Below are 46232 nucleotides of genomic sequence, written 5' to 3'. Positions count from 1 at the left end.
CGGTGCGCTCGCGACGGTTCGACGTCACCGCGCCACCCGCGCCGCCGCCGATGGCGCCGCCGATCACCGAGCCCGTGCTGCCGCCGAGCGCACCGCCGACCGCTGCGCCGGCTACCCCGCCGAGCGCGCCGCCAAGCGCGTTGTTCATGTCACCTGCCATGGCCGGCAGTGCAGTCGCGCCGGTCAACGCGGCGACGACGAGAGCGGGGGCGATTTTCTTCCACATTCCCGTATTCTTCCTTGTTCGCAATCTGGTTATTGAAGGTCCGCTCGGTACGACGATCTGAATCGATCGACGTCCGGTCAGGCATTGTGCCGAACCGCGGACCAATTCATTTCATTGAGCTTGCGGCGAAGAATAGCATCGGTCCCGCATCCTTGCCGTGGACATTCTGGTAACAAGTTGTTTACGAATAAGCGCGTCCGAGCGGCCGCGCCAAAATGCCCGCAAACCCGCGCCAGTATTGGCTTCGCCGAGGGTCCGGCGCGGCGGAACGACAGGCCGGCCATGTACGGCGTCGCACGTTTGCGACACACGTGGCAACACATCGGGAACGAATCGTGGGCGGCGCCCGAAACGGCGGCGGGGAAGAGATGAAGGGGGTCAGTACACGCCGGGCAGCAGACGCCAGGTCCGCGCGCAATACGCGTCGTATTCGGCGCCGAATTGCGCACGCAGCAGCGCCTCCTCGGAGCGGATGCGTGCGACGAGCGGCACCATCGTCAGCACGACCAGCAACAAGCCAACACCCGAGCGGAATGCCAGCGCCCACCCGACCGAATTGACGACCAGGCCAAGATAGCTCGGATTGCGGATGCGGCGGTAGATGCCGTCGGTCACGAGCGTATGGCCCGGCTGGATCGCGACGAGCCCGCTGAAGCGCTTGCCGAGCACGAATACGGGCCAGATACGCAGCACGCCGCCCGCGAGGTACAGCACGACGCCGATCCAGCGCACCGCATCGCCGCCGAACGTCCAGAAATCGAGCCGGTCGGTCAGCGCCGGCAGGTACGCGAGCAGGAATCCGCTCACGCCGAACGCCGCGAGCACCCAGCGGTTGTCTCGATTCTCGCGCTCGCCGCTGCTCAGGTTGCCTTCGGTGAACAGCGCGGCGACGGCCATCGCGAGCGTCGCGACGACGACGACGGTCAGCGGTGGATGCGAGAAGAAGGCCACGAACCCGCCGCTGCCGAGCACCGCGAGCCCGAGATAGACGAGCGTGGCGATGGCGGACGCGACTGCGACCTTGCGGGTGACTGTCATGGCGGCCTCACCGGAGTGCGGAATGCACTTTCCTGTGAAGTATAGGAAGCGCGCGCACGCCGTGCAGCGCACCGTCGTTATGCGGGACGCGAATCCGCTGGAGTCGTCAGGCGGACGCGGCGCGCCTGACCGATGCGGCCAGCACCTGCGCCCGGGGCCCGATCAGCGGATGCGGAAGTTGCCGCCGATCCCGACGCTGACGGGCGGCGCGTAATACGCCGGCGCATAGCCGTAGTAGGCCGGCGCGGGCGCGTAGCCGTACGGCGGCGCGACGTAGCAGCCGGACAGGCCGCCGATCAGGGCAAGCGTGATGAGAAGTCTGGTCATGGCTCGATTCCCGGCGCGAAAGACGAATGGCACCTCGCGAAAGCCGTGCTGCCGCGAAGGGCGGCGGCCGGCACGAAGAGGCGATCCGCCCTTCCTGTCGCTCGGTGAAGCAATGCGCGGAGTCTAGCGCCGGGGTGGCCGAGCCGAGTTTCGTCGGCGGTTACACGTGTTACCTCGCATGACCGCTGAAACAGGCGTTGGCACGGCGGCTGGCCGGTGCGCCATGCCGCGCCGTCGCCGCGTGCAATCGCCGCGTTACACGAAACGCGCGCGAATGCGCTGCGCAAGCGCTTCGAGCGTCGCCGCGTCGGCAATCTCGCGCGCATGCATCCGCAGCTCGGCGCCTTCCCAGCGCGGGATCACGTGGAAGTGCACATGCGGCACCGTCTGGCCGGCGGCCGCGCCGTTGAACTGGCCGATGAACACGCCGTCCGGCTCGAGCGCCGCGCGCACCGCGGCCGCCACACGCTGCGTCATGCGAATGCCGGCCGCCGCCGCGTCGCCGGACAACTCGAAGATCTGCGCGGCCGGCTCCTTCGGGATCACGAGCACGTGGCCGTCGGCCTGCGGCATCAGATCCATGATCGCGAGGGTCGCGTCGTCTTCCGCGACTTTCACGCACGGCAGTTCGCCGCGCAGGATCTTGGCGAACGGGTTGTTGTTGTCGTAGGACATGGCGTTTTCCGATAACGGTTGGACTGGGAGAGTGGGAAAGCGATGCCGGACGATTATCGGTCGACGGTGGGTCGGATTTCAACTTGTCAGGTCGCATAGCCCTTACGGCGAACAATGGCTGCCGGCTCGCCTGCAACATCGGTAACGGAATGGAATATCCGGCCGTCGCCGTCCGTTTATTTCGAGCGTGGGTTCACGCGGCAACAGCACGATCGCGAACCCGCGCCGGACACCCGTCGGCTGCGCAAGCCGGCAGCCGGGATGACTGCTCGCGATCATCAACCGGAGTCATGCCATGGACCCTCTCCCCTCCTGTCGTTCCCCCGCCGCGCCCGTCCTTGCGGTTGATCCACCGGTCGTCGCGCGCGTCCGGCGCACGCTTGCGCACTCGCTATGCCGCGCGGCATGCGGTGCCGGGCTGGTCGCGTTGTCGTCGGCTTTCGCATGGGCCGGCGGCAGCGACATCATCTTGCCGATTCCATCGTTCACCGCGTCGACCGTGCCCGCCAACGGCGACGTCAATCCGTACGGCATCGCGTTCGTGCCGCGCGGCGTGCCGAGCTGGAGCACGCTGAAACCCGGCGACGTCGTCGTGTCCAACTTCAATTCGGCGTCGAACACGCAAGGCACCGGCACGACGATCGTGAAGCTGTCGCCCGGCAAGACGCCGGCGGCCTTCTTCCAGGGCAGCAATCTCGGCCTGACGACCGCGCTCGTGGTGCTGCGCAGCGGCTTCGTGCTGGTCGGCAACGTCCCGGCACCGGACGGCAAGACCGTCGTGCCGCCGGGGTCGCTGCTCGTCATCGGCCCGCAAGGCAATCTCGTCACGCAACTCAGCAGTGCGGCGCTGCTCGACGGACCGTGGGACATGACCGTGATCGATCACGGCCAGCGCGTGACCGCGTTCGTGTCGAACGTGCTGAACGGGACGGTCTCGCGCATCGAACTCGCAATCGGCGACAATGGCGTCACGATGCTGCCGGGCTCGCGCGTCATCGCGTCGGGCTACGTGAATCGAACCGATCCCAGTGCACTCGTCGTCGGTCCGACCGGCCTCGCTTACGACCCGAACATCGACGTGCTGTACGTCGCCTCCACCGGCGACAACGCCGTGTTCGCGATCCAGAACGCGGCGTCGACGAATCGCAACGGGGGCGTCGGACGGATGATCTACTTCGACGCGGCGCACCTGCACGGCCCGCTCGCGCTGGCGCTCGCACCGAACGGCCATCTCGTGACCGCGAACGGCGACGCGGTCAACGCCGACCCTCAGCAGCCGAGCGAGATCGTCGAATTCACGGTGGACGGCCGCTTCGTCGCGCAGATGCAGGTCGACACCGTTGCAGGGGCAGCGTTCGGCCTGGCGTTCGGGCGCGGCAGCAAAGGCCAGCTGGAATTCGCAGCCGTCGACGACAACACGAATACCGCGACGGTCTGGACCCTGCGCTCCGACAACAACAACGCGCAGTAACGCGTCGCCTGGACGGGCCGCACGCGGCCCGTTCGCCCCAAACGATCGACACACACGAGTCACACACGCCGGGCACCTTGCGCGCTGTCGGCGCCGCCCGGCGTCGCACGCACCCGCGATTGCCACCGCCGGCCCGAACCTGCGACACTGCCGGTTCATGTTCTGCCTGCCGACAATCGAGGACGCTCGCGCATGACGATCCCCTTCAAGAAGCTGATCCTGCGCGGCGTCGCGCTCGCCGTCGTCGCCGCGGTCGGCTACACGGGCTATATGTTGTCGCGGCTCGCGCCGATCGCGACCGGCTATGCGGCGAAGGCGCTGTGTTCCGGCGTGTATGTGTCGGGCCGCCCGGCCGCGTCCGTGATCGACGTCGACATCATGGCCGGCGTGCATCCGCTGCTGAAACTGGTGCACCCGTCGATCGATCCCGACCATCATCGCGCGACGGCGACCTTCGCCGGCTTCGCCGAACGCGAAGCCGACTTCCGGCCCGGGCTCGGCTGCACGCTCGCGCTCGGGCCGTCGCCCGGCGCGTTGCCGGCCGTGCTGCCGCCCCTCCCCGATCCGCCGTCCACGCAGCCGCCACCGGCCACGCCGCCGGCCGGCATCGACGCGCAGAAGCTGCAGACCGCGCTCGACCGCGCGTTCGACGAGCCCGATCCGGCGCGGCCGCGGCGCACGCGCGCGGTCGTCGTGATGTGGCGCGGCCACGTGATCGCCGAACGCTATGCGCCCGGCTTCACCGCCGACACGCCGCTGCCCGGCTGGTCGATGACGAAGACCGTCACGGCCGCGCTGGTCGGCACGCTCGTCGCGCAGCACAAGCTGTCGCCCGATACGTCGGCGCTGCTGCCCGAATGGCGCGGCAGCGGCGATCCGCGCGCGGCCATCACGCTCGACGAGCTGCTGCGAATGACGAGCGGCTTGCAATTCAACGAGGACTACGACGACCCGCTGTCCGACGTCGCATTGATGCTGTACGCACAGCCCGATACCGCGCGGTTCGCGTCGGCGAAACCGCTCGCCGCGACACCCGGCACGCGGTGGTCCTACTCGAGCGGCACGAGCGCGATCCTCGCGCGCGTGATGCGCGACGCACTGGGCGGCAGCGACGGCGACTACCTTGCGTTACCGCGCCGCGCGCTGTTCGCGCCGCTCGGGATGCGCAGCGCGGTGTTCGAGCCCGATGCGTCCGGCACGCTCGTCAGTGCGTCGTACATGTATGCGAGCGCGCGCGACTGGGCGCGCTTCGGGCAGTTGCTGTTGCAGGACGGCGTGTGGGACGGGCAGCGGCTGTTGCCGGAAGGCTGGGTGCGCTACCTGACGCGCACGACGCCGCAGTCGGAGCGCCAGGAGTACGGCGCGCAGCTGTGGGTCAAGGTGCCGGAGCCGTTCAACGATCGCGATCCGCATGCGGTCGCGATGCCGGCCGACGCGTTTCATGCGGTCGGCCATGAAGGCCAGTTCGTCAGCGTGGTGCCGAGCCGGCAACTGGTGGTCGTGCGACTCGGGCTGTCGCGGCCGGAATCCGCGTGGAATCACGAGGCGTTTCTCGCGCGCGTGCTCGACGCGGTGCCCGCGCCCGGCGCGTGAAAACGAGCCCGCGGGCCCGTGCATGCCGGTCATGACGCGGGTGCGACGGCGATTGCCACGCCGCCGCACCGCGCACTACCGGCGCGGCATCACGGGTTCGCGCTGCCCGCGTATTTCTGGAAGCCTTCGCGCGTCGCGAGACGTTCGATATAGCGCTTCGCCGCCGGGAAATCCGGATGCTCGAACGGCGTGCCGAACCAGCGGTTCACCGACAGGCCGATCGGAATGTCCGCGAGCGTGAAACTGTTGCCGGCCACGTACGCGCCGGTCGCCTCGAGTTGCGCGTTCAGCACCTGCATGTGCTTCGTCCAGCCCGCGATCGACTGCGCGATGCCGGCCGGGTCCTGGTGATCGGGCGATTTGCGCACGAGGCCGAGGAACGCGCCGACCCACGAGCGGTTCAGGTCCGCGCCCTGCCAGTCGATCCATTGATCGACCCGCGCGCGCGCCTGCGGCTCGGCCGGATACAGCGCGTCGCCGCCATAGCGGTTCGCGAGGTAGCGGATGATCGTGTTCGATTCCCAGAGCACGAAATCGTCGTCCTTGATGACGGGCACGAGACCGTTCGGATTCAGCGCGAGATAGGCCGGATCGTTGGTCGTACGGAAGCCCGCGCCCCAGTCTTCCTGTTCGAACGGCAGGTTCAGCTCGGTGCACAGCCACAGCACCTTGCGGACGTTGATGGACGGGATCTTGCCGAGGATGTGCAGCATGCAGTCTCCTTGTGAGGTCGGATGCGGAGCGCCCGGGACGCAGGACAGGTCCCGAACGCGTTCACGCCGAGTTTATACGCGACTACGCGGCAAACGACAGGCCGTCCGCGGAAAATCCGCGTGCGGACGATTCGTCAGGTCACGCAGCGCATGCTCGGCCGTCGGGAACCGGAACATGAATCCGTCCTGATGCAGCCGCGCCGGCATCACGCGCTGCCCGTCCAGCAGCAGCTCGGCCATCTCGCCCATCGCGACGCGCAGCGGCGCGGCCGGCACGTGCAGCCAGGCCGGACGATGCAGCACCTTCGACACGACCTGCACGAACTCGCGCTGGGTCAGCGGCGCGGGCGCGACCGCGTTGTAGACGCCGTGCATGCCCGGGTTCGCCATCGCACGCGCGATGATCCGCAGCACGTCGTCCCGGTGGATCCAGCTCATCACCTGCGTGCCGTCGCCGAAGCGCCCGCCCATCCCGAAGTAGTGCGGCAACAGCATCGGGCGCAACGCGCCGCCGGGGCCGAACACGACACCCAGCCGTAGCACCACCGAACGAACGCCATGACGCTCGAGCGGTTGTGCAGATTGCTCCCACCGCCGGCACAGCTCGGACATGAAGCCGGTGCCGGCGCTGCTGCCTTCGTCGAGCCGCTGGTCGCCAGGGCGCACGCCGTAGTAACCGATCGCCGATGCCTGGATCCACGTGCGCGGCTTGACCTCGGCGGTCTCGACCCAGCGCATCAGCGATTCCGTGACGCCGACGCGGCTCGCGAGCAGCACCGCCTGCCGGCGCTTGCTCCAGCGCGCACCGAGCACCGGCGCGCCCGCGAGATTGATGACCGTGTCGAAACGCTCGTGCGGCTGCAGCTGTTCGACGGACGTGATGCTACGCACGCGGCCATGAAACTGATACGCCGCGCGCAGCGGATCACGCGCCAGCAACGTGACCGCATGCCCCGCATCGAGCAGCTGGTTCACGAGGGTTTCGCCGATGAAGCCGGTCCCGCCGGTGACGAGCACATTCCCCGGCGGCTGCCCCGCGAACGGATTGGCAACCGGCGCGCGTCGCGCGATCCGGCACGCCGCGATTCCGTCGCGAATTCCCGATACCGTCACGCCAACGGCAAAGAGGCTCAGCACCCAGCCGCGCCAGCCGAGATCGAGCGCCTGCAGCGCAGTCGGCTCCTGCGCCCACGCGGCCAGCTGCATCGCGATCATCCCGAACAGCGCACCACCGTTGACGGCCAGCAGCGTGTGCAGCACGCGCTCGGTCGCCGGCAACTTGCGGCTCTGGTCCTCGATGACGAAATCCCACAACGTCAGCACCACCTCGACGACAACCACCGCCGCGAGGGCTGCGACCCACGCGCCGTGAAAGGCGACGTTCGCGATCGATGCGAACACGAGACCGTAAAGCACGGAACGCACCGCGTGAATCGCCAGCTCGAGCCGCGCGCCCGGGCTGTGCGGCAGATCCTGCGTGAGTTCGTGGTGATAAAGCGTATCGAATGCGCCCATCGCACCCTGCACGATCAGCAGGTTGAGCGCCCAGTCGAAAGCGGGCAAGGTGTTCATACGGTGTCCTTCCTCCAAAGCCAGACAAGCGGCGGCACCATCGCGACGAGTGCCGCCGCGTCGATCGCCACATGGCCCGATACATGGGCCTGCAATGAAAACAGCATGTCCTGCGGCGCCCAGATCAACAGGCCGGCCAGCAGCCATCCCCACACTTCCCGTTTCTGCAACCTGTTGCCGAGATGCACGAGCGCCAGCATCCAGACCGACGCGCATTGCACCGTCGCGCCGATCAGCGACATCCACCAGATCTGCTGCGCACGCGCCGGTTCGGGTGCCGTTCCGGCCCAGAAATGCTGTTCGATGACGCGGTGATACGCATCGAGCCACGGCGCGCCGGCAACCCAAGGAACGGCAATGCCGACGAGCAGGTGTGCGATCGCGGCGCCATACATCCAGGTCACGACGTTGCGTCGCGCAGCGTCACCCGCCGGACGACCTGCCGTCGGTTCGGCGGCGCGACCGCTACCGTTACCGCACACCGCTCCGTCACACGGCGCTTCGGCGCGATAGCCGAGCCAGCGCGATACCGCATGCCGGTTGCGCGCGAAGCGGCGATACAGCGGCGCCAGCGCACGGCGCACGACCGGCACGCGAAGCAGCCGGACGAGCCAGCGGCGGCCGGTCAGCGCATGGGCGGCCAGGATGCTGTCCACGCCGGTCAGCATGCGTCCGTCAGGCAGGCGCGCGTGCAGCTCGCGATTCAGCGCAGGCAAGTCGACGCCCAGCGGCGCGGGATCGAAACCCGGCTCGGCGATATCGACGAAGGCCAGCCGGTGTCGCGTATCGCGGGCGCCGAGACGCTTGATCTCCGCCACGCATAACGGACATCGTCCGTCGAAGTACAGCACCAGTTCACTTGATTCCATGATTCGCATTCCTTCTTATTACCCGTCGCATGCTTCATGAATCGATCGACTGCTCTCCGCTGTGCCGCACCGCCGCTTCTGCGCAGCGGCGGCAACGCACTTACATCGGCTTGAGCACCATCAGGAAGTAGACGGTCAGCATCGCGAAGAACGCCGGATAGCCGAGCAGTTCCCAGCGCTTCGCGTAAAGCCAGTACCGCTCGGGCAGCGCGGCATCGCCATTCGCATGCGCGAGCTTCGCCATCGCGGCCAGTTCGACCTGCAGCCACACGACCGGCAGCCAGCACACGCCGGCGACCGCATACAGCACGATCGACGCGACGAGCCACGGCGTATCCCACGGCCAGCCGGCCGTGTGTGCGAGCCAGAGCCCCGATGCCGGCTGGAAGATCACGGCCGGCGTCGTGAACCACCAGTCCGCGCGCACCACGAGCCGCGACACGGCCGCGATCGCGGGCACCGAGCGCGTGCGGTTCGCGAAGAACAGGTAGAACGCGGTGCCGAACCCGGTGCCGACCAGCAGCACCGAGGACAGGATGTGAAGCGCCTTGATGACGAGATAGGTGTTCATGATTGTTCTTCTTCTGAAAAAAGGATCAACAGGATCGCGAGAATCGGCACGTTCTTGAGCACGGGACCGAACGGTTCGGCAAGCAGGCCCGGCATCGTGACCGCGATGACCGCCGAATACGCGACGATCAGCGCGGCTTGCGCGGCCCACAGGCGGCGCGACGGCGCAACGACGGTCGCGACGCCGAACGCGAAGTCCAGCGCGCTGGCCGCATAGAGCGCGATCCGCGCGGGCAGCCCCGTCAGGTGCGCAGGCGCGAGTAGCGCGAGGCTCGCATGCAGCGGATGGATGAACGCGCTGGCGATGGCCGTCCAGATCCACACGATCGCCAGCGCGCCCAGCAGCAGCGGACGACGCCACATCGCGAGCGCGTCGCGACGCAGCGCGGCGGCGTCCGCGCCGATGAAGCCGTCGATCCCGCGCGGCGGCCGGCCGAGCATCGCCGTGGCAGCGGCCGGATCGCCGGTGTTCCCGCCACGCAGCATCGTCCACGTGTCGCGCGTGAAGATCGCGCCCGGCAGCGTGCCGAGCAGCGCGGCCGCCACACCGGCCAGCGGGCCCGGCAATGCAATGCGAGCGGCCGGCGGAAACCCCAGCGCGGCGCGGTAGCGGGCCAGCATCTCGCGGTATTCGACTTCGTCGGTGCCGACCACGTCGATCACCGGGCAACCGGCCGCCGGCGCATCGACGCACCGCGCGACGACTTCGGCGAGATCGTCGACGTGCACGGGACGCAGCCGCTGATGGCCGCCCGCCGGCAGGACCTGCACCGGCAGGCTCGCGAGCATCCGGAAAAAGCGCGCCGACGCGCCGTCCGTGCCGTAGACGAGCGCGGGACGCACGATCCGGAAGTCGATCGGCAGCGTCTGCAGGAAACGGTCGGCCGCGGACTTGCTCGCGAAGTAGCGCGTATCGCCACGCTCGACGCCGAGCGCCGAGATCTGGATCACGCGCCGCACGCCGGCGCGGCAGCACGCGGTGAAGAGCGCGCACGGCGCGGCGCGATGTACGACGTCGAGCGTCGCGCCGTGCTGATCGGCAAGGATGCCGACCGCATTGATCACCACGTCGACGCCTTCCAGCCGCGCGAGCCACGCGTCCGGGTCGACGTCCTTCGCGAAGTCGATCGCGACGTCGGACGGGCCGCCCGCCTGACGCACGCCGCGCAGCACGCGATGGCCGCCGGCTTCGAGCTGCGCGCACAATGCCCGCCCGATGAAGCCGTTCGCACCGCACACGAGAACGGTCATGCTGCGCGCCCCGGTGCGGCCATGCGGGCGGGTCGACGGCAAGACGGTGTTCATTTTCATCCTTTATTTACAGTTATTTCTGTAAAGACAGAAATAACCACTCCAAAAAAAGCGGGCTGGCTGCCCGCACTGCGTGTCCTGCTTACTTCGACGGCTTGCGCCTGACCGTCTGGCTGATCTTCGCACCGATGCCGAGCGCCTTCATCAGCGTATCGGGCTTGAGCCGCAGCATCTCGTCCGACCAGGTCGTGAGCGTCTCGACGAACTGCAGCGTGTCGCGGATGCGCTGCTCGGTCTCGCGGCTCTCGTTCGCGATCTCGGGATTCGTCAGGCAGTCGCGCAGCACCGTGAGCGTCGGCTCGATCTCGCGCTGCCGCCGCCCTTCGACGATCAGCTTGAACAGTTCCCAGATGTCGGTCGACGTCTCGAAGTGGTCGCGGCGGTCGCCCAGCACGTGCACGACTTTCGCCAACCGCCACGCCTGAAGCTCCTTCAGGCTCGTGCTGACGTTGGAGCGTGCCACGTTGAGCGTCTCGGCGATCTCGTCGGCCGCGACCGGCCGGCCGGCCAGATAGAGCAGCGCGTGGATCTGCGAGACGGTGCGGTTGACGCCCCACCGCGAGCCCATTTCGCCCCAGTGGAGAATGAATCGTTCGGCAATCGGTGTGAGTTCCATGACGTGAAATTTAGGCATTTCAGTTATTTCTGTCAAGAGAGAAATAACCGGACGATCCGCCCGGTTCCGGCGGCGCCCGCCCGCGATCGGCCGCTTCCTTTACAATGCGCGGGATTTTCCCGAATTCAGGCCGTCCCAGCCTTTCTGACTAGAGGTTCCCATGATCATCAAACCGCGCGTGCGTGGCTTCATCTGCGTGACGACTCATCCGGTCGGCTGCGAAGCCAACGTCAAGGAACAGATCGACTACGTGACTTCGCACGGCCCGATCGCCAACGGCCCGAAAAAGGTGCTCGTGATCGGCGCGTCGACCGGCTACGGCCTCGCCGCCCGGATCTCGGCCGCCTTCGGCTCGGACGCGGACACGCTCGGCGTGTTCTTCGAGCGTGCCGGCAGCGAGACGAAGCCGGGCACGGCCGGCTGGTACAACAGCGCCGCGTTCGAGAAATTCGCCGCCGAAAAGGGGCGCTATGCGCGCAGCATCAACGGCGACGCATTCTCCGACAAGGTCAAGCAGGTCACGATCGACACCATCAAGCAGGATCTCGGCAAGGTCGATCTCGTCGTCTACAGCCTCGCGGCACCGCGCCGCACGCATCCGAAGACGGGCGAAACCATCAGCTCGACGCTCAAGCCGATCGGCAAGACGGTCACGTTCCGCGGCCTCGACACCGACAAGGAAGTGATCCGCGACGTCACGCTGGAACCGGCGACGCAGGAAGAGATCGACGGCACCGTCGCCGTGATGGGCGGCGAGGACTGGCAGATGTGGATCGACGCGCTCGATGAAGCCGGCGTGCTGGCCGACGGCGCGAAGACCACCGCGTTCACGTATCTCGGCGAGCAGATCACGCACGACATCTACTGGAACGGCTCGATCGGCGAAGCAAAGAAGGATCTCGACAAGAAAGTGCTGTCGATCCGCGACAAGCTGGCCGCGCACGGCGGCGACGCGCGCGTGTCGGTGCTGAAGGCGGTCGTCACGCAGGCCAGCTCGGCCATCCCGATGATGCCGCTGTACCTGTCGCTGCTGTTCAAGACGATGAAGGAAACCGGCACGCACGAAGGCTGCATCGAGCAGGTGTACGGCCTGTTCAAGGACAGCCTGTACGGCGCGACGCCGCACGTCGACGAAGAAGGCCGCCTGCGCGCGGACTACAAGGAACTCGATCCGCAAGTTCAGGCGAAGGTCGTCGCGCAGTGGAACCACGTGACGAACGAGAACCTGTACGAGCTGACCGACTTCACCGGCTACAAGACCGACTTCCTGCGGTTGTTCGGCTTCGAGATCGCCGGCGTCGACTACGACGCGGACGTGAACCCGGACGTGAAGATCCCGGGCATCATCGACACCACCGTCTGACGGTACGGCCCGCCCCCCCCACGCTGCCCGAGCAGCGCGGGGGCAGGTTCGAGATACCGGCGACGTCAACGTGGCGCCGGTTCTTCCAGATAAACGCCCGACGACAGCGTGGCCTTCACCTGCCGCGTGAATTCGTCGGTCGACACTTCTTCTTCCCCCGCCTCGATCGCTTCGTACGCCTGGCGCACGACGTCGGCCGGCGTCGCCTTCGGCACGTCGAGGCCGGCCGTCAGGTCGGTATCGATGAAACCGGCATGCAGCCCGACGACCTGCGTGTGCTGCTCGCGCAGCGAATGGCGCAGCCCGTTGGTCAACGCCCACGCAGCCGATTTCGACACGCCGTAGCCCGACAGGATCGGCCGGTTCACCCAGCTCGCGACGGACAGGATGTTCAGGATCGCGCCGCCGCCATGGCCGGCGAGGATGCCCGCGAACGCGCGCGACATCGCCAGCATCCCGAACACGTTGGTTTCGAAGTGATCGCGCAGCGCGTCGGGCGCGCCATCGTCCGTCAGGCTGCCGAGCCGCGCGATGCCCGCGTTGTTGATCAGCAGCGTGACGTCGCGGGCGGCATCGGCCGCCGCGGCGACGGCCGCCGGATCGGTCACGTCGAGCTTCACCGGCACGACACCCGGCAGCGTCACGGTGGCCGGATCGCGCGCCGCCGCATAGACCTTGCGCGCCCCTCTCGCGAGCGCCTGCTTCGCGAACTCGAGCCCAAGCCCGCGGTTCGCGCCCGTGATGAACACCACTGCACCTTCGATCTTCATGTTCGTTCCTTTCGCATGATGAATCGCATGCGCGCCGGCTCGCCGCGCGCGTGAGATCCGGTGGAAAACCAGCCTGCCCTTGCTTACCGAACCGTGGCGCCGCCGCCGACAGACGGCGAGCCGCCCGCTGCCCGTGACCCGGCGGCGCCCAAGACCCCGACCGATTGCCATCCGGTGTTCCGGCAGCGGCTTTGCACCCGCCGCCAAGTCGGCTACACTCGATGTCAATGTCGATCACCATCGTCTTTGCAGCGCATTGTGTTCCCGCCCTTCGGGCATGTCAATGGTGATCGCCATTGTGTTTTCCAATCGACGCGATCGACAAAATCAGGGAGGGATCGATGGGCGTGTCAAGACAGCAGGCTGCCGAGAACCGGAGCGCGATCGTCGCGGCCGCCGAGCGGCTGTTCCGCGCGCGCGGCGTCGACGCGGTGGGGCTCACGGAGTTGATGAAGGAAGCCGGCTTCACGCAGGGCGGCTTCTACAACCACTTCAAGTCGAAGGACGCGCTGGTCGCCGAGGTAATGGAAAAGGCGATGCAGGACCGCGCGGATTCGCCGAATGCCGGCAGTCTCGACGCGCAGGTGGCGTTGTATCTGTCGGCCGCGCATCGCGACAACGTCGAGGCCGGATGCCCGCTGTCCGGTTTCGCCGGCGATGCGCCGCGCCTGACCGATGCAGCGCGGGCGTGCTATGCGCGCGGCCTCGCCACGTATCTCGATCGGCTCGAACGGATGGTGGCCACGGAAGGCGCGACGCCGGCGCAGACGCGTCGCGATGCGGTCGCGGTCTTCAGCCAGATGGTCGGCGCGCTCGTGCTGTCGCGCGCGATCGCCGGCACCGATCCGGCGCTGGCCGACGAGATCCTCGCCGCCGGGCGGGAGACACTCACCACCGGGCGCAACGATCCGGGCGCGCCGGCGTAGCCGCGCCATGACGCCATGACGTGTCGGCCTGCGCTGTGTGTGGGTGGGTCGACGTGCGCGCCGACGTTTCGGCGTCTTGCCGCTCTATTCGACCGCGCGTGCGGCATCCCACAGCGGCTGTGCACCGCGCGCCGCATTCCAGGCGGCAAAACGCGTGCGCCACGCTTCGAACGGCTCCGCCAGCGGGTGGCGCGGATCGTCGCTGAGCGAATACGCCATCCCTTCGATCAGCCAGCGCGGCCTGGTCGCGACGGCCAGGTTGCCGAGCACTTCGGCCTGCCGGTGATGGATCAGCTCGTGCGCGAGAAAATAGGTCTGCCAGCCGCGCGGTGCGACGACCACGCCGAAATTCCCGAGCGTCAGCGCCGCGCGCTGGCCGAGGCCGAACGCATCGGCGCACGCCCGCGTCGAGCAGAACACGACGCGCGGCGCCGCCTGGAATGCACCGACGGCCGCCGCCGCGCGCGCATAGCCGTCGCGATAGAGCTGCTGCGCGTCGCCGAGCTTCGCGGCATCGTCCGTGCAGATATCGGCGCTCGGACACGACACACCGGGGACCAGCGCGGGCGCGACGACGCGCAACGGCTTGACGAGCGCATACGCGGCAATCGGCAGCGCGACGAGCAGGCCCGTGAGGGCAAAAGCGACATGGGAGCGTTTCATCGGGGCGGTGGTTCCGGGGCGTTCTCGTTCTGCTGAAGTCTTCCTGCGTGAATATATCGGACCGGCGACGTCTGCGGCCTGGCTTGATTCGCGGCCGGCGCCCGACCGCCAGCCTGCGCTCGTCGCGATCAGGGAGACGTTCCGGCGCTTGCCATTGCGATCTGCCGTTTCGTCGAAAGACAAACCTTTTGCGACCTGATAGCCGGCATGGCCCTGAGCCTCGCCAGCCGGCGGCGGATGAGAGAAGCGCCAGCCATCCGACGGCCGAACCCCGCCGCACACGGCTGAAACGAGCCTTGCCAATCAGGCAACATGCCCCGTGCTGGCCTCGCCGGCACCTGTCATCCGGCGGCTCCAGCGCAGACCCAGCCACAAAAGCGCGACACTGCACACGAACAGGAGCGCCTCGACCAGCACGGTATCGACATGCCAGTACCGCGTCAGCAGCACGACGGCGAGGTCGAGCAGGAAATGAAACGCGATCGCATACGCGAGCCAGCGCTTCGTGCCACGGACAAACGTCTGCAGCACGATCAGCGACAGCCCCACATGCGCGGCCATGGCACTCGCGCGCTCGAACAGCGCGAGAAACGGCCACGCGAGTGTCATGCCCGAGAACTGCGACCCGATCAGCGACTGCGCACCTTCAGGCACCACGACGCCCGCTCGCGCGAGCAGGTAGCCGGTTCCGAGCGCGATGAATCCGACGCCGACCAGCAGCATCGCTTCCAGTCCGCCGTGCCCGAGCCCGAGCATCACGGCCGTCGGCGCATCATGTCGCTTCGGCAGCAGATACCGGAAAGCGACCCAGCGCCCGCACTCCTCGAAAAGCCCGGCCGTCAGCGCCGCGAACACGAGCATCGGCAGGTGCCAGCGGGGATCGTGCCCGAGCCAGTGGAACGACGGCACCTGCCACGACAGGCGCAGCACCGGCTGGAACACGAAAAAGGTCAGCATGCCGTAGGAAAACACCCGCAACGGCACCTGCGTGCGGCGCCGCCACGCGGTCGCGAGCAACACCGGCGCGATCAGCGCCACGACACCCGCTGCGAGTGTGAGACACAGGAGCGCCGGGGCGACGCGATGCATGACGAATGCCGTTACGCGAGTTGCTTGTGGAAATACGTCGTCGCGCAAAGCGTGCCGTCGGGCATCAGCGCGTAGTTCGGCACGACACCGACACGCTGCCAGCCGGCCCGCTCGTACAGCCGCTCGGCGTCGCCGCCCGTCACGGTATCGAGCACGAGCACGGTCTTGCCCGCGTCGCGCGCGGCCGCATCGGCCGCCGCCATCAGCCGAGCGGCAATCCCCTGCCGGCGCGCACGCCGCGACACGAGCATCTTCGAGATATCGGCGCGATGCGGCTGGTTCTCGGGCTGCGCGGTCACGACCTGCACGGTGCCGACGATCCGGCCGGCCGCGTCCTCGGCAACGAGCAGGATGCGCTCGCCGTTCGCGACGCCGTCGGCGACATTCGTCCAGAACGCGATGGCGGTCGGCCGCTCGATCGGCAACATGAAGCTGACGGACGCGCCGCCCTCGACGCAATCGATCAGCACGTCGGCCAGTGCTTCGACACAGCGCTTCGCTTCGCCCGCGTCGACGCGGCGGACGGTCACGGATTCGGTCATGCCAACTCCGGTAGTCAGTTGGGCCGCACACGCGGGTTCGGCGTGCGTCCGGATGGGAAGGAACACCGGCCGTCCGTCGCGGCTCGCGCAACGGCGGCAGGCGCTCGGCAACGCCGCACCGGGTCGGCGCGTGTTACCGCCCCATCATCCTACGCGACGAAAATTTCCGTTGCATCGCCGTTCGCCTCTCCTATACTTAGCCGCATGGCTAACTTTCAACCCGGCATCAGCGACGTTTTCCACGCTCTCGCCGATCCGACGCGCTGCGCGATCGTCAGCGCGCTCGGCCACGGCGAACGGACCGTCTCCGCGCTGGCCGAGCCGTTCGACATGGCGCTGCCGTCGTTCATGAAGCACGTCGCCGTGCTCGAGCGCAGCGGTCTCGTCCAGACCCGGAAAGCCGGCCGCTCGCGCACCTGCACGCTGGTCGGCAGCCGGCTGACCGAAGCCGAGGCATGGCTCGCCGCGCAGCGCGCGCTGTGGGAAGCCCGATCCGATCGTCTCGTCGATTTCGTCGAACGCCGTCACCAGGAGGAGCACGATGTCAGCAAGCCCCGTCGCCCCCGTTGAAGCCCACGATCTCGTCATCACGCGCACGCTGCGTGCGCCGCGCCACGCGCTGTGGCGTGCATGGACCGACCCCGAACTGCTGAAGGAATGGTGGTGCCCGAAACCGTGGACCACCGAAGTGCGCGCGTTCGACCTGCGGCCTGGTGGCGCCTTCCACACAACCATGCGCGGCCCCGATGGCGGCACCAGCGACAACCCCGGCTGCTTCCTCGACATCGTGCCGGAATCGCGCATCGCGTTCACGTCGATGCTCACGGGCGGCTGGCGGCCGCAGACACCGTGGATGGGCTTCACCGCGATCATCACGATGGCCGACGACGATGCGGGCAGCCGCTACGAGGCGCGCGTGATGCATCCGGACGCCGCCACGCGCGAGCGCCACGAAGCGCTCGGCTTCTTCGAGGGCTGGAACACCTGCATCACGCAGCTCGACGCGTTCGCGGCCGCGCTGCGCTGAGCCGACCGCGGCCGCATGTGCGGTCATTGCATGCCGCCTCGCGCGCGCCTAGGATTCCTGAAGGAAGCCTGACGACACGCCGGCCGCCGGCGTGCACCGTCGCGCGCGCTCCGCGGGAGGCAACATGTTGCACACGCACACGCATTCGACCCGGGTCAGCCGGCACCTGAACGCCCCGCGCGGCCGCGTCTACCGCGCGCTCCTCGATCCCCACGCGGTCGAACAATGGAAGGTGCCCGACGGCATGACGTGCCGCGTGCATGCGTACGACACCCGCGAAGGCGGTGCGCTGCGGGTATCGCTGAGCTATGACGCGCCGTCGGCCGGCACCGGCAAGACCACACCGCGCACCGATACCTATCACGGCCGCTTCGTCACGCTCGTGCCGGACGAGCAGATCGTCGAGATCGACGTGTTCGAGACCGACGACCCGATGCTGCGCGGCGCAATGACGATCACGATCACGCTGTCCGACGAAGCGGGTGGCACACGCGTGGACGCCGTGCACGACGGGGTGCCGCCCGGCGTCCCGGCCGCCGACAACGAGACCGGCTGGCGGATGGCGCTGGCGCGGCTCGCGGCGCTGGTGGAGGCCGGGTGAGCAAGGGCCGGGCCCGCCGCGGCGCGCGTCAGCCGAGCCGGTAAGCGTGCGTGACCGTGCCGCGGAACAGCGCGTCGCGCTCGTCCGGGCTCGCCTGCGCGGTCAGCCGCTTGAACGCATTCCAGCCGTTCACGAACGAATACGAGCCCTTGTCGACCGGGAAATTGCTCTCGAACATGCAACGCCCGGGGCCGAACGCGTCGATGCAGGTCATCATCCACGGCTTCCACGTGTCGGCGAGCTGCGCGGAAGACGGCGGCCGCTCGCCCTTCTCGAAATCGAAACCGTTGATGCGCATCCCGAGGCCGCCGACCTTCACGTACACGTTCGGCAGTTGCGCGAGCGTGCGCATCGACGCCGACCAGCGCTCGAACACCTCCGGCCGCCTGTCGGCATAACTGGCGATCCGCACAACACCGCCGCAGTGATTGACGATGACGCGCGTATCGGGGTTCGCCTTCGCCAGCTCGAACAGTTCGGGCAACTGCGGAAAGAACAGCCACGCGTCATACGAAAGCCCGAGCGGCGCGAGCTGCGCGACGCCCGCCCGGTACGCGGGATCGAGCAGCAGCCCGCGCGGCACCGCCGACAGCGGATTGGCGAGCGTCGGATCGGCGTCCCATGTCGTCAGGTGACGAACCCCGCGGAAGCGCCCACGACCGGCTTCGAGATGCGCTTCGAGCACCTCGCGCACGCGTTCGCCGAGACGCAGGTCCGCATGGCCGACGATGCCTTTCGCGACCGCCACCGGGCCGTGCTGCAGCGGCTCGGTCACGCCCGCGACGTAGGCCGTCTCGCCCACCGGTTTCAGTTCGGCAGGCCCCGAATCGCGATAGCGCGTCTGCGCCTGCATGTAGACGGACGCCTGGATGTTGTGGCCCGAGCGCGCATCCCGCAGATAGTCGTCGAGCAGGTAGATCCAGCCCGGCCGTTCATAGAAATGATGATGCGCGTCGACGATCGGCAGGTCGGGCTCGAGCGCGGGTTCGAGCGCCGACGCGAGCCAGTCGGGGCGGACCGCGAGATAGTTGCTTTGCGTCGTCATGCGGGAAACTCCTTCCTGGGTGGCTGCGCGCGTCCCGGTGAACGCGGGCAGCGCGAGCGATGCGGCGGCCGCGCCGAGCAGCCGGCGTCGCTTGATCGACATCGTCGTATCCATGTCATTCGCTCCGGTCGAACGCATAAAGCGACAGCGTGAGCAGCGTCGTGATCGCCAGCACGATCGCGAGGCCCAGCATGCCGGCGGTAAAGGTGCCGAAGCTGTCCTTCAGGTAGCCGACGAGATACGGGCCCGCGAAGCCGCCGAGCGCGCCGATCGAGTTGATCAGCGCGAGCCCGCCGGCCGCGGCCTGGCCGGACAGGAAGCACGAGGGCAGCGTGTAGAAGATCGTGCGGCCGGCGATCGTGCCGATCAGCGCGAGCGTGATGCCGACGAGTGCCGGCCCGAGCGTCAGGAAGTGCGTCGACACGCCGAGCGCCACCGCGCCGATGAACAGTCCGATCGCCAGGTTCGCGACCGGGCCGCCGCGCCGGTCCACGCGCTTCGCCCACCACAGCAGCGCGATGGTCGCGAAGAAGTACGGCACCGCGGACAGCCAGCCCGTCTGCATCGTCGACATGCCGTGCGCCTTCAGCATCTGCGGCAGCCAGATGCCGATCCCGTAGGAACCCATCGTGAAGCCGAACGAGATCAGCGCGAGCAGGTACACGCGCACGTCGCGCAGCGCGACGCCGAAGCGCTTCTTGCGGCCGGCGGCCGCGCCGTCGCGCTCGAACGCACGCTGCAGCGCCGCACGCTCGTCGTCGGACAGCCACGCGGCATGCGCCGGCGAATCGGACAGCAGCTTCAGCACGAGAAAACCGAGCGCGCACGCCGGCAGCCCTTCGACGATGAACATCCATTTCCATCCGGCAAGCCCGAGCGCACCGTCGAGCTGCAGCAGCCATGTCGACAACGGACCGCCGATCAGCGACGACAGCGGCGTCGACACGGTGAACCACGCCAGCACGCGCGTGCGGTAGCTCGCCGGAAACCACACGGCGAGGAAGAAGATCACGCCCGGAAAGAATCCGGCTTCGCCGATGCCGAGCAGCAACCGGATCGCATAGAAGCTGGTCGGCCCGGTCGCCAGCGCGGTCGCAGCCGCCATCAGCCCCCACGTGATCATGATGCGGGCGAGCCAGCGCCGCGCGCCGAAGCGGTACAGCGCGAGATTGCTCGGCACCTCGAACACGCAGTAGCCGGCGAACATGATCCCCGCGCCCCAGCCGAACTGCGTCGCGGTCAGCCCGAGATCGCGGTTCATCGTGAGCGCCGCGAACCCGACGCTCGTGCGGTCCAGGTAGTTGAAGAAGTACGCGAGCGCGAGCAGCGGAATGAAGCGCCACGCGGCCTTGCGCACGGCCCGTTGCTCGATCGACGCGTCGGTGTCGCGATCGTCGGCCAGTGCCGGGGAAGCGGATGTCATGGTTGTCTCCGTGGATGGGGCGGCCGCGCCCGTGCGTGGCACGGCCGGGACGCCTTTGTTCGTTCGGTGGATCTCGGCCGCGCTACGCGCTCGCCAGTTCGTTCGGTGACGGCGCGCTGCCTGGCGCAGCATCGTCTGCGCCATGCTGCCCCGCGACGACACCGGCTTCGATCAGCGCACGCGCGTCGTCCGGCGTATAGCCGAGCTCGCCGAGCAGCGCGCGCGTGTCCTGGCCGAGTGCGGGCGGTGCCGTCCGCAGCCGCAGGCGTTCGCCGGCAAGCGTCAGCGGCAACAGCGCGGTGCGCGTGTCGACCGGCCGCCCGGCGCTGCTCGCGTCGGCCGGCAGCGTCACGGCCTCGAGGCCGCCCGTGGCGAGCAGGTGCGGGTCGTCGAACAGGTCCTGCGGTTTCGTGATCGGCGCGTACGGCAGGCCGTTCGATTCGAAGATCGCGCCGATCTCCGCGGCCGAATGCGGCGCGAGCCGCGCGCGCAATTCGGGCAGCAGCCACTCGCGCGCCTGCACGCGCAGGTTGTTGGTCGCGAGGCGCGGATCGTCCTTCAGCGCAGCCAGGCCGAATGCGTCGCAGAACAGCGCCCACTGCGTGTCCGATACGACCGCGAGAAAGACCTGTTCGTCATCCTTCACTGAAAACACGTCGTAGACGGCCCACGCGGAAATCCGGCTCGGCATCGGCGATGCGGCCTGCCCGGTCACCGCGAACTGCATCATGTGCTGCGCGACGAGGAACACGTTGTTCTCGAACAGCGAGCTCTGCACCTGCTGGCCGCGGCCGGTGCGTTCGCGCTGCGCGAGCGCGGCCATCGCGCCGATCGCGCCGAACATGCCGCCCATGATGTCGTTCACGCTCGCGCCCGCGCGCAGCGGCCGCCCTTCCGGGCCCGTCATGTACGCGAGGCCGCCCATCATCTGCACGACCTCGTCGAGCGCGGTGCGATGCTCGTACGGCCCCGGCAGGAAGCCCTTGTGCGACACGTACACGAGGCGCGGATTCAGCGAATGCAGCGCCGGATAGCCGAGGCCGATCCGGTCCATCGTGCCGCTCTTGAAGTTCTCGCTGAAGACGTCCGCCGTCGCGACGAGCCGCAGCACGATCTCCAGCCCGCGCGGATCCTTCACGTCGACGGCAAGGCTCCTCTTGTTGCGGTTGAACATGCCGAAGAAGCCCGCGCCGGAACCGCGCAGCGCGCGCGTGCTGTCGCCCGCGATCGGTTCGATCTTGATGACCTCCGCGCCGAGATCCGCGAGCAGCATCCCGCAGGTCGGGCCCATCACCATGTGCGTCATCTCGATCACGCGCGTGCCTGCGTACGGCAGCGCCGAAGCCGGTTGATGGTCGTTCATTGCGCGACTCCCGTCAGGCATCCTTCCGGTTGCACCGCGGTCGGAGAGCGGCCGTCCGCGTAACGAAAGCCCTTCGGCAACCCGGCGTCCGGCACATGGCCGTACAACGCCTCGGCCGGCAGCGCCGCGCGCAGGATCGCGCGCGCGGCGAGCAGCGCGTCGACGTCGATACCCGTGTCGAATCCCATCGACTCGAGCAGGAACACGAGATCCTCGGTGACGATGTTGCCGGTCGCGCCCGGCGCATACGGACAACCGCCGAGGCCGCCCTGGCTCGCGTCGATCGTCGTCACGCCCGCGTCGAGCGCCGCGACGACGTTCGCGAGCCCCTGCCCGCGTGTGTTGTGGAAATGCGCGCCACCGGCCTTGTCGCCGACTTCGCGCTGCAGGCGCGCGAACAGCCGGCGCACCTGCGCCGGATTCGCATAGCCGCTCGTATCGGACAGCCCGATCTCGTCGACGCCGCATTCGGCCATCGCCACTGCCATCGCGATCGTCTCGTCGTCGCTGACGGCGCCCGCGATCGTGCAGCCGAACGCGACCGACACGCCCGCCTCGATCTGCACCGACGGAAACCGTGCGTCGCGCAACGCGACGATCGCACGCACCTCGTCGATCATCTGCGCGGGCGTCTTGCGGATGTTCGCCAGCGAATGCGCTTCCGTCACCGAGACCGGCAGCGTCAGCTTGTGCACGCCGGCCTCGAATGCGCCCTCGGCGCCGCGCAGGTTCGGCGCGAGCGCGGCGACGTGCAGCCCGGGAATCGCCAGCGCATGCGCGACGACTTCGCGCACATCGGCCATCTGCGGCAGCAGCCTGGCCGGCACGAACGACCCGACCTCGATTTCGCGCAGGCCGGCCGCGGCCAGCGCGGTGATCCAGCGCAGCTTGCCGGCCGTCGGCATCACGGCCTGGATGCTCTGCAGGCCGTCGCGCGGCCCGACCTCGCTGACCAGCACCTTCGGATATTCGGAAACGCTCATTTGACACTCCATTGTTCTATCTGAAAGAACATCGTTCTGCTTGATAGAACTCTATGCGCGCACCAAATGGACTGTAAGCGGGGTATACCCGGGAAATTGCGCTTTTTGGAACTTGAGTTCTGCCAGACAGAACGATATAGTCGATCGATCATCCTCGGGAGGAAGCAGGCAGTGCCCAAGACTCACACCGATCACGCCGGCGGCGAGCCCGATTCGCCGGTCGAAGAAGCGTCCAGCGGCGTCGCCGTTCTCGATCGCGCGTTCGCGATCCTCCGTGCGTTCGGGCAGACCGACGACCGGCTGTCGCTCGCGGAGCTGTCGCGCCGCACCGGGCTGTACAAGAGCACGATCCTGCGCCTGCTCACGGCGCTCGAACATGGCGGCTTCATGCGCAAGCTCGACGACGGCCAGTACGCGATCGGACACGAGCCGCTGCGGCTCGCCGCGCTGTATCAGCGTTCGTTCCGGGTCGGCCCGGTGGTCGAGCCGCTGCTCGAGACGCTGAGCCGCGAACTCGGTGAAACGGCGTCGTTCTACGTGCGCCAGGGCGACATGCGCTCGGTGCTGTACCGGGTCGAGCCCGCCCGTGCGGTGCGCGTGTCGATTCGTGTCGGCGAAGAGTTTCCGGTGCGCCAGGGCGCGTCCGGGAAGGTGCTGCTGGCGTTCACCGACACGCAGGATGCGCAATGGAACGACGTGCGCGAACAGCTGTGGGCCGCGTCGTACGGCGAGCGCGACCCCGAGACGGCGTCGGCATCCGCGCCCGTGTTCGGCGCAGCCGGCGAGTGTGTCGGCGCGCTGACCGTATCGGGCCCGAAATCGCGGCTCGCCGACGCACCGGCCATGGCGGCGGCGCTCGCGATGCTGTTGCCGCTCGCGCAGAACGCGACCGTGGCGCTCGGCGGCTCAGGCGCACGCTACGACGCGGCGGCCGTGCGCGACAGCCTCGCGCGGCTCGCATCGCCAGCCGACCACGACGACGCGGCGTCGTAACCGGCGGCGAGCGCCTGGCCACGCAACACCGCAAAAGGCGGCCGCGTGCGACACTGGCCGCCGATGCATGCATCGCGCGCCGCCTGCGGGCGTGCCGCGCGAGCCCCCGCCAACCGGACACGCTTGAGGGCTGCCACCATGAACGCCGCGCGCACCGCCACCTGGTATTTCGATTTCGTTTCGCCGTTCGCCTACCTGCAGCAGGAGCAATTCGACCGGTTGCCGGCCGCCGCCGCGTTCGAGCCGAAGCCCATCGTGCTCGGCGCACTACTCACGCACTGGGGCCAGAAAGCGCCAGCCGAGATCGCGGCGAAACGCGTCTTCACCTATCGCCACGCGCAATATCGCGCGGACAAGCTCGGCATTCCGTTCCGGATGCCGCCCGCGCACCCGTTCAATCCGATCAAGCCGCTGCGTCTCGCGATCGCGATGGGCAATTCACTCGACGCGATTCAACGAATCTTTCGGCATATCTGGCGCGACGGCAACGACGTGTCGACGCCGGAAGGCTTCGCCGCGCTGTGCGAAGCGGTCGGTTTTCCGGAAGGCGTGACGGCCGTCGACGCCCAGCCGGTGAAGGACGCGCTGCGTGCGAACACCGACGATGCGATCGCGCACGGCGTATTCGGCGTGCCGACCTTCGCACTCGACGGCGACCTGTTCTGGGGCGAGGATGCGACCGACATGTTCGCCGACTGCGCGACGTCGCGCGCATGGCTCGATTCGCCCGAGGTGCGCCGCATCAGCGCGCTGCCCGAAGGGATCCGGCGCGGCTGACGACACCGTAGCCGCCCGGCGCTCGCGGCACATCCCGCGTCGGAGGTCAGGTATCGCGCCCTTCGACGAGCCCCGGCACGGCCTCGCGCATCATCGCGGCGAACCGCACGAGCCGCGACGGATAGAACTGCGCATGCGGGTAGGTCAGGTAGACGGGCAGCGGCGCGGCCTGCCACTCGGGCGCGAGGTGCACCAGCTCGCCGCGCGCGAGGTCGTCGGCCAGCATCCATGACGAGCCGACGCACGCACCCACCCCCAGCAGCGCCGCACTGCGCAGCGCGTACAGGTTCGCGGTCGTGATGCGCGGGCGAATCGCGATGCGCCGCGTCTCGCCCGTGACCGAATGCGTGAGCGCCAGCTCCGTGCGGTAGTACGTGCGCAGCGCGAGCCACGGCAACTCGGCCAGCGCATCGGGGTCGGCCGGCACGTCGGCGCCGTTCAGCACGGACGGCGCGGCGACCACGAAGCGCGGCACCTTCGAGAGCCGGATCGCGACCACGGCCGGATCGGTCGGCTCACCCACCTGGATCGCGCAATCGATGCCGCTGCCGACGAAATCCCGCACCTCGTCCTGCAGCAACCACTCGACCGACACGCGCGGATAGTCGCGCAGGAACCGCGCGAGCGGCTCGACGAAACGCTCCTGCCCGAACGCGTGCGGCACCGCGACCCGCAACAGCCCGTCCGGCTCCTCCTGCGCGCCGCGCAGATCGGCTTCGAACGCCGCCCAGTTCGCCAGCAGTTCCTTCGCGCGCTTGAAGCAGCGCTCGCCGTCGACGGTCAACCGCATCGTGTGCGTGGTTCGCTGCAGCAGCCGCATGCCGAGCGAGCGTTCGAGCGCCTGCAGCCGCCGGCTGATCGTCGGCTGCGTCGTATGCAGTTGCGCGGCCGCGGCCGACAGGCTGCCGGCTTCGACTATGCGCACGAAGGTTTCCATCAGCTCGAAACGATAGCCGGCGCCGTCCACCGGCACGGCCTGAATGCGCGGAGACCCGCCTGCAGCGGGAGAGAAGGGAGATTTTTCGGTCATGCATGGAGCGTATAACAAATCTGCGCAGGACGGCACTACCGTGGCCGGCCGCATCCCGCCACACTCGCGTCCATTCCTTCATCGCACCCAGGATGCACGCCATGTCGACTCCGTCCCGTCTCGATGCCGCGCCCCGCGCCGCACACGCCCCGGCCCACCCGGCCGCCCATTCGATGCCCGATCGCCGGCTCGTGCTGCTGCTCGCGGCCGCCGCCGGCCTCGCGGTCGCGCCGCTCTACTACGCGCAACCGATGCTCGGCGCGCTCGGGCCCGATCTCGGCGCGTCGGCACGCGCGATCGGCTTCGTGCCGACGCTCACGCAGCTCGGCTATGCGCTCGGCATCCCGCTGCTCGCGCCGCTCGGCGACCGCTTCGACCGCCGCCGCGTGATCGTGACCAAGGCCGCGACGCTGGTCGTCGCGCTGCTGCTCGCCGCCATCGCGCCGTCGCTCGGGCTGCTGCTCGCGGCGAGCTTCGCGATCGGCCTCGCGGCGACGATGGCGCAGGACGTCGTGCCGGCCGCCGCGACGCTCGCGCACGACGCGCATCGCGGCCGCATCGTCGGCACGGTGATGACGGGGCTGCTGCTCGGCATCCTGCTGTCGCGGGTCGTGGCCGGGTTCGTCGCCGAAACGGCCGGCTGGCGCGCGATGTTCGCGCTCGCGGCCGTCAGCGTCGCCGTGATCGGCGTCGTGGCCGCGCGCGGGCTGCCGCACTTCGAGCCGACCACGCGCCTGCCGTATCGCGCGCTGATCGGGTCGCTCGGCGCGTTGTGGCGCCAACATCCGGCGCTGCGCCGCGCCGCGCTCGCGCAGGGGCTGCTGGCCATCGGGTTCAGCGCATTCTGGTCGACGCTCGCGGTGATGCTGCACGGCGCGCCGTTCCACCTCGGCAGCGCAGCCGCGGGCGCGTTCGGCCTCGCAGGTGCGGCCGGTGCGCTGGCCGCGCCGATTGCCGGGCGCCTGGCCGACCATCACGGCCCCGAGCGCGTCACGCGCATCGGCATCGGCATCGCGACGGTGTCGTTCGCGTCGATGGCCGCCGCACCGTTGATGTCGGCGCATGCCCAGCTCGTGCTGCTCGCGGTCGCGACGATCGGCTTCGATCTCGGCGTGCAGGCCACGCTGATCGCGCACCAGGCAATCGTCTACCGGATCGACCCCGCGTCGCGCAGCCGCCTCAATGCCGTGCTGTTCGTCGGCATGTTCATCGGGATGGCGGCAGGCGCCGCGATCGGCAGTTTGTTGCTCGCGCAACTGGGCTGGAATGCGGTGACCGGGCTGGCCGTCGTGACGTCGCTCGCCGCGCTCGCCGTACGAATCTGGCGCCACTGAGTTTCCGCGTCGCACTCACTTGGCGGGCAGGCCCACAAGGGCTTGCCCGCCTTTTCTTTTATTTTCGATCGGCGCACGCATGACGCGGCGCAGCCTGGCAGATTCGTGCGCATTCGGCACGAAAAGCCCCCATTCTGCGCAAGGTCCGCACCCGCTCGAACGAATGTCCAGTTCAACCGATTATTTTTCCGGCGGCCGTGCGCGTCGACGCGAAAACGTCGGACGATTCGATGCGCCCCGCCACGTGGCGCCCGGCCATCCGGCCCCACCGCGCAGCCCCGTTTTATCAGGGGATTCCCGGTATTTTTTCGCATTTTCTTCGAAATAACGGGTGACATACTTGCCCCCCGTTGCGCTCCGGTACGAGCGCGCTTTCCGATCCTGCCGGCCGCATGTCATGCACTGAGCGTCCGCCCGGGTCGCACAGAACATGAACGATTTCGACACCACGATCCAGACCTTCCTCACTCACGTCACGTTCGGCCCCCTGATGAATCACGCGATCCGCGTGATCGCGGGCCTGTACACGTTCAAGGGCTTCGTGCTCATTCCCGTGCTGTGCTGGCTGTGGTTCCAGCCGGGCCCGAACCGCGAGCGGCAGCGCGAGCTGGTCGTCGCGACGATCGCAAGCGGGCTCATCGCGCTCGCGTTCGGCCGGCTGCTCGCGCAGGTGCTGCCGTTCCGCGTGCGGCCGATCTACAACCCCGACCTGCACCTGCACTTTCCGTCGGCGGGACTCCGCGCAGCCACACTGCAGGCATGGAGTTCGTTTCCGAGCGATCACGCGATGCTGTGGATGGCGATCGCCACCGGCATCTTCATCATTGCGCGCCGCGTCGGCGTGTTGGCGCTGGTGTATGCGGTCGTGTTCATCTGCGTGCCGCGCGCGTATCTCGGCTTTCACTATCCGACCGACCTGATCGCGGGCGCTGCGATCGGCATCGCGCTCGCGTGGTTGCTGACGCGCGATGCGATCCGCTCGCGCTTCGCGCCGCAGGTACTCGCGTTGATCAAGCGCTTCCCCGCGCCGGCCTATACGCTCGCGTTCCTGCTGTGCTTCGAGCTGATCACGCAGTTCGACGAACTGCTGACGCTCGCGCAGTCGGCCACCCACACGATGTGACGGGGAGACGCCGCGATGTTGCCGCTGCTCACGTTCCGCCGCCGCCCCGGCACGCGTTGCCGGCCATGCGCAGTGGCGGCGCGCCGCGCGTCGCCCGCGCCGATCAGTCGCGATCAGGCGCACCCAACGGAAAGAACGGGCGAAACGGCCGCGCTTCGTCGACCGCGCGCGCGAACGACGGCCGCGCCAGCAGACGCTGGCGGTACGCCGTCACGTTCGCGAACGACGGATCGATCCGGTGCGTCCAGTCCGCGTAGAACAGGAACGGCGCCGCGCCGCAGTCGGCGAGGCTGAAGCGGTCGCCGGCCGCCCATTCGCGATCGGCCATCTTCTTGTCCAGCCACGCGTATGACGTTTCCAGCATCGCGCGCGCATCGGCCACACCGCGCGCATCGCGCTCGGCCTCCGGCCGCAGCGCGTCGTGCACGACCTTCTGCTGCGGCGTCGACACGTAGTTGTCGAAGAAGCGATCCATCGCCCGCACCTCGAGCGCCGCATGCGGATCGTCGGGCAGCAAGCGCACGGGGCCCGGGTGGTTCAGGCCGAGATACTCGATGATGATCGACGCCTCGACCACCGTGCGGCCGGCATCGACGAGCACCGGAAAGCGCTTCAGCGGCCACAGCGCGGCCAGTTCCTGCATCGGCTTCGGATCGTCGTGCGCGAGCACGCGATACGCGAACGGCGTGCCGTTCTCGTACAGCGCGGTCAGCACCTTCTGGCAGTAGGACGAAAAGGGATGGGCGTATAGCGTCGGCATCATCGTGCGGTCTCTCAGGGTTTCGGCACCGCGTGATGCGGCGCCACGTGATCGGATATCTTGACGACGAACGGCACGCGGCCATTTCGACAGCGATCCGGAATTTTTTTGTCGCGCGACTTGGGGCGTTACGACCGGCCGTCCATCACGACGCGCCCTTCGGCACGCCAGCGCAGCATCCCGCCGCCCAGATTCGCCACCGTGTCGAAGCCGGCCTTCAGCAGAATGACGGTCGCCTGCGCGGATCGCCCGCCGGCCCGGCACACGGTCACGACCGGCCGGTCGCGCGCGATCTCGCCGGCGCGCGCGGCCAGTTCGCCGAGCGGAATCGGCGTCGCGCCGGGCAGGTGGCCGAGCGGGCCGGTGAATTCGTCCGGCTCGCGCACGTCGACGACCTGCACCGCGGGCAGATGATCCTCGAGCCATTGCGGATCGATTTCCCAGAACCCGGCGAACGTATAGACGAGCGGCGCCCAGTCGGGCGCGGCCTGTACATCGGGCGCGTTCGCGGCGACGCCGCACTGCAGGTTCGCCGGCACCGCGACGTCGATCTGGCGCGGATGCGCGAGCCCGAGGTTGCGCATGTAGCCCGCGAAATCGTCTTCGCTCAGGTCGCCGCCGAGACGCGGATTGAAGCGCCGCTCCTCGCCGACGCTCGTCACCGTGAGCCCGCGATAGTCGTGCGCCGGGTACAGCAGGCATGCGGCCGGCAGCGTGAAGAGCCGGCCGTGCACCGCGCGATACAGCGCGCGCGGGTCGCCCTGCTGGAAATCGGTGCGGCCCGTGCCGCGGATCAGCAGGCAATCGCCGGTGAACGCCATCGATTCGTCGTCGAGCACGAGGCTGATGCAGCCGCTCGTGTGGCCGGGCGTCGCGCGCACGGTCAGGTAGCGCGCACCGAACGCGCAGCGATCGCCGTCGTTCAGGTAGCGGTCGGCGCCTTGCGCGCCGCTCGCGGCCGAGATCGCGATCGTGCTGCCCGTGCGCTGCTTCAGCAGCCACGCGCCCGTCACGTGATCCGCATGCACGTGCGTGTCGACGGTCGCGACGAGCCGCAGCCCGAGCTCGTCGAGCAACGCCGCGTCGCGGCGCACCTGCTCGAACACGGGATCGATCAGCACCGCTTCGCGCGACGCGCTGTCGGCAAGCAGGTACGTGTACGTCGACGATTGCGGGTCGAAGAGTTGCCGGAAGATCATCGCGAAGTCGCTCCGTCGCTGGTTGAGGCTTGTTTGATGCGGACCTGATGCTGTCGTCCGGCCCGCGCCGCGACTGTCGCCGTCGCGCGGGCCGCCCCGTCGTGGTCCTGCATGGCCGGCATCCGGCCGGCACGGTGCGTCAACGCGGCTGCGTCACGTAGCGCAGGTACGGCTTCAGCGTCCGGAAGCCGTCGGGATACTTCTGCTTCGCCGCATCGTCCGACACCGACGTCGGAATGATGACATCGTCGCCGGGCTTCCAGTTCACCGGCGTCGCCACCGTATGCTTCGCGTTGAGCTGCAGCGCGTCGAGCAGGCGCAGCACCTCGTCGAAGTTGCGCCCCGCGCTCATCGGATAGACGAGCATCGCCTTGACCTTCTTGTCCGGCCCGATGATGAAGACCGAGCGCACGGTCGCGTTGTCGACCGCCGTGCGCGGGCCGCCGCTCGCATTCGGATGAATCATGTCGTACAGCTTCGCGACCTTCAGCTCGTCGTCGCCGATCAGTGGATAGTTGACCGCGTGACCCTGCGTTTCGGCGATATCCGTCACCCACTTCCGGTGATCGCTGACCGGATCGATCGACAGCCCGATGATCTTCGTGTTGCGCTTGTCGAATTCCGGCTTGAGCCCGGCCATGTAGCCGAGTTCGGTCGTGCATACGGGCGTGAAATCCTTCGGATGGGAAAACAGGATCGCCCAGTGGTCGCCGATCCATTCATGAAAGCGGATCGTTCCCTCAGTGGTCTCCGCGGTGAAATCGGGCGCGTCCTCGCCTAGTCGAATCGACATGTTCGTCTCCATCAAGTGGGAATCGTCACGACGCCCGCGCCGCGGCTTGCGCACGACGCGCGATCGTCCGCGCGCGAAGGGCCGGCATGGCACATGCCGGGTTCCGCGCGTTCATATAGCGTAGGTCAAAATGCGCGCGCCACCGACATGCGGTGGGCGGGATCCGGCGTGCCGTGGCCGATTCCGGCGACGAATGCGGTGCAGCAGGACGCTGCGCCGGGTCCGGCCGCTCGCTGGTACGCACTGACTTACACTACCGGCTGTTCTCGTCTTACGTTCACAGGAATCCCACCGGCATGTCGATGACGATCGATCCGAAGCAGGCTGCCGCGCTGCTGGCCGTCGCCGACACGGGCAGCTTCGAGCAGGCAGCCGTGCGCCTGCACGTGACCGCATCCGCCGTCACACAGCGGGTCCGCGCGCTGGAAGCAAGCCTCGGCACGCCGCTCGTGCTGCGCACGCGGCCGTGCCGCCCGACGGTGGCCGGACAGCGCGTGCTGCAGCACCTGCGCCGCGTCGCGCTGCTGCAGGCCGACCTGCAGAGCACGCTCGCGACCGAACGCGAATCGCCGATCTCGGTCACGATCGCGCTCAATTCCGACAGCCTCGGTACGTGGTTTCTGCCGGCGCTGACATCCGTGCTCGCGGGCGAGCGCATCCTGTTCGAGCTGATCGTCGAAGATCAGGACCACACGTTCGCGCTGCTCGAAAGCGGGATGGCGGTCGGCTGCGTGACGACCGAGCCGAAGCCGATGCGCGGCTGCCTCGCGACGCCGCTCGGCACGATGCGCTACCGGCTGCTCGCGGCCGCCGCGTTCGCGGTGCGCTGGTTTCCGCGCGGGCTGAACCGCACGAGCGCGCGCAAGGCGCCCGTCGTCGCGTATTCGCGGCGCGATACGCTGCAGTCGTCGTTCCTGAAGGAGAAGTTCGGGTTGCCCGAGGGTGCCTATCCGTGCCACTACGTGCCGGGTACCCATTCGCATTTCGCGGCGGTGCGGCACGGGCTCGGTTACGCGATGGTGCCGGAGCCGCTGATCGGCAGTGCACCGCTCGACACGCAGGGGCTCGTCGATCTCGCGCCCGCGCATCCGACCGACGTCACGCTGTACTGGCACGCGTGGACCGTGCAGTCGCCGACGATGGCGTCGTTGTCCGAGCGGGTCGTCGAAGCGGCGCGGCGGCTGCTCGCGCCGCTGCCGTGATGCGGGTTTGAGCGGCACGGCAGCCGGGGGGGGCCGGGTGCGGGGTGTGCGGTATACCTGAGGGCGAGAATCCCCGCCGCGCCGCCTATACTTTTTCCATCGGCCCCGCGAGCGCGCCGCGCGGCCGCTTACGCACATCCGGTCGTTCCCTTTCCTGCAAGGAGAAACTCATGTCTCGCCGCTACATCGATTGCCGCGAGTTTCCCAGCGCGACGAATTGCTCGGTCGCGATTTCCGCCGACTCCGACAACGAACTGCTGGAGGCCGCCGTGCAACATGCGGTCCAGGTGCACCAGCACACCGACAGCGCCGAACTGCGCACGCAACTGAAAGCGCTGTTCCACGACGGCACACCACCCGCCGACGCACCCCGGCAAGCATGATCCGCCGGCTCGCCCGATATCGACAGACGGGTTGCCACGTCGCCCCCGTCGCCTCTACGCTCCCTGCTTCGCGCCACATCGGGCCGGCGTCCCCGCCGGCCGGCGCATTTCACCTTACGCGCGGCGCTGCGCGAAATACGCACCGACCGCGTCGATGAACGTATCGATGTCCGCACGCGACACGTCGCAGTGCGTGACGAAGCGCGACGCGTACAGCATCTGCGTGAGAATCCCGCGTTCCTTGAGCCACGCCTCGAGCGGCGCGCAATCGGCTTCGGGGAATTGCGCGAACACCATGTTCGTCGCGTGCGACAGCACCTTCACCGTATCGATGCGTGCGAGACCTTCGGCGAGATGCGCGGCATTCGCGTGATCGTCCGCGAGCCGCTCGACATTGTGGTCGAGCGCATACAGGCAGGCCGCCGCGAGAATGCCCGACTGCCGCATCCCGCCGCCGAGCACCTTGCGCCAGCGCTGCGCGCGCTCGATCAGCGCACGGTTGCCGACCAGCACCGAGCCGACCGGTGCGCCGAGCCCTTTCGAGAAGCAGATCGACACGCTGTCGAACGGCGCGCACAGCTCGGCGATCGACCGGCCCGACGCGACGGCCGCGTTGCACACGCGTGCGCCGTCGAGGTGCAGCGACAACCCGCGGCTGCGCGCGAACGCGGTGGCTTCCTGCACATAGCCTTCCGGCAAAACCTGGCCGCCGATCGTGTTTTCGAGCGCGAGCAGGCGTGTGCGGGCAAAGTGATTGTCGAGCGGCTTGATCGCCGCGGCGATCTTCGCGAGCGGCAGCGTGCCGTCCGGCGCGTTCTCGATCGGCTGCGGCTGGATGCTGCCCAGCACGGCCGCACCGCCGCCTTCGTACTTGTAGGTGTGCGCGAGCTGGCCGACGATGTATTCGTCGCCGCGTTCGCAATGGGCCATCAGTGCGGCCAGGTTGCTCTGCGTGCCGCTCGGGAAGAACAGGCCGGCCTCCTTGCCGGCCCGCTCGGCCGTCACCACCTGCAGGCGCAGCACGGTCGGGTCGTCCCCCCATACGTCGTCGCCGGTTTCGGCGGCAGTCATCGCGGCCAGCATTGCCTGGCTCGGACGTGTCACGGTATCGCTGCGTAAATCGATCATCTTCGTGCCCTGAGTGAACGCGGACCGGATCCGATGCGCCCGGCCCTGCCGAAACGAGACTCAGAGTGTACGCAAATCGTGCGGCACGTGCCGATGGCCGGATGCGCATCACGTCCGGCCATCGGCGGCCGGACCAGATGCCCGGCGACACCGCGCCGCGCGCCGCCGTCTCTGCATCCGCCGCATCGTTCCGATGACGCGACGCGCCATATTGCCGCACGTGCGTCAGACCGCCACGCCGCGGCCGCGCGCGCCGCAAGCAGCCTTCTTGATACGAATCAACGATTTACCCCGGAATCGCGCGCGACGGGCTGGACATCTGCGACGAGTTGGCGCATTTCGCGGTGCAACATCGCGGCCCATACTCCAGCCAACCCCGACGCCCGTCCGGCGGGGTCCGCCGGCACCCGCCGGCGGGTATCGTCAGCCTCGGTCAACTGGTATGGACACCGCTCTTTCGGCCCTCGATCTGGCCCGCCTGCAATTCGCGTTCACCGTCTCCTTTCACATCGTCTTTCCGGCGCTGAGCATCGGCCTCGCCAGTTTCATCGCCGTGCTCGAATATCGCTGGCTGAAAACCGGCAAGCAGTACTACAAAACCCTTTGCCTGTTCTGGTCGAAGATCTTCGCGGTCGCGTTCGGGATGGGCGTCGTCTCCGGCGTCGTGATGAGCTACCAGTTCGGCACGAACTGGTCGGGCTTCTCGAGCTTCGCCGGCGCCGTCACCGGGCCGCTGCTGATGTACGAGGTCATGACCGCGTTCTTCCTGGAGGCCGGCTTCCTCGGCATCATGCTGTTCGGCTGGAACCGCGTGAGCCCGCGCGCGCACTTCGGCGCGACGCTGATGGTCGCGATCGGCACGCTGATCTCGACGTTCTGGATTCTCGCGTCGAACAGCTGGATGCAGACGCCGCAGGGCTTCGAGATCGTCGACGGCCGCGTCGTGCCGACCGACTGGTTCGCGATCATCTTCAACCCGTCGTTCCCGTACCGCCTGTTCCACATGGCGATCGCCGCGTTCATCGTCGCCGCGCTCGTGGTGGCCGCGACCGGCGCGTGGCACCTGCTGAAGGGCCGCCGCGACAAGGGCGTGAAGAAGATGTTCTCGATGGCGCTGTGGCTGCTGCTCGTGCTCGGGCCGCTGCAGGCCGTGATCGGTGACCAGCACGGCATCAACACGCTGAAGCACCAGCCCGCGAAGATCGCCGCGATCGAGGGGCTGTGGGAAACCGAGAAGGGCGGCACCGCGCTGAACCTGTTCGGCATCCCGGACATGCAGGCGGAAACGACCCGCTACGCGGTGAAGGTGCCGCACCTCGGCAGCCTGATCCTCACGCACAGCTGGGACGGCGAGATCCGCGGGCTGAAGGAATTCCCGCCGGAAGACCGCCCGAATTCGACGGTCGTGTTCTGGAGCTTCCGGATCATGGTCGGCCTCGGCTTCGCGATGATCGGCCTCGCCGCGCTCGCCTGGTTCCTGCGCCGCCGCGGCCGCCTGTATGAATCGAAGTGGTTCCAGCGCTTCGCGCTCGTGATGGGCCCGACCGGCTTCGTGTCGCTGCTCGCGGGCTGGGTGACGACCGAAGCGGGCCGCCAGCCGTGGGTCGTGTATGGCGTAATGCGCACCGCGCATGCGGTATCGCCGCTGTCGGTGCAGCAGGTCAGCCTGTCGATGATGACGTTCGTGATCGTGTACTTCCTCGTGTTCGGCACCGGCGTGTACTACATGCTGAAGCTGATGAAGGCCGGCCCCGCGCTGCCCGACGTGAAGCACGACGACACCCCGGACACGCGCCCCGACCACACCGCGCGCCGCCCGATGTCGGCCGTCGACGAGCCGCTCGAGACCGTCTGAGCCCACCCTTTCCGCATACGAGAAAACCTATGGACGTCACCGTAATCTGGGCCGCGATCATCGCATTGGGGCTCTTCATGTACGTCGTGCTCGACGGCTTCGACCTCGGCATCGGCATCGTCTTCCCGTTCTTCCCGGACGAGAAGGAACGCGACCTGATGATGAACACGGTCGCACCCGTGTGGGACGGCAACGAGACGTGGCTCGTGCTCGGCGGCGCCGGGCTGTTCGCGGTGTTTCCGGTCGTCTATTCGACCGTGCTGTCCGCGCTGTACCTGCCGCTGATCTTCATGCTGGTGTGCCTGATCTTCCGCGGCGTGTCGTTCGAGATCCGCGCGAAGGCGCGGCGCACGAAGCAGCTGTGGGATCTCGCGTTCATCGGCGGCTCGGCCGGCGCGACGTTCTTCCAGGGGATCGCGCTTGGCGCGTTCCTGCAGGGCATCAACGTGAAGGACGGTGTATTCGCGGGCGACGCCTTCGACTGGCTCACGCCGTTCAGCCTGCTGACCGGCCTCGGCCTGATCGTGACCTATGCGTTGCTCGGCTGCTGCTGGCTCGTCGCGAAGACGGAAGGCGACCTGCAACGGCGCCTGCATCGTGTCGTATGGCCGCTGACGGTCGTGCTGCTCGGCTTCATCGCGGTCGTCAGCCTGTGGACGCCGCTGCAGGATCCGGCCATCGCGCAGCGCTGGTTCGACTCGGGGCTGTTCTGGCGCCTGCTGCCGGTGCCGTTCCTGGTCGCCGGCTGCGCGGTGTGGATGCGCCGCGCGGTGCGTGCCCGGCACGACATGACCCCGTTCGTGCTCGCGCTGGCGCTCGTGCTGCTCGGCTACGTCGGCCTGCTCGTCACGCTGTTCCCGTATGCGATTCCTCAGACGATGACGATCTGGGAAGCCGCGGCGCCGCGTTCCAGCCAGACCTTCACGCTGGTCGGCGCAGCGGTTATTCTCCCGATCATCATCGCCTACACGACGATGGGTTACTGGGTATTCCGAGGCAAGGTGCGCCATGAAGACCAGCATTACTACCACCACTGATTCCGCCGACCGCCAGCCCGATGCGCCGAAGCCGCGCATGCGCGGCTGGATGTGGTTCGTCGTCCTGTGGGCGGGCGGCGTGATCGGCGCCGTCACGCTCGGCTATGCGTTCAAGATCTTCATGAACCTGACGCTGTTTGCGGTGAAATAAGCCGGTCGACCGACCGGCATTCCTTCCCTCCTGACGCCTCGCGCCTCTGTCGATCGACGGAGGCGCCGTTGCCGCGACGCCGGAATCGCTGTCGCGGCGCGCGCCGCACGACGCCGAGCGTCCATTCCGGCATGGCGAAGTTGGTCCATGGTGTCGCGTCTGCCTGTTCACCAGAACAGTGTCATTTCGGCAGAAATCCATACGAATCGTGCCCATGGAGGCCGGCAATCCATGTAGATCCCTGCCGAAACAGCTACTTCGCGCGCTCGACGGCAGCCTACCGCCGCTCGCCCAACGCCGCTTCGATCTTGCGGTCGGTCTTGTACTGGCTCAATGCATACACCGACCAGATCGCGGCCGGCAGCCAGCCGATGATCGTGAGTTGGAGGATCAGGCAGATGATCCCGGCGATCGGGCGGCCGATCGTGAAGAACTGGAACCACGGCAACAGCAAGGCAAGCAAAAGGCGCATCGGGAATCCTCCGGGGGCGTCGTTGAAAGTTCAGGCGCAGACAATATGACGGGCCGCGCGCCCCATTTCAAGTTCGAACCGGCACTCGCCTGCCGACGCAGCCGGCGATCGGCACGCGCGCCATACGACCTACGCCGCGTCGGCCAGCCACCGCGCAACCCGCGCGACGAGCTGGTCCGCTTCGTCGAAGCATTCGGCGCCCGCCACGCGCGGCGCGTCGCAAATCGCGAACACCGGCTTGCCCCACTGCAACCCGAGCGCGATCTCGGACAGCGTCCCGAGCCCGCCGCCGACCGCGATCAGGCACAGCGACGCACGCGCGACCAGCGCGTTGCGCGTGATGCCGAGCCCGGTCGGCAGCGCGACGCTCAGGTAGGGATTCGCGAGCGTCGCATCGTCTTCCGGCAGCAGCCCGATCGCGCACCCGCCGGCCGCATGCACGCCGCGCGCGGCCGCCTCCATCACGCCCTGCTTGCCGCCGCCGACGATGGCGACGCCCGCCGCCGCGAGCGCATGCGCCACCCGCTCCGCGACCCGCATCTGTTCGTCGGTCGCCTCGCGCGGACCGATCACGCCGACCGGCATGCGATGCCGCCGCGTGCCGCGCTGCCGCTGCGCGAGCTGCGCCAGCGCGTCGCACGCCGCTTCCGACCACTCATCCATGACGTCGTTGCCGTACAAGGCCTTCCCCCAATGCAAGAACGCAGGTGCAGATCGCCGTCAGCACGATCGACAGCACCGCCGCCTGCGAGAAATCGGTTTGCCCGTCCGACAGCTTCAGATACATCAGCAGCGGCAGGATGTTGATCTGCGTGCCGGCCAGCGCGAGCGCCGTGCCGTAGGTGCCGAGCGCGATCGCCGTGACGAGGCACCACGCCGACGCGACCGACGGCCACAGTTCGCGCCACGCGACGTCGACCCACGCACGCCACGGCCGCGCGCCGAGCGTCAGTGCCGCCTCGAGCGGCCGCCGGTCGAGATTCGCGAGCGCCGGGTAGATCATCAGCGCGACCCGCGGGATCAGGTAATACGCATACGCGGCCGCCAGGCCCGGCATCGTATAGATCGCGCCGCCGAGCACGGTCGGGTCCGCGCCCAGCGACGCCGCCAGCGTGGTGACGAAGCCGGCGCGGCCGAACGCGAGGATGAAGCCGTAGGCGATCACCAGCCCGGAGAACGCGAGCGGCACGCCGAGCAGCGCGAGCATCCAGTGGCGGCGGGCGGGCGACTGCCCCGCCAGCGCGAATGCGACCGGCACGCCGACGCCGACCGACAGCGTGCCGGCGCCCACCGCCAGCGCCAGCGAACGTGCGATCGCATCGGCGACGAGCGGATCGCGCAGCACCACGCCGAACGCGCGGCCGCCGTCCGTGAAGGCCGAGCCGACGAGCGCGGCGAGCGGCAGCGCGAAGCACACCGCCAGCAATACCGCCGCCGGCACCGCGCCGAAGCGGCGCAGCGCGCCGCGTTCCGCCAGGGAGGTCTGCATCGTGTGCCCCTTACTGGCCGAGCGTCGCCTGCGACCAGAGCTGGTCGATCTCGGCCTTGCGGGCGGCCGCCTTCGCCACGTCGAGCGGACGCACCTGCGGCGCCTTCGGCAGCTTCGCCGCGACATCCGGCGCGACCGGCGTGCCGGGCACGGCCGGCCGCACGAAGCCCTGCGCGAACAGCCCCTGCCCGACGTCGCTCATCACCAGGTTCAGCCACAGCTGCGCGGCGGACGGGTTCGGGCCGTTCTTCACGAGGCTCATCGCATACGGCGCCGATACGCTGCCGTCCTGCGGAATCACGACGTCGGCCGCGTCACCCATGCCGTCGACGTACTTCGCCTTCAGGCCATCGTTCTCGTAGCCGATCAGGATCGGAATCTCGCCCTTCACGAACTTCGCGTAAGGCGTCGTGCCTTCGACACGCAGCACGTTGCCCGCGCGCTTCAGCTTGCCGAAGAATTCCGCGCCGGGCTTCGGGTTCTCGACGCTGCCGCCGTTCGCATACGCGGCCGCGAACACGGCGACCTGCCCTTGCCCGGTCGAACGCGGGTCGAGATAGACGACCGCGTTGCGATACTCCGGCTTCAGCAGGTCGGACCAGCGCTGCGGCACGTTCTTCACGAGCTTGCGGTTGACGAGGAACGCGATGTTCAGCGAATGCACGGCGAACCAGCGGCCGTCCGCCGAGCGAAACACGTCCGGCAGCTTGTCGAAGTTGACCGGCTTGAACGGCGCGACGACATCCTTGCTTTCGGCGTCGAGCGCCGACGCGGCGAAGTAGTACGCGGTATCGGCCTGCGGACGGCGGCGCGACTTGTCGAGCGAGACCACGGTCGCGGCCGAGCCGATGTCGTTGTAGGTGATCTCGACCTTCGGATAGCGTTTGCGAAACTCGGCGAACAGCGCCTTCCAGTTGGCCCATTCGGGGCCCGTGTCGAACGACACGACGAGCCCTTCGTCGGCGGCCTTCGCATACAGCGCGTCCTCGCCCGGATACAGCGGCGCGGCGTGCGCCGGCGCGACCGCCAGCGCCGCGAACGCGCAGAGCGCCAGCACGCCGGCGCGCATGGTTTTCACAAGAGGGTGGCCTGCAAGCATCGGGGATCTCCGTTGAATGAAAGGGGTCATTGCGCATCCGGCGCGGCCGGCAGCACGAGCAGATGGCGCGGGTCGATCGCGATCCGCCGTGTGGCCGGCACGCGGCCTTCGCACAGCAGCGGGTCGGCCGAGCCGGCGGGAATGAAGTCGTAGCGTTGCGTCGCGCCGAAGTAGCGCACGTCGCCCGGCGCGCCGTCGATGCGGTTCACGCCGTGCTCTGGCGGATCGGCCTCCACGTGCTCCGGCCGCACCAGCACCTCGACCTCGGCGCCCGGCCGGTGCCCGCCGGTCTCGACGCGCAGCGTCGCGAACCGCACGTCGACCGTATCGTGCGCGATCACGCGGCCGCGCAGCAGCGTCGAATGCCCGACGAAACGCGCGACCTGCGCGGACGCGGGCCGCTCGTACAGGTCGCGCGGCGTGCCCACCTGCAGCACCCGCCCACCGTCGACGATCGCCACGCGGTCGGCCATGCTCAGCGCCTCGTCCTGATCGTGCGTGACGAGCAGCGTCGTCGCGCCGCACGCGCGCTGCAGCGCGCGAATCTCGTCTCGCAGCTGATGGCGGATGCCGGCATCGAGCGCCGCCAGCGGCTCGTCGAGCAGCAGCAGCTTCGGCTCGATCACGAGCGCACGCGCGAGCGCGACGCGCTGCTGCTGCCCGCCGGACAGCATTGCGATGCCGCGCTCCGCATGCGCCGCCAGACCGACGCGCTCGAGCATGTCACGCGCGCGCCGCCGCCGCGCGTCCGCCGCGACACCGCGCATCCTCAGCCCGTACGCGACGTTGTCGGCTACCGACAGGTTCGGAAACAGCGCGTAGTGCTGGAACACCATGCCGACCTCGCGCCGCCACACCGGCACACCCGCCATGTCGGCGCCGCCGATCGCGATGAGGCCGCTGCCGCCGTCGAGCAGGCCGGCCGCGAGCCGCAACAGCGTGGACTTGCCGGACCCGCTGCGCCCCATCACCGCGAGCAGTTCGCCTTGCGCGGCGGACAGCGTGACGTCGTCGACGCCGTGTCGCGCGCCGGGATACTGGAAACTGACGTGTTCGAACTCGAGACTCATGACGGACTCACTTCATACGTTGCACGGTGCCGACCGATACGAGCGTCGCGAGCACGGCGAGAACGAGCAGCACGACGGTCGCCGCGCACGCCATCCCCGACGCGCCGTAGAACGCCTGCAGCAGCACGATCGGATAGTTGCGGTAGCGAAAGCCGGCGATCAGGTTCGAGATCTGGAATTCGCCGATCGACAGCGCGGCCACCATCACGAGCCCCGAAAACAGGCTGTGCCGCAGGTTCGGCAGCACGATCGTGAAGAACTGGCGCAGCGGCGTCGCACCGAGCGTCGCCGCGCAGGCCTCGAGCCGCGCGAGCCCCAGGTGGCGCAGATCGCCGAGCAGCGTCTGCAGCAGGTACGGCAGCGTCAGCACCGCGTGGGCCCCGATCATCAGCGGCAGCGTGCCAAGCCACGGCAGCGTGTCGCCGCTGAAGATCGCGATATAGCCGAAGCCGAGCGTCAGCGCGGGCACGGCCACCGGCATCAGCATCACGACGCGCGTCGCCATGCCGCGCCCGGCCTGCGCACGGTGATGCAGCGCATACGCGAGCGGCAGGCCGACCGCGGCGTTCAGCGCACAACACGCCAGCGCCACCGTCAGGCTCACGCCGAATGCGCGGGTGAAGCTGCGATTTCCGGCGAGATCGGCGAACCAGTGCCAAGTGAAGCCGGTCGGCAGCAGCGTGTTCGTCCACGACTGGCCCACCGAGCCGATCAGCAGCAGCGCGATCGGCAGCAACAGGTAGAGCCCGAACACCGCGACGAGCGCGTGCAGCAGGAAGCGTCCGGCACTCGGACGCACCGGCCTGTTACGCGAAATCGGAACACCATCGGCCAGGGCCGGGGCGGTAGACGCAGGCATGAAAACACTCGCGGACAAGAGACGAAGACACCACGCAACGCCCGCCGGGCAGGGCTATCACGCGTTTTCTGGATGGCTGGAGTGTGCGGATTCGACATGGCATCGTCATGAAAAAAACGTACAAAGCCCGCATCGATCTGTGCGCCGAAGGAATAGTCGCGATGAAGCACCTGTATCCGAACGTCTCGGAACTGCACGCATTCACCTGTTCTGCGAAGACCCTGAACTTTTCCTACGCGGCCCGCGAACTGGGCCTGACGCCCAGCGCGGTCAGCCGGCAGATCGCGAATCTCGAGGCGCTGTTCGGTGTGAAGCTGTTCGCCCGCGAGGGGCGCAGCCTCGTGCTCACGCGTGCCGGGCAGGTGTACCACGCACGCGTTGCCGGCCCGCTGCGCGAGATCGGCAACGCATCGATCGAACTGCTGAGCGCGCGCGAAAACGGCGACCTGCTGACGATCGCCAGCGTGCCGACGTTTACGACCAAGTGGCTCGTACCGCGGCTCTCGCGTTTCCTGGCCGTCGCGCCGGGCGTCACGCTGAGCTTTCGCCGCCATCTCGCGCACGGCGACATCTTTCCGTTCGGGCTCGACGCGGCGATCCGCTACGGCGACGGCGCCTGGGAAGGGGTGCGAAGCGAATACCTGGACGGGCGAACCTTCGTACCGGTCTGTACGCGTGAATTCGGCGAACGGCATGCGTTGCGCACGCCCGCCGACGCCGTCACGGCGCCGCGCCTCGTGCACGAGCAGGCGGAAATCGCGTGGTCCGCGTGGGCGGAACGCCATCGCGCCACGCAGATGAATGCGCTCGCCGGGCCGCGCTTCGAACAGTATTCGGTGCTGATCCAGGCCGCGCAGGCGGGACTCGGGCTCGCGCTCGTGCCGCGCTTCCTGATCGCGGACAATCTCGCGGCCGGCACGCTCGTCGAACCGTTCGACGCGCCCGTCGAGGTCGACGCGCAGGGGCACTACCTGTGCTATGCGCCGGAGCGCCTCGAGACGAGCGAAGCGTTGCGGCACTTCCGGGAATGGATGCTGGACGAATGCGCGCCGGCGTAAGCCGGCCCGCATACGTCATGCGGCGGGACGCGCTCGGCCGCGCGCCCCGCCTTGCCGGACACCACCGGGCAGCGGCGTCCGGCAACCGCTGTCAGTGCTGACCGATGCCCAGGCCCGGCAGCACGCCGGTATTCTCGGCCACCACCGCGTGCAGCAGGCGCGGGTTCGCGCCGAGCAGCCCGAGGATCGTCGGCGCGACCTGCTTCGTGCCGACCGTGTCGGTCACCGTGCGTGCGCGATGCAGGCCCGGATACGACACGAGCAGGCCGAGGTGGCTGTCGTCCGGCGCGTTGCCGCCGTGCTCCTCGTCCTTCTTCGTGCTCGACGTGTAGATCACGCCCGGATTCGGCTGGACGACGATGTCCGGCGTGCGGCCGTTGGCCGGATCGCCGAAGCGCTCGGCGAGCGCCGCGCCGTACAGGATGTACGCCTGCGAGCCGTCCGCGCAGATCCCCGGTGCGTTGCAGCCCAGGTTCGCCTTCAGCGTCTGCACCACGGCCGTGCGCTGGTTGCGGTCGCGCAGCCAGATCAGGCCGACGTCGTCGGTCTGCACGAAGCCCGTGTCGACCAGGCCCGAACCGTCGTTCAGGTTGCCCGTCTTCGTGTTGTTCTGGCCGAAGTTGCCGTTCGGGTCGATGTAGTTGTTCGCTTCGAGCAGCTTCGTCAGCGTGTCGCCGTTCTTCACGAGCTTCGTGTGATCCGTCGGCGACTGGCCATGCTTCGACGTGACGATCACGGCCGTCGACGAATACAGGTTCGCCTGCTTCAGCGCCGCGACGATATGGCCGATCGAGTTGTCGACGTACGTGATCGCGTTCGCGACCTGGCCGTTCGGCGTGAAGTTCGCATCGAGATAGCCGCCGCCCTTCGCGACCGACGCCTTCTGCGCGACGCTAAGCGTCTGGAAGTTGCCGCCGAACAGCGTCGGCACCGGTGCGCTCTTCGTGCCCGTCGAGTCGCGGCCGTTGATCTGGTTGATCAGCGCCTGCACGTGCAGGTTGTCGAACTGCGCGGTATGCGAATAGACGTCGGTGTAGTCCGTCTTCGTCACCGGGTCGATCGAGTTGATCTCGGTGCGCATCAGATCGTCGACGCCGGTGCCCGACGGCCCGTTCAGCCAGTCGTAGCCCCACGCGTGCTTGTCGGCCCATGCGGTGGTCGCGTTCGGGATGCCGGCCTTCACGGCCTCGAACACGGTGTTGGTCTTCACGTAGTTGTGCGGATAGACCGGCACGCACTTGCCGTTGACCTTCGCGTTCGGGATCGCCTGCGGGTTGAACGCGCCGCCGCCGTCGAGGTGGACCAGCGCGCCGCCGTTCTGGGCATCGATGCCGGTCGTCTCGTCGAACACGACGTTCCAGCCCTGCTTGCCCGAGCAGCTCGTATCGCCCGGTGCGTACAGGTTGCGGTCGTACGACACGTCGTAGAACAGGCCGGCGGTCTTCGGCGAGCCGCCCGTCACGAGCGCGGCGAGGCCCGGGAACGAATCCGACAGGCCCGGCGTATAGGCATTCGTGTACGTCACGCCGTGCTGCGCGAGCACCGCGATGTTCGGGCACGTATTCGCGCCGATGCAGCGCGCGAGATCCTGCTCGTGCAGGCCGTCGACGCTGATCAGCAGCACGTGCTTCACGACGCGGCTCGCGTGGCCGCGGTCCTCGCCCTGACTGTTGCCGTCCTGCTGCGCGGCGTGCGCACCCGCACCGGCGAGCGCCAGCGCGCCCGCCACCATCACCACCACCTTCCGCTGCTTACCAAGGAAAGACATGATCACCCCACCTCATCGATTGACGTTGAACCGCGTGACTTGCCATCAGGCGCGCAAGAATATGGCTGCGCCGTGGGTCGTTCGCATGAAGCGGGGCTTTCTGTTTTCTATCAAACGTAACCAATCGCAAGTGACACGAATCGGTCGCAAAGCAAGGTGGCCTGGCGCACATTGCGATGGGCGCGCGCACCTGCCGGCACTGCTACGGTGCATAGGTCAACCCGTCCGAAGCGTCACTTGCCACACGATTTTTTTTCCGGCTTGGCGCGCGACTATTGGCGTGTGATAAAGGGTTTTCCCTGACCCGGAGCACGAGTATGTCGACCCTGGAAGCCCTCCGGTTCGTGCTGGACGATGCACGCACCCCCGAAATCATTCGCCACCACGTCGTCGACGCGTTGCAGTACGCGTTGCGCAACTACGGACAGGTGTTCACCGCGAAGGAAGTCGAATGGCTGGCGCAGTGGGACGACGCGCGCCTGCCGCTGGCTGCCAAGAAGGAGTTGGGCAAGCGCGAGGAACCGGCGATCGCCGCGCGCTGAAGGACACGCGCCGCCGCGCCCGAACGGATGAACGGACGCGGCGGCGGATGGCCTGCTTACTGCAGGCCGAAGTCGACGCGGGTGGTCGCGCCCTTGTCCTCGATGCCCTTCGCATCGAGCTTCGGCGCGACGACGAACACGCGGCTCGAATCGATCTTCCCGTCGAGGTATTGACGCACGGCCTGCGCGCGCTGCTGCGCGAGCGCACGCAGCGCGTTGTCGTCGGCCGGCGCATGTTCGGCGAGCGCCTTCTTCATGTCGGCGTCGGGCAGCGTCTTCTGCAGGCCGATCACGTTGCGCGGCTTCTTGAAGTCGGCGGCCTTGTACGCGCGCGTCAGGTACTTGCTGTACTCGGCCGGCTCGACCTTCACCGACATCGGGTCGATGCTCTCGCCCTGCCCGACCACGTCCTTCAGCTTCTGCTGGCGCACGAGCCGATCGACGTACGCGTCACCCAGCCCCGACGTGTCCTTCGCCGGATCGACGCGGCCGATCAGGTCGAGGCGGATCGACGGCTTCTCGGTCAGCATCTTCACGACGGTGTCGAGCTTCTTCTGCTGCGCGTCGTCGAGCTGGTACGAGCCCGGCGCGAATTCGACGTAGCCGAGATCCTCGCCGCCGCCGCCGAACGCATGCGCGAGCAGCGAGAACGGCGACGTGACGGCCTTCGCGATCAGGTTCAGCACCGCGCGCCAGATCAGCCCGCCGACACTGAACTCCGGATTCGACAGCGAGCCGGACACCGGCAGGTTCACGTCGATCTGGCCGCGCGTGTTCTTCAGCAGCGAGATCGCGAGCTTCACCGGCAGCCTGGTCGCCGTGTCGTTCTCCACATGGTCGCCGAACGTGAGCTGGTCGATGAAGATGTGGTTGTTCGCCTTCAGCTGGTCGTTCGCGAGCTCGTAGTGCAGGTCGACGTTGAGCTTGCCCTTCGTGATCGGGTAGCCCGCGTACTTCGCCGAGTACGGCGTCAGGTTGGTCAGCTCGATGTCGTGCGCGGTCGCGGTGAGGTCGAGCGCCGGCTTCTCGATCAGCGGGTTCACCGAACCCTTGATCGAGATCGGCCCGTTGCCCGCGAGATTCGCGGCGACGTCGACCGGCGCGGACGTCGTCGAATCCGTGCCGAACGCGCCGACCGTGCCCTTGATCGCGACGAGGTTCGCCGTGTAGTTCGGCTTGATGAAGTTGTCGGTGTACGTCACGCGGCCGTTCTGCAGCAGCAACTCGCCGAAATGCATGCGCACCGGGTTCTGCGGCGGCGGCGCGGCCTTCACGACGACCGTCGCCGAGGCGGCGGCCGGCGCCAACGCCTGCTGCGCGGCCGCGGCCGACGC

At 68.2% G+C, this 46232-nt stretch carries 49 protein-coding genes; 18 read left to right on the top strand and 31 right to left on the bottom strand.

Annotated features, from left to right (window positions below; translation table 11 throughout):
• The 4 genes from F3J15_RS25935 to F3J15_RS25920 all read right to left on the bottom strand — a co-directional run.
• Positions 1-226, bottom strand: a 226-nt coding sequence (locus F3J15_RS25935) for a glycine zipper domain-containing protein (protein WP_345891965.1), incomplete at its 3' end; no start/stop codon positions are given.
• Positions 227-604: 378 nt separating this feature from the next.
• Positions 605-1264: an isoprenylcysteine carboxylmethyltransferase family protein gene (locus F3J15_RS25930; protein WP_166894881.1), complete on the bottom strand. Its 660-nt coding sequence runs from the start codon at positions 1262-1264 to the stop codon at positions 605-607.
• Positions 1265-1426: 162 nt separating this feature from the next.
• Entirely contained in the window at positions 1427-1591 is a 165-nt protein-coding gene (locus tag F3J15_RS25925; RefSeq protein ID WP_011353821.1) for a hypothetical protein, read from the bottom strand.
• A gap of 255 nt (positions 1592-1846) precedes the next feature.
• Positions 1847-2266 (bottom strand): HIT domain-containing protein, encoded by a 420-nt coding sequence (locus F3J15_RS25920; protein WP_043181059.1) that lies wholly within the window; start codon positions 2264-2266, stop codon positions 1847-1849.
• Between the two features lie 295 nt (positions 2267-2561).
• On the opposite strand from F3J15_RS25920, the gene F3J15_RS25915 reads away from it, so the two are divergent.
• Both F3J15_RS25915 and F3J15_RS25910 read left to right on the top strand, forming a co-directional pair.
• Positions 2562-3737: a hypothetical protein gene (locus tag F3J15_RS25915; RefSeq protein WP_205190975.1), complete on the top strand. Its 1176-nt coding sequence runs from the start codon at positions 2562-2564 to the stop codon at positions 3735-3737.
• A gap of 192 nt (positions 3738-3929) precedes the next feature.
• Complete coding sequence (locus tag F3J15_RS25910) at positions 3930-5330, top strand: serine hydrolase (protein ID WP_166894879.1); 1401 nt, start codon at positions 3930-3932, stop codon at positions 5328-5330.
• 89 nt (positions 5331-5419) lie between these two features.
• Here F3J15_RS25910 and F3J15_RS25905 read toward each other — a convergent pair whose 3' ends face one another.
• From F3J15_RS25905 to F3J15_RS25880, 6 genes are all read right to left on the bottom strand, one after another.
• Positions 5420-6043 carry a glutathione S-transferase gene (locus tag F3J15_RS25905; RefSeq protein ID WP_069252645.1) on the bottom strand — a complete coding sequence of 208 codons (624 nt, stop codon included), beginning with the start codon at positions 6041-6043 and terminating at the stop codon, positions 5420-5422.
• 72 nt (positions 6044-6115) lie between these two features.
• The gene (locus F3J15_RS25900; RefSeq protein WP_166894877.1) at positions 6116-7615 is read right to left on the bottom strand and encodes a TIGR01777 family oxidoreductase; all 1500 of its coding nucleotides are present in this window, start codon (positions 7613-7615) and stop codon (positions 6116-6118) included.
• A complete protein-coding gene (locus tag F3J15_RS25895) occupies positions 7612-8484 on the bottom strand; it encodes a DUF393 domain-containing protein (RefSeq protein WP_166894875.1) in 873 nt (290 codons plus the stop codon). The genes F3J15_RS25900 and F3J15_RS25895 overlap by 4 nt, the downstream gene beginning before the upstream one ends.
• A 100-nt stretch (positions 8485-8584) precedes the next feature.
• Positions 8585-9055 carry a DUF2269 domain-containing protein gene (locus tag F3J15_RS25890; protein WP_166894873.1) on the bottom strand — a complete coding sequence of 157 codons (471 nt, stop codon included), beginning with the start codon at positions 9053-9055 and terminating at the stop codon, positions 8585-8587.
• Positions 9052-10359: an SDR family oxidoreductase gene (locus F3J15_RS25885; RefSeq protein WP_166894871.1), complete on the bottom strand. Its 1308-nt coding sequence runs from the start codon at positions 10357-10359 to the stop codon at positions 9052-9054. Before F3J15_RS25885 ends, F3J15_RS25890 begins: the two co-directional genes overlap by 4 nt.
• Before the next feature lie 88 nt (positions 10360-10447).
• Complete coding sequence (locus F3J15_RS25880; RefSeq protein ID WP_006480371.1) at positions 10448-10981, bottom strand: MarR family transcriptional regulator; 534 nt, start codon at positions 10979-10981, stop codon at positions 10448-10450.
• A 160-nt stretch (positions 10982-11141) separates the two neighbouring features.
• Between F3J15_RS25880 and fabV the strand changes: the two genes are divergently transcribed.
• The gene (gene fabV / locus F3J15_RS25875) at positions 11142-12344 is read left to right on the top strand and encodes an enoyl-ACP reductase FabV (RefSeq protein ID WP_069252649.1); all 1203 of its coding nucleotides are present in this window, start codon (positions 11142-11144) and stop codon (positions 12342-12344) included.
• 65 nt (positions 12345-12409) lie between these two features.
• On the opposite strand, the gene F3J15_RS25870 is transcribed toward fabV, so the two are convergent.
• Positions 12410-13114, bottom strand: a complete 705-nt coding sequence (locus F3J15_RS25870; RefSeq protein ID WP_047851292.1) for an SDR family oxidoreductase — start codon at positions 13112-13114, stop codon at positions 12410-12412.
• 341 nt (positions 13115-13455) lie between these two features.
• On the opposite strand from F3J15_RS25870, the gene F3J15_RS25865 reads away from it, so the two are divergent.
• Positions 13456-14040: a TetR/AcrR family transcriptional regulator gene (locus F3J15_RS25865; RefSeq protein WP_166894869.1), complete on the top strand. Its 585-nt coding sequence runs from the start codon at positions 13456-13458 to the stop codon at positions 14038-14040.
• An 84-nt stretch (positions 14041-14124) separates the two neighbouring features.
• Here the strand turns inward: F3J15_RS25865 and F3J15_RS25860 are convergent, their stop codons facing one another.
• The 3 genes from F3J15_RS25860 to F3J15_RS25850 all read right to left on the bottom strand — a co-directional run bounded on the left by F3J15_RS25860 (position 14125) and on the right by F3J15_RS25850 (position 16334).
• Positions 14125-14703, bottom strand: a complete 579-nt coding sequence (locus F3J15_RS25860; RefSeq protein ID WP_069252651.1) for a hypothetical protein — start codon at positions 14701-14703, stop codon at positions 14125-14127.
• Positions 14704-15006: 303 nt separating this feature from the next.
• On the bottom strand, positions 15007-15792 hold the full coding sequence (locus tag F3J15_RS25855) for a YhfC family glutamic-type intramembrane protease (protein WP_166894867.1): 786 nt from the start codon (positions 15790-15792) through the stop codon (positions 15007-15009).
• Positions 15793-15803: 11 nt separating this feature from the next.
• Positions 15804-16334 (bottom strand): GNAT family N-acetyltransferase, encoded by a 531-nt coding sequence (locus F3J15_RS25850; RefSeq protein WP_166894865.1) that lies wholly within the window; start codon positions 16332-16334, stop codon positions 15804-15806.
• Between the two features lie 204 nt (positions 16335-16538).
• On the opposite strand from F3J15_RS25850, the gene F3J15_RS25845 reads away from it, so the two are divergent.
• The 3 genes from F3J15_RS25845 to F3J15_RS25835 all read left to right on the top strand — a co-directional run bounded on the left by F3J15_RS25845 (position 16539) and on the right by F3J15_RS25835 (position 17962).
• The gene (locus tag F3J15_RS25845) at positions 16539-16904 is read left to right on the top strand and encodes a metalloregulator ArsR/SmtB family transcription factor (protein ID WP_166894863.1); all 366 of its coding nucleotides are present in this window, start codon (positions 16539-16541) and stop codon (positions 16902-16904) included.
• Complete coding sequence (locus F3J15_RS25840; protein ID WP_166894861.1) at positions 16876-17361, top strand: SRPBCC family protein; 486 nt, start codon at positions 16876-16878, stop codon at positions 17359-17361. The genes F3J15_RS25845 and F3J15_RS25840 overlap by 29 nt, the downstream gene beginning before the upstream one ends.
• 124 nt (positions 17362-17485) lie before the next feature.
• On the top strand, positions 17486-17962 hold the full coding sequence (locus F3J15_RS25835; protein ID WP_166894859.1) for an SRPBCC family protein: 477 nt from the start codon (positions 17486-17488) through the stop codon (positions 17960-17962).
• Positions 17963-17990: 28 nt separating this feature from the next.
• On the opposite strand, the gene F3J15_RS25830 is transcribed toward F3J15_RS25835, so the two are convergent.
• The 4 genes from F3J15_RS25830 to F3J15_RS25815 all read right to left on the bottom strand — a co-directional run bounded on the left by F3J15_RS25830 (position 17991) and on the right by F3J15_RS25815 (position 22776).
• Positions 17991-19121 carry an amidohydrolase family protein gene (locus F3J15_RS25830; RefSeq protein ID WP_166894857.1) on the bottom strand — a complete coding sequence of 377 codons (1131 nt, stop codon included), beginning with the start codon at positions 19119-19121 and terminating at the stop codon, positions 17991-17993.
• Between the two features lies 1 nt (position 19122).
• Positions 19123-20430 carry an MFS transporter gene (locus tag F3J15_RS25825; RefSeq protein WP_166894854.1) on the bottom strand — a complete coding sequence of 436 codons (1308 nt, stop codon included), beginning with the start codon at positions 20428-20430 and terminating at the stop codon, positions 19123-19125.
• Positions 20431-20512: 82 nt separating this feature from the next.
• A complete protein-coding gene (locus tag F3J15_RS25820; RefSeq protein ID WP_166894852.1) occupies positions 20513-21793 on the bottom strand; it encodes a CaiB/BaiF CoA-transferase family protein in 1281 nt (426 codons plus the stop codon).
• Entirely contained in the window at positions 21790-22776 is a 987-nt protein-coding gene (locus F3J15_RS25815) for a hydroxymethylglutaryl-CoA lyase (protein WP_166894850.1), read from the bottom strand. The genes F3J15_RS25820 and F3J15_RS25815 overlap by 4 nt, the downstream gene beginning before the upstream one ends.
• Before the next feature lie 171 nt (positions 22777-22947).
• Between F3J15_RS25815 and F3J15_RS25810 the strand changes: the two genes are divergently transcribed.
• Positions 22948-23769 (top strand): IclR family transcriptional regulator, encoded by an 822-nt coding sequence (locus tag F3J15_RS25810; protein WP_166894848.1) that lies wholly within the window; start codon positions 22948-22950, stop codon positions 23767-23769.
• A gap of 138 nt (positions 23770-23907) precedes the next feature.
• Complete coding sequence (locus F3J15_RS25805) at positions 23908-24546, top strand: 2-hydroxychromene-2-carboxylate isomerase (protein WP_069252662.1); 639 nt, start codon at positions 23908-23910, stop codon at positions 24544-24546.
• Positions 24547-24592: 46 nt separating this feature from the next.
• Here F3J15_RS25805 and F3J15_RS25800 read toward each other — a convergent pair whose 3' ends face one another.
• On the bottom strand, positions 24593-25576 hold the full coding sequence (locus F3J15_RS25800; RefSeq protein WP_166894846.1) for a LysR family transcriptional regulator: 984 nt from the start codon (positions 25574-25576) through the stop codon (positions 24593-24595).
• Positions 25577-25677: 101 nt separating this feature from the next.
• Between F3J15_RS25800 and F3J15_RS25795 the strand changes: the two genes are divergently transcribed.
• The gene (locus F3J15_RS25795) at positions 25678-26910 is read left to right on the top strand and encodes an MFS transporter (protein ID WP_166894844.1); all 1233 of its coding nucleotides are present in this window, start codon (positions 25678-25680) and stop codon (positions 26908-26910) included.
• 430 nt (positions 26911-27340) lie between these two features.
• Positions 27341-28033, top strand: a complete 693-nt coding sequence (locus F3J15_RS25790) for a phosphatase PAP2 family protein (RefSeq protein ID WP_166894842.1) — start codon at positions 27341-27343, stop codon at positions 28031-28033.
• Between the two features lie 103 nt (positions 28034-28136).
• Here F3J15_RS25790 and F3J15_RS25785 read toward each other — a convergent pair whose 3' ends face one another.
• The 3 genes from F3J15_RS25785 to F3J15_RS25775 form a co-directional block, all read right to left on the bottom strand.
• Complete coding sequence (locus F3J15_RS25785; protein ID WP_089484835.1) at positions 28137-28796, bottom strand: glutathione S-transferase family protein; 660 nt, start codon at positions 28794-28796, stop codon at positions 28137-28139.
• 125 nt (positions 28797-28921) lie between these two features.
• On the bottom strand, positions 28922-29992 hold the full coding sequence (locus F3J15_RS25780) for an MBL fold metallo-hydrolase (RefSeq protein ID WP_089428891.1): 1071 nt from the start codon (positions 29990-29992) through the stop codon (positions 28922-28924).
• A 139-nt stretch (positions 29993-30131) separates the two neighbouring features.
• Positions 30132-30785: a peroxiredoxin gene (locus F3J15_RS25775; protein ID WP_089485010.1), complete on the bottom strand. Its 654-nt coding sequence runs from the start codon at positions 30783-30785 to the stop codon at positions 30132-30134.
• Positions 30786-31081: 296 nt separating this feature from the next.
• On the opposite strand from F3J15_RS25775, the gene F3J15_RS25770 reads away from it, so the two are divergent.
• Together F3J15_RS25770 and F3J15_RS25765 are read left to right on the top strand one after the other, a co-directional pair.
• Positions 31082-31987, top strand: a complete 906-nt coding sequence (locus F3J15_RS25770; RefSeq protein ID WP_046548680.1) for an HTH-type transcriptional regulator ArgP — start codon at positions 31082-31084, stop codon at positions 31985-31987.
• A 170-nt stretch (positions 31988-32157) separates the two neighbouring features.
• Entirely contained in the window at positions 32158-32370 is a 213-nt protein-coding gene (locus F3J15_RS25765; RefSeq protein ID WP_069252668.1) for a DUF1059 domain-containing protein, read from the top strand.
• A 114-nt stretch (positions 32371-32484) separates the two neighbouring features.
• On the opposite strand, the gene ltaE is transcribed toward F3J15_RS25765, so the two are convergent.
• Positions 32485-33498 (bottom strand): low-specificity L-threonine aldolase, encoded by a 1014-nt coding sequence (gene ltaE / locus F3J15_RS25760; protein WP_166894840.1) that lies wholly within the window; start codon positions 33496-33498, stop codon positions 32485-32487.
• 442 nt (positions 33499-33940) lie between these two features.
• Here ltaE and F3J15_RS25755 point away from each other — a divergent pair, with 442 nt between their 5' ends.
• From F3J15_RS25755 to F3J15_RS25745, 3 genes are read left to right on the top strand one after another with little or no spacing between them, the layout of a single operon-like run.
• On the top strand, positions 33941-35353 hold the full coding sequence (locus F3J15_RS25755; RefSeq protein ID WP_166894838.1) for a cytochrome ubiquinol oxidase subunit I: 1413 nt from the start codon (positions 33941-33943) through the stop codon (positions 35351-35353).
• 29 nt (positions 35354-35382) lie between these two features.
• Positions 35383-36390, top strand: coding sequence for a cytochrome d ubiquinol oxidase subunit II (cydB, locus tag F3J15_RS25750; RefSeq protein WP_039364378.1), 1008 nt, complete (start codon positions 35383-35385; stop codon positions 36388-36390).
• Entirely contained in the window at positions 36362-36541 is a 180-nt protein-coding gene (locus F3J15_RS25745; protein ID WP_089448587.1) for a hypothetical protein, read from the top strand. The genes cydB and F3J15_RS25745 overlap by 29 nt, the downstream gene beginning before the upstream one ends.
• Before the next feature lie 277 nt (positions 36542-36818).
• Here F3J15_RS25745 and F3J15_RS25740 read toward each other — a convergent pair whose 3' ends face one another.
• The 6 genes from F3J15_RS25740 to F3J15_RS25715 form a co-directional block, all read right to left on the bottom strand.
• Positions 36819-37013, bottom strand: a complete 195-nt coding sequence (locus tag F3J15_RS25740; protein WP_006750656.1) for a YqaE/Pmp3 family membrane protein — start codon at positions 37011-37013, stop codon at positions 36819-36821.
• Positions 37014-37142: 129 nt separating this feature from the next.
• Complete coding sequence (locus F3J15_RS25735; protein ID WP_166894836.1) at positions 37143-37676, bottom strand: TIGR00725 family protein; 534 nt, start codon at positions 37674-37676, stop codon at positions 37143-37145.
• Positions 37669-38502 (bottom strand): ABC transporter permease subunit, encoded by an 834-nt coding sequence (locus F3J15_RS25730; protein WP_166894834.1) that lies wholly within the window; start codon positions 38500-38502, stop codon positions 37669-37671. The genes F3J15_RS25735 and F3J15_RS25730 overlap by 8 nt, the downstream gene beginning before the upstream one ends.
• 10 nt (positions 38503-38512) lie before the next feature.
• Positions 38513-39601, bottom strand: a complete 1089-nt coding sequence (locus tag F3J15_RS25725; protein ID WP_069252675.1) for an extracellular solute-binding protein — start codon at positions 39599-39601, stop codon at positions 38513-38515.
• Positions 39602-39627: 26 nt separating this feature from the next.
• Positions 39628-40671, bottom strand: coding sequence for an ABC transporter ATP-binding protein (locus tag F3J15_RS25720; RefSeq protein WP_166894832.1), 1044 nt, complete (start codon positions 40669-40671; stop codon positions 39628-39630).
• 7 nt (positions 40672-40678) lie between these two features.
• A complete protein-coding gene (locus F3J15_RS25715; RefSeq protein ID WP_166894830.1) occupies positions 40679-41530 on the bottom strand; it encodes an ABC transporter permease subunit in 852 nt (283 codons plus the stop codon).
• Positions 41531-41691: 161 nt separating this feature from the next.
• Here F3J15_RS25715 and F3J15_RS25710 point away from each other — a divergent pair, with 161 nt between their 5' ends.
• Positions 41692-42588: a LysR substrate-binding domain-containing protein gene (locus tag F3J15_RS25710; protein ID WP_166894827.1), complete on the top strand. Its 897-nt coding sequence runs from the start codon at positions 41692-41694 to the stop codon at positions 42586-42588.
• A gap of 91 nt (positions 42589-42679) precedes the next feature.
• Here the strand turns inward: F3J15_RS25710 and F3J15_RS25705 are convergent, their stop codons facing one another.
• Positions 42680-44362, bottom strand: coding sequence for an alkaline phosphatase family protein (locus tag F3J15_RS25705; protein WP_166894825.1), 1683 nt, complete (start codon positions 44360-44362; stop codon positions 42680-42682).
• Positions 44363-44673: 311 nt separating this feature from the next.
• Here F3J15_RS25705 and F3J15_RS25700 point away from each other — a divergent pair, with 311 nt between their 5' ends.
• A complete protein-coding gene (locus tag F3J15_RS25700; protein ID WP_027790361.1) occupies positions 44674-44898 on the top strand; it encodes a hypothetical protein in 225 nt (74 codons plus the stop codon).
• Positions 44899-44954: 56 nt separating this feature from the next.
• Here the strand turns inward: F3J15_RS25700 and F3J15_RS25695 are convergent.
• On the bottom strand, positions 44955-46232 hold a 1278-nt coding region (locus tag F3J15_RS25695; protein ID WP_166894823.1), incomplete at its 5' end, for a DUF748 domain-containing protein.

Source organism: Burkholderia sp. Ap-955, assembly GCF_011753045.1.
GTDB classification, from domain to species: Bacteria; Pseudomonadota; Gammaproteobacteria; order Burkholderiales; family Burkholderiaceae; genus Burkholderia; species Burkholderia lata_D.
The sequence above is the reverse complement of the archived record's forward strand: the minus strand, read 5'-3'. Positions and strand labels throughout refer to the sequence as shown.

Excerpts from the sequence above, each read along its gene's own strand:
- F3J15_RS25930 (WP_166894881.1), bottom strand. The coding sequence starts at position 1,264 with ATGACAGTCACCCGCAAGGTCGCAGTCGCGTCCGCCATCGCCACGCTC.
- F3J15_RS25925 (WP_011353821.1), bottom strand. The coding sequence starts at position 1,591 with ATGACCAGACTTCTCATCACGCTTGCCCTGATCGGCGGCCTGTCCGGC.
- F3J15_RS25920 (WP_043181059.1), bottom strand. The coding sequence starts at position 2,266 with ATGTCCTACGACAACAACAACCCGTTCGCCAAGATCCTGCGCGGCGAA.
- F3J15_RS25915 (WP_205190975.1), top strand. The coding sequence starts at position 2,562 with ATGGACCCTCTCCCCTCCTGTCGTTCCCCCGCCGCGCCCGTCCTTGCG.
- F3J15_RS25910 (WP_166894879.1), top strand. The coding sequence starts at position 3,930 with ATGACGATCCCCTTCAAGAAGCTGATCCTGCGCGGCGTCGCGCTCGCC.
- F3J15_RS25905 (WP_069252645.1), bottom strand. The coding sequence starts at position 6,043 with ATGCTGCACATCCTCGGCAAGATCCCGTCCATCAACGTCCGCAAGGTG.
- F3J15_RS25900 (WP_166894877.1), bottom strand. The coding sequence starts at position 7,615 with ATGAACACCTTGCCCGCTTTCGACTGGGCGCTCAACCTGCTGATCGTG.
- F3J15_RS25895 (WP_166894875.1), bottom strand. The coding sequence starts at position 8,484 with ATGGAATCAAGTGAACTGGTGCTGTACTTCGACGGACGATGTCCGTTA.
- F3J15_RS25890 (WP_166894873.1), bottom strand. The coding sequence starts at position 9,055 with ATGAACACCTATCTCGTCATCAAGGCGCTTCACATCCTGTCCTCGGTG.
- F3J15_RS25885 (WP_166894871.1), bottom strand. The coding sequence starts at position 10,359 with ATGAACACCGTCTTGCCGTCGACCCGCCCGCATGGCCGCACCGGGGCG.
- F3J15_RS25880 (WP_006480371.1), bottom strand. The coding sequence starts at position 10,981 with ATGGAACTCACACCGATTGCCGAACGATTCATTCTCCACTGGGGCGAA.
- fabV (WP_069252649.1), top strand. The coding sequence starts at position 11,142 with ATGATCATCAAACCGCGCGTGCGTGGCTTCATCTGCGTGACGACTCAT.
- F3J15_RS25870 (WP_047851292.1), bottom strand. The coding sequence starts at position 13,114 with ATGAAGATCGAAGGTGCAGTGGTGTTCATCACGGGCGCGAACCGCGGG.
- F3J15_RS25865 (WP_166894869.1), top strand. The coding sequence starts at position 13,456 with ATGGGCGTGTCAAGACAGCAGGCTGCCGAGAACCGGAGCGCGATCGTC.
- F3J15_RS25860 (WP_069252651.1), bottom strand. The coding sequence starts at position 14,703 with ATGAAACGCTCCCATGTCGCTTTTGCCCTCACGGGCCTGCTCGTCGCG.
- F3J15_RS25855 (WP_166894867.1), bottom strand. The coding sequence starts at position 15,792 with ATGCATCGCGTCGCCCCGGCGCTCCTGTGTCTCACACTCGCAGCGGGT.
- F3J15_RS25850 (WP_166894865.1), bottom strand. The coding sequence starts at position 16,334 with ATGACCGAATCCGTGACCGTCCGCCGCGTCGACGCGGGCGAAGCGAAG.
- F3J15_RS25845 (WP_166894863.1), top strand. The coding sequence starts at position 16,539 with ATGGCTAACTTTCAACCCGGCATCAGCGACGTTTTCCACGCTCTCGCC.
- F3J15_RS25840 (WP_166894861.1), top strand. The coding sequence starts at position 16,876 with ATGTCAGCAAGCCCCGTCGCCCCCGTTGAAGCCCACGATCTCGTCATC.
- F3J15_RS25835 (WP_166894859.1), top strand. The coding sequence starts at position 17,486 with ATGTTGCACACGCACACGCATTCGACCCGGGTCAGCCGGCACCTGAAC.
- F3J15_RS25830 (WP_166894857.1), bottom strand. The coding sequence starts at position 19,121 with ATGGATACGACGATGTCGATCAAGCGACGCCGGCTGCTCGGCGCGGCC.
- F3J15_RS25825 (WP_166894854.1), bottom strand. The coding sequence starts at position 20,430 with ATGACATCCGCTTCCCCGGCACTGGCCGACGATCGCGACACCGACGCG.
- F3J15_RS25820 (WP_166894852.1), bottom strand. The coding sequence starts at position 21,793 with ATGAACGACCATCAACCGGCTTCGGCGCTGCCGTACGCAGGCACGCGC.
- F3J15_RS25815 (WP_166894850.1), bottom strand. The coding sequence starts at position 22,776 with ATGAGCGTTTCCGAATATCCGAAGGTGCTGGTCAGCGAGGTCGGGCCG.
- F3J15_RS25805 (WP_069252662.1), top strand. The coding sequence starts at position 23,908 with ATGAACGCCGCGCGCACCGCCACCTGGTATTTCGATTTCGTTTCGCCG.
- F3J15_RS25800 (WP_166894846.1), bottom strand. The coding sequence starts at position 25,576 with ATGACCGAAAAATCTCCCTTCTCTCCCGCTGCAGGCGGGTCTCCGCGC.
- F3J15_RS25795 (WP_166894844.1), top strand. The coding sequence starts at position 25,678 with ATGTCGACTCCGTCCCGTCTCGATGCCGCGCCCCGCGCCGCACACGCC.
- F3J15_RS25790 (WP_166894842.1), top strand. The coding sequence starts at position 27,341 with ATGAACGATTTCGACACCACGATCCAGACCTTCCTCACTCACGTCACG.
- F3J15_RS25785 (WP_089484835.1), bottom strand. The coding sequence starts at position 28,796 with ATGATGCCGACGCTATACGCCCATCCCTTTTCGTCCTACTGCCAGAAG.
- F3J15_RS25780 (WP_089428891.1), bottom strand. The coding sequence starts at position 29,992 with ATGATCTTCCGGCAACTCTTCGACCCGCAATCGTCGACGTACACGTAC.
- F3J15_RS25775 (WP_089485010.1), bottom strand. The coding sequence starts at position 30,785 with ATGTCGATTCGACTAGGCGAGGACGCGCCCGATTTCACCGCGGAGACC.
- F3J15_RS25770 (WP_046548680.1), top strand. The coding sequence starts at position 31,082 with ATGTCGATGACGATCGATCCGAAGCAGGCTGCCGCGCTGCTGGCCGTC.
- F3J15_RS25765 (WP_069252668.1), top strand. The coding sequence starts at position 32,158 with ATGTCTCGCCGCTACATCGATTGCCGCGAGTTTCCCAGCGCGACGAAT.
- ltaE (WP_166894840.1), bottom strand. The coding sequence starts at position 33,498 with ATGATCGATTTACGCAGCGATACCGTGACACGTCCGAGCCAGGCAATG.
- F3J15_RS25755 (WP_166894838.1), top strand. The coding sequence starts at position 33,941 with ATGGACACCGCTCTTTCGGCCCTCGATCTGGCCCGCCTGCAATTCGCG.
- cydB (WP_039364378.1), top strand. The coding sequence starts at position 35,383 with ATGGACGTCACCGTAATCTGGGCCGCGATCATCGCATTGGGGCTCTTC.
- F3J15_RS25745 (WP_089448587.1), top strand. The coding sequence starts at position 36,362 with ATGAAGACCAGCATTACTACCACCACTGATTCCGCCGACCGCCAGCCC.
- F3J15_RS25740 (WP_006750656.1), bottom strand. The coding sequence starts at position 37,013 with ATGCGCCTTTTGCTTGCCTTGCTGTTGCCGTGGTTCCAGTTCTTCACG.
- F3J15_RS25735 (WP_166894836.1), bottom strand. The coding sequence starts at position 37,676 with ATGGATGAGTGGTCGGAAGCGGCGTGCGACGCGCTGGCGCAGCTCGCG.
- F3J15_RS25730 (WP_166894834.1), bottom strand. The coding sequence starts at position 38,502 with ATGCAGACCTCCCTGGCGGAACGCGGCGCGCTGCGCCGCTTCGGCGCG.
- F3J15_RS25725 (WP_069252675.1), bottom strand. The coding sequence starts at position 39,601 with ATGCTTGCAGGCCACCCTCTTGTGAAAACCATGCGCGCCGGCGTGCTG.
- F3J15_RS25720 (WP_166894832.1), bottom strand. The coding sequence starts at position 40,671 with ATGAGTCTCGAGTTCGAACACGTCAGTTTCCAGTATCCCGGCGCGCGA.
- F3J15_RS25715 (WP_166894830.1), bottom strand. The coding sequence starts at position 41,530 with ATGCCTGCGTCTACCGCCCCGGCCCTGGCCGATGGTGTTCCGATTTCG.
- F3J15_RS25710 (WP_166894827.1), top strand. The coding sequence starts at position 41,692 with ATGAAGCACCTGTATCCGAACGTCTCGGAACTGCACGCATTCACCTGT.
- F3J15_RS25700 (WP_027790361.1), top strand. The coding sequence starts at position 44,674 with ATGTCGACCCTGGAAGCCCTCCGGTTCGTGCTGGACGATGCACGCACC.